This window comes from Prevotella sp. LMAG:51 (genome assembly GCF_008680225.1).
GTDB classification, from domain to species: Bacteria; Bacteroidota; Bacteroidia; order Bacteroidales; family Bacteroidaceae; genus Prevotella; species Prevotella pectinovora.
This window is the reverse complement of the sequence record NZ_NALQ01000022.1, coordinates 1-57,671: the sequence shown is the minus strand read 5'-3', so window position 1 is coordinate 57,671 and position 57,671 is coordinate 1. Positions and strand designations below refer to the sequence as shown.

Genomic DNA, 57,671 nt, shown 5'->3' with positions numbered 1-57,671 from the left:
TCGTTGTAGTCGTTTGCCCACACGCCAAGTTGCGGACCGTGTATGCGGTTTTTCCACACTCTGTAAGGACCGCATCCGAGCCACTCCTTATGCTTCACTTCTGTTTCCGGCAGGTCGAACTTCACTCCCATCAAATCTACCACCCCATTGAAGATATATGAGTAGACGAGTCGTGCTCCGCCGTCTGGCGCTATGTGCCACTCAGCTTTCTGCAGTGAACCGAGCTTATATGTAGCTGTTACGATCAGAGTGTCGTTGGCCCCTTCGGTGGCAGTGAGATTGTCAAACTTGCCCTGTTCGGCATATTCTTCGTATGTGGTCTTCTTTTTCTCTGCCTGTGGGTCGTCATGGTTGTAGAACTGGTCCATAGAGCGGTCTGCACGACGGTATGCAAAGAATTTCGGACCATTGCCGAATTTGTAGTCACCCTTCTTTGTGGTGACGCTTGCCAGACTACCGTCCTTCTCGTTGAAGGTGAAAGTCACATTGCCCGCCTTCACCACACCGCCGTTCATCTGTGGTCGGTTGCCAGTGGTGGCTGTCTTGGCGAATGGCTTGTCAGAGTCTTTCAGTTTGAATACCCATGTGAAGAGGTCCTTTCCGTATTGGTCTGTAGCTTTCACGCTCAGTGCCTCAGCTCCGTTCGGAACGGTAGGCACGGAGATTGTTCCCTTGCTGTCGGCAGGGATGTCGGCACCGTTCACGACGCCTTGTTTCAGACTGCTCGCCTTGGAACCATTGTATTTCAAGTAGCTATAATCAAATTTCACGCCTTTTAGCGAGAGGAAATTGTAACGGTTTTCCACGTTCAGTCTGCCGTCGAAGTGTTCAGGCATGCTCACCTGCACAGGGCACCATATCTGTTTCACCGTGTAGTAGCTGCCTTCCTTCTCATGGTGAGGACCAACGATGCCGTCGGCTCCATAGTTGCCTACGTTGTCAATCATTCCACCCATGTCCACTCGCTTCACGCCTTCGTCAACGAGAGCCCAGATGAAACCTCCGGCGCAGCGTGGCCATTGGCGCATCACCTCCCAGTAGTCGTAGAGTCCGGCTCCTGCTCCTCCATCGTAGAGGGCGTGCAGGAATTCTGTAGGCATCCATATCTCCGGTTTGCGCATATATTCGTTGCTCTCGCCGTAAGAGCGGTAGTGCATGGTCTCGTAGCCGCTGAAATTGCCCTGCGGATGAAGCACCGGACGCTTCTGTATGTCCCATTTATGGAAATCGCCGTCGAGTTCAGTGTTCCATCCCTTTTCGTTTCCGTTGCTCCACCATATTATTGACGGGTGGTTGACGTCGCGCGTCACCATCTCACGGATTAGTTTCTGTCCGTTGATTGTCTCGTGATGGCCATGCCATCCGCTCAGTTCGTCCATTACGTATAGACCGAGACTGTCGCAGATGTCGTAGAATTCAGGATCGGCAGGGTAGTGGGATAGGCGCACGGCGTTCATGTTCATGCTCTTAATGAGTTCCACGTCTTCGAGATTCTTCTGGTAAGACAGAGTGCGTCCCGTTTCCGGTCTGAAGCTGTGTCTGTTCACACCGCGTATGTTCACCTTCTTGCCGTTGATATAGAGACCGTCGCTTTCTCTTGTCTCTATCGTACGGAAACCGAACTTGTCCTTCTCCACGTGCAGCGTCTTGCCGTTGGCATCGATGAGAGAGAATGCCACTTGATAGCGGTTCGGTGTCTCTGCCGTCCATAGCTTGGGGTTGCTTACTTTGAAAGCCACGTCAGCATGGTCGCTGCCGTGGCGCACGTCTGTCGTGTTTTCTGCCACCTTCTTGCCGTTCATGTCGCTGATGGTAGTCTTCACCTTGGCTCCCTCTATAGTGTGGTTGAGCAGCACATAGGCATTGAATTCTCCATCTGCAGTGGCGTTGATGGCTGTGCGCTCGATATTGAGAGCCGGTTTGCACACGATGAATACAGGGCGGAAGATACCTCCGAAATTCCAGTAGTCGGCGCGGCGTTCAGAGAGATTCACTCCGGCGTTCTCGCTCTCTTTGCTCACGGTGACTTCCAACAGATTCTTCTTGTCTCCGAAGAACACGCGGTCTGTCACGTCGTATGTGATGCGGTAGAAAGCTCCCATGTGCTTGGAGCCTGCCTTGCGCTTGTTTATCATCACCTGGGTGTCGGTCATCGAAGCCTCAAACACCAGTTCTATATGATGGTTTGCCCATTCCTTTGGCAGCTTGAACTCATATTTGTACATACCTTTCTCGTCGGCGATGCCGTCGGGGAATGCCTTGCCGTAGAACTTCATGCCATACTGGAAATTGCCGAATCCCTGCAGCTCCCAACATGACGGTACACCGATTTTCGTCCATTTTCCGGAGTTGTTTCCACCTGTGCAGAAGAAGTCCCACTGCACCATATCGTCACATCCATGACCGCTCAGATATTGTCTGTGTGTCATGACGTCGTTTTGTGCCGTCGCGCCGATGGATGCCGACAGCAAAGCCAATGCTGATATAATCGTTTGTTTCATATTTCTTTTAGTTGACGAGTTGACAAGTAAACAAGTAAACAAGTTGACCGGTTGACGAGGATGCTGGTGCTCCTCATAAACCTCTCGCCGATTTGTTTTCATATATGACGCATGAAATATGAAAATGTACTATTACATACCTTTTGTTCGTAGACAATGTAGTAGTCTGTAATGTCTCTATTCACAGGGCAATGTCGTAGTATGCAAGAATATCAGTTCTTGTATTTCTTTTCTATGGCCACAGCCACGGTATGTCCCATTGTCCATGCCGCCTGTAGGTTGAAACCGCCAGTCACGGCATCCACATCGAGCACCTCGCCGGCAAAATACAGTCCGTCGTGGTCTTTGCTTTCGAGAGTGGAATGATTCACGTTCTTCAATGACACACCGCCACAAGTCACAAATTCCTCCTTGAATCTGCATTTGCCGTCCACCCTTCTGATGTCTGCCGTGAGGGTGTTTACAAGTTTGTTGAGGCCCTTGCGCTGCAGTTCGCCCCATCTGAGTTGTGGGTTCACCTGTGAACGCTCGATAAGATGCTGCCACAGACGGGCATTCAGATGTGGGGGATATGCACTTGCCAGTTGCTTTTTCGTGTTGGATGCGCTGATGGCTGAAAGTTCTTCCGTCACTTCCTCCGCTTTCCTGCCGCCACACCAGTTGATGCAGATATCCGTTTTGTATTCATGTTCATGAAGGAATCTTGCAGCATGGCTCGACAGCTTCAGTATTGCCGGACCGCTCATTCCCCAATGTGTGATGAGTAACGGACCGTCAGCTTTGAATTTAGTGCCAGGTATGCTTGTAGTGGCTTCTTCCACCACCGTTCCCATCAGTTTTGTGATGCCGTCACCTGGCAGACACATGCTGAAGAGCGATGGCACCGGATTCTCCGTAATGATGTCGAGCGGACTGAACATATTGAGCTGACTGGCTGCCGGTGTGCCTCCTATTGCCACCACCACGCAGTCTGCTGTTGCCGAACTTCTGTTTCCGCCGAACCGCAGCGAGTATTTCCCGTTCTCCTTGTCGTGGGAAATCAGTTCTACGCGGTGCCCGGTGAGGAGTCTGATGCCGAGACGGTTGATAATCTGCGTCAGCGTGTTTACAATCTCCATTGCGTCCTGAGAAACAGGAAACACGCATTCATCCTCCTGTGTGGTCAGCCTCACGCCTTCGTTCTCAAACCACTCGTATGCATCGGTATGGCTGAAGCCCTTGAGCAGTCGCTTCATCAGTCGTTCGCCTCTCGGATAAATATGGGCGAGGCTCTTCACCTGGTTGAACGAGTTTGTGAGATTACACCGTCCGCCACCCGTCACCGATACCTTGGCGAGCTGACGTTTGCCGCCCTCGTATATCGTAACGTCAGCCTCAGGTAGTCTGCGCTTGATGCCTATTGCCGCAAAGCAGCCTGCTGCACCTGCGCCTATCACTGCGATATGCATTCTTTGTCTGTATTATTTCTGTTTAAAAGTAAAAATGAAAACGGTATGCAAATCTACCACATTTTTGTGAAAGATAAGCATACCGTTCCTGTTTTTGTCATATCTGCTGTCGGCATCAGCCGTCAGCAGATAGAATATCCGATCGGATTATCATTTCTCTCTCAAGAATCTGTAACCGAAGCGCTCGCATGCAGCCCTCTCCAGATCCTCGCGCACGGCAGGATCGGCAATGGCTATCAGAGCGTGGGCACGCTGTGCGAGGTCTTTGCCCTTGAGATAAGCTCCACCGTATTCCGTCACCACGAACTGTGTCTGGAAACGAGTAGTCACCACTCCGGCACCCTCTGTGAGCACAGGCTTGATTTTTGATATTCCCTTGCCGGATGATGCGGTCATGGCGATGAACGTCTTGCCGCCTTCCGACAACGCACCGCCATACATGAAGTCATGCTGACCGCCCACGCCGGAGAAGAGACGCGTACCGATGGAGTCGGCACACACCTGACCAGTCAGGTCCACCTCAATGGCAGAATTGATAGACATCACCTTAGGGTTCTGACGGATACGGAATGGATCGTTGGTCCATGCCACATCTTTGAATACCATGTCCTCGTTGTAGTCCATGAAGTCATACAGGGCTCTTGAGCCCAGAGCGAGCGATGCCACGCTCTTGCCAGGCATTACAACCTTCTGTGAGTTGTTGATGATGCCGCTCTTTATCAGAGGCAACACACCGTCGGTCATAGCCTCGGTGTGCAGACCCAGGTTCTTGTGGTCTTTCAGAGCGTTGAGCACGGCGTTAGGAATACCGCCAACTCCAATCTGCAATGTCGCTCCGTCAGGAATCTGCTCGGCGATGAAGCGTCCTATCTTCTCCTCCTTTTCGTTAGGCACTGCTGTAGGCACCTCTACCAGCGGGTCGTCAACCTCTACGCAGGCAGCGATGTCGTTGATGTGGATAAGCGGATCGCCATAAGAGAACGGCATCTGCTTGTTCACCTGTGCGATGACAATCTTGGAACATTCCACAGCACTCACTGCAAGGTCGGCAGAAATACCATAGCTGCAGTATCCGTCCTCGTTAGGAAGCGACACGTTGAGCAGTGTCACGTCGAGAGGCAGATAACCCTCGCGGAAGAGCGCCGGCACTTCGCCGAGGAAGCAAGGTATGATCTGAGCTTCGCCGCGGTCTACAGCCTTGCGCACGCTGTTGGCAATGAAGAGGCTTCGCGGTATGAATATGTCGCGCAGCTCTGTGGTGGCGTATGGTGCGTCGCGTCTGCCAACGGCAAAGGCGGAGTACATCTCCACGCCCTTCAACTCGCTGGCGCGTGCTGTGATGGCATCGAGGAGCACCTCAGGAATAGAAGTGCTACCCTGGATATATACACGGTCGTACGACTTAATCAGTTTTGCAGCCTCGGCGGCTGATACATAGTTTGGTTTCATAAATATGTTTGGGGTTTTAGAGTTGGCAAGTTGACGTATTGACGAGATTATAAAGAATACTCTTGTCGGTTGACGAAGGAAAAGTCTTTCGTCGGTATGACGAGTTGACAAGGAGCTTTCACATTCTCAATTGGTTAAGGCAGATCTTGCATCATCCCACCTTAATATCTCCTCGTCAACTCGTCTTCTCGTTAACTTGTCTACTTGTCCAAAGGATATTTCTCGTTGAATATTCTCAGTCTCTCGTCGAGCATTGGGAAATGTTCGTCGCGCAGCATCGATGTGCAGACGCGCAGTCCCTGCTGTTCACTGCCTGTAGTGCGCAGCGAGATTGCCGATATTCCGTAGTGGATGAGTTCGGCGAGCAGGTCATCGCCGGAGAAGCCCTTTCTTCCGATGGTGAAGAAGAAGCCGTCGCTCACGTCTTGGTCGAGGTCCTTGTCATACACGATGTGGAAGCCGTTCTTCAGGAACACCTCCTTCAGCAGAGCAGCCCTGCGGGCATACTCCCTGTTTTCGGTCACGAAGTCGAGCTTTCCGTCGCATGCCGCCTCATACATCGCTGCCAGTGCGCACTGTGCCGAATGGCAAACGCCCGACGACAGTGTGTAGAGCACAGTGAATATGAAAGCGCGTCCCAGTGTGTCCATGCCGAGAGTCTTCTCCAGATGCGGATACACACGGTTGAAGAGTTTGTCGCTGATGGCTACCGTTGCCACGCGCTCGCCGGCATAGCTGAATATCTTTGATGCCGAAAGCATGAGCATGTAGTTGTCGGTATAGTGTGCCACGGTAGACTGATACGGAGCCTCAAACGGTTTGCCGATGTATTTGCGGGAGTCCATGCCCAGATAGGCAAGGTCTTCGATTACCACGGTGTCGTATTTCGTTGCCAGCTCACCGATATACTGCAGTTCCTCCTCTGTGAAGCAAACCCATGTAGGGTTGTTGGGGTTGGAATAGAGTATCGCTGCGATGTTGCCTTTTGCGAGATGACGCTCCAATTCCTCCTTCAGTTTTTTGCCACGGAAGTCATACACGTCGAACATATCCTTCTTGTAGCCCAACACGTTGGCCTGCAGTGGCTGCACTGAGAAGCCTGGGTTGATGAAGAGGATGGTGTCCTTCTTCTCGTCGAGATGGTTTGTCACGATGAACGAGGCGAACGTACCCATCATTGAACCCACTGTAGGGATGCAGCCCTCAGGGTTGATGTCCACGTTGAGGAATGCCTTGACGAATCTCGAAGCCTGTTTCTTCAATGGTGCTATACCTGAGATGTTAGGGTATTTCTGTGCCACTCCGCTGTCGAGGGCCTTCTTCTGGGCCTCGATGCCGATTTGGCTTGCCGGCAGACCCGGCGAACCCATCTCCAGATGCACGAATTCCTGACCTGTTATTTTCTCCAGTTCCTCTGAGAGAGCCACGGTCTGGCGAATGGTAGCATTGCCGACATGCGGGATGTGCATCTTCTGCAATACCTCGTTTACCGTTTCTTTACTGAAAGGAATTTCCATAAAACTTTCCTTCTTTTATTTGTTGATATGCTTGTCAGCCACTTCCAGTCCGGCTCTGAAAGCCTTCAGGTTCATCTCTACGATAGCCTCGCCCTTGCGGCCGAACACGTTGCGGATACCTTCCTCGATCTTCTCCACCTCGATGCCGAGGAATGGAGATGCAGCACCGAGCAACACGATGTTTGCAGCGCGTGGTGATGCCACTTCCTTGGCGATGGTGTCAACGTCGAGCGATACATGATGGTCTATAGCCTTGATTCTGTCGAGCAGCTCCTGCAGTTCAGGATAGTTAGGGATGTTGATGAATGGGGCGGTGTTGGTGATGATCCATCCGTCCTTCTTCAGATATGGCAGATAGCGCATAGCCTCCATCGGCTCGAGCGAGATGATGAGATCCGCCTTGCCCAGAGGAATGAGGTCTGATGATATAGGATCAGAGCTGATGCGCAGGTTTGACTGCACGTCGCCGCCTCGCTGGCTCATTCCGTGAACCTCAGCCTGCTTGATATATAGCTTCTCCTTGATAGCGGCAGCGCCTATGATGGTTGCGATAGAGAGGATTCCTTGACCTCCCACTCCCGAAAGAATTATGTCTGTATTCATAATGCTGTTCCTCCTTTGTTTTTACTTTTTCTTGTTGTGGCGGCGAGCCGTCTGAATGCACTCTCTGCGTGGGATTACCACGCTCACTCCGTTGTAGTTCAACTCCTCGCGGATAACGTTCTGCATCTCTTCCATGTGCTGTGGCAATGGAATAACGACGCGCACGTGTTCTGGCTCTACGCCGAGACCGCGGCAGATGCTCTCGAGTCTGCCTGTTCCGGCAGAGTCCTGTCCGCCGGTCATACCGGTGGTGAGGTTGTCAGAGATTACCACAAGGATGTTTGTCTTCTCGTTCACTGCGTCGAGCAGTCCTGTCATTCCAGAGTGTGTGAATGTAGAGTCGCCGATTACGGCTACTGACGGGAACTGTCCTGCGTCAGCGGCACCCTTTGCCATCGTGATGGAAGCACCCATGTCGACTACAGAATGCAGAGCCTGGTATGGTGGCAGATAGCCCAGTGTGTAGCAACCGATGTCACCGAACACACGGCTGTTGTCATACTCCTTCAGCACGTTGTTCAGAGCCTCGAACATGAAGCGGTGGCCACAACCCTGGCAGAGTGCTGGTGGACGTGGAACCACGAGCTCGCAAGCCGGGTACACCTCCTCGTCTTTCAGTCCGAGGGCAGCGATGATATTGTCTGGAGTAAGCTCTCCTGTGCGTGGCACCTCTCCAGTGAGTCTTCCCTTGATGGTGATGTCCTGATCCAGGACACCGCGCAGCATCTCCTCAACAACAGGCTGTCCGTCTTCGAGGATGAGCAGTGAGTCGCACTTCTTTGCCAGTTCCTTCACCTTGTTTACAGGCAGAGGATACTGCGACACCTTGAGCACTGGGTAAGGGCATCCGTCCTTGAAGTGCTCCATCAGGTAGTTGTAAGCGATACCGCAGGCGATGATTCCCAGCGAAGTGTCTTTGCCGTCTATGAACTTGTTATACTTGGAGTTCTCAGCCTCAGCCAGGAATTCCTTCTGCAGGCCAACAAGGCGCTCGTTGCGCTTGCGTGCCACAGCCGGCAGCAATACCCAGTCCTTAGGATTTGACGGGTATGTCATTGGGTTCTGGTCCTTGATTTCACCAGTAGCCACTACGGCGCGAGAGTGTGCCATACGGGTCACCATTCTCATCACCACCGGCACCATGTGCTTCTCCGACAGTTCGAAGGCATCCTTCATCATGCCGTAAACCTCCTGCTGTGATGATGGCTCAAACACAGGCACCATGGCGAACTTGCCATAGAATCTTGAGTCCTGCTCGTTCTGTGAAGAGTGCATAGAAGGGTCGTCGGCAGCCACTACCACGAGTCCGCCGTTTGTTCCTGTCATTGCCGAGTTAACGAAGGCGTCGGCACACACGTTCATTCCCACGTGCTTCATGCAGACCATGGCCCTTTTGCCCATATACGACATACCGAGAGCTGCCTCCATGGCTGTCTTCTCGTTTGCCGACCAACGGCAGTGGATTTTTCTTTCGGCAGCCAACTGGTTGCCCTGAATATACTCTGTGATTTCTGTGGATGGAGTTCCGGGATATGCGTAGACACCCGAAAGTCCCGCATGAATGGCACCCAAGGCTATAGCCTCATCGCCAAGTAGCAAAAGTTTTTCATCCATATTCAATAAGGTTTTTATAATATTGGTTGCAAATATAATGCTTTTTCTTGATTTAAAACAAGAAATTGGTAAAATATTATTATTGTCAGATAACCCTCAAAATATAGAGGTCCTGTCCGAAGCCCAATGGATGAAGGCCTTCGGACTTTATCTTTCCAGAAGCAATCCCTCTTTAAACCCAAATCGGTCATTAGGGCTTGCATGGATTTTGTTTTTTAGAAGAGTGGATTTTGTTTGGCTTTTAATGAGTAATAGCGGGCTATTGCGAATTAAAAACAAGCAAAAGGCGCCTTATAAAAAGCATAAGACTGCAAGCAGTTATTAAAATTATACATTAAACGGCCTAATGACCGATTTGGGTTTAATGAGTAATAGCGGGCTATTTCAGATGGATCACCCCAATAATTGTAGCGACAAGAATATATGCCTGGAATTTCCCCCACGGCGTGGGGAACAGAACCCCCCAATGTGGGGTTTCATTCCCCACGCCGTGGGGGAAAATTTTAGGCATGTTTCTTTGTGAGATTGTTCGTAAGATGTACGAACTGTTTCTTTTCCTAATGCCTGATACGGGTTACCCAAATCGGTCATTAGACCGTTTTGTGTTGTATTTTATAACAGCTTGCCGTTTTGTGTGATATTTTATAAGAAGTTTCCTTTGACTGCTGATAACTCTGTCAAGTTATTGTCAGAGACTGGCGGAAATCATTTTCTCTTGAACATCACATGCAGTGAATGCTGCTTCTGAGGAATGGAGTATTTGGTAAGCACGCCAGGTCCGCAGCTGCTGTTTCCCAGTCCCATCATTGCCGCGTCGATGTTGAGAAAGACGTTGTTTTCAGTATGCAGGTCGCAGTCGTGGGCTACGGTAGACAGCTGATGCTCCGAATAGGGCAGGGCAGAGAAGGCAAACGGAGTGGCGTTGGCTGTCGTCACGGTGTAGCCTCTGCCCTTGGCATCGGTGAGAGATAGCGTGACGGTCTGCTCATGGTTGCCGCTCGACTGTGGCCGCGGATAGTGTACGTATTCCTGGTCCACGCTGCTTGTCCATCTGCCGATGCCCGTAGCTTCGAGGCGGTCCACATAGCTGTCCTGCAATCCCTGTCCATACCATGACAAGCGGGTCATATCCTTGTCCATCAAGAACGTGTTGCCGATGCATGGCAGTGGCGGCAACTGTCCCTCAGGAGTATACGTGGCGCTGAAATCCACAGATCCGTCAGCATCCATGGTGTATACATAGTCTGTGGTTATCTTGCCATTGGCATAGCGGCATTCCTGTGTTGTGGTCACAGTAACCGTTCCGTCGGCATTGCGTTTGGCGTCGAGAGGCTTCACAGTGGCAGTCTCAGGAGAGTCAAGCCTGTTGTTCTTCCAGTCTTTGGCTATCCAGTTGCCGAATCCCTTGTCGTTGTCGAGAGGAGCGCGGAAGAAGTGGGGCTTCACGATATCAAACCACTCCATTGCCTCTTTCATGTCAGCCTCTCTGCCGGTTTTCAGCGGCATGGGACTGAAGGCTGTGGCGAGGCGGTCGTTGATGGCAAACTGCTCGTGTTTCACTTCGAAGCCTGCCTTTGCCCACTTGGTGTCGCTTTTCAGTTGGATGCTGACATTGAGCCGCACATCGGCAGCAGGGTCGAACTTGACGGAAGGTACTGTCAGATCCTTTATCTCACCTTTCTTTATCACTTTTCCGTTCTCCGTGATGTTGAATGCGATACGGTAATTGTCCATCTCCACCATATTGTCGAGCATCACGACATTCAGCCTGTTGCCCGTGAGCTGGACATCCATCGGCGCATACACCTGTTTCACCTCATTATATTTGGGAGTAAGCTTGCGGTCAGACGATACTATGCCCTTCACGCAGAAAGCCTTCAGATTGGGCACATCGCCGAAGTCACCGCCGTATGCCACCATCGTCTTTCCGTCGTCGCGTTTCTTGAATATCCCTTCGTCTGCCCATTCCCAGATGAAGCCGCCGAGCATCCGCTTGTGACTGTATATCTCGTCCCAATACTCCTTGAAGTTTCCGAGGGCATTTCCCATGGCGTGGGCATATTCGCTGGTGAGCACCGGACGGTTGTCGTTGGTCTTCCGGGCGATGCTCAGCAGACGTTCCCATCGTGCGTTCTCAGGACGCTCCATATTGTTGTCCTTCACTCCAGGGTTGAGATATTCTTCCTGCACACGAGGATAGAAGCGGCTAATCACGTCGACATACTCCGGGTCCTTGTTGTCTGCGCCCTGTGCTCCCTCGTAGTGTACGGGGCGTGTGGGGTCGTATTCATGAATCCATGCCGCTGTCATGGCAAAGTTGGGACCCCATCCCGACTCGTTGCCAAGCGACCAGAACACCACCGACGGATGATTTCTGTCTCTCATCACCATCCGCTGCGTGCGGTCGATGAATGCCGCTGCCCATGTGGGGTCAGAGGCGAGAGTGCCCCGAAGTCCGTGTTCCTCTATGTCGGTTTCGTCCATCACATACATGCCGTATTCATCGCAAAGCTCATACCACCGTTCGGTGTTGGGATAATGGCAGGTGCGCACGGCGTTGATGTTGCATTGCTTCATCAGTCTGATGTCCTCCACCATGCGTTCCTCCGTCATTACGTGTCCCGTTTCAGGGTCCATCTCATGGCGGTTCACTCCGCGCAGCCTCACCTGCTTTCCGTTCACGAGCATCATACCGTCTTTTATCTCCACCTTGCGGAATCCCACCTTCGTCTCGGCCCTCTCCACCGTATTTCCGGCAGAGTCGGTGAGGGCGAGTTTCAGCGTGTATAGATAGGGATGCTCGGCGTCCCATTTGTGTGGGTTCTTTATAGTGGTCTTCAGCCATCCGTATGGAGCGTAGCCACGCTGCGGGTTGCGCTGGTTGAGAATCTTTCCCTTCTTGTCAAGATTCAGCATCGGTTCGGCGGCATGCCACAGGGCAGTGTCGGTCACCGCTTTCCCGTCGGCATCGTAGAGCATTGCCGAGATGCGGTAGCCCTTTCCCTTCTCGTCGCCGCAGACGCTGAGTTTCGGGTCGATCACGAGTTCCGCATCCCTATAATCATCATCAATAAGCGTGCGCACTCCAAAGTCGGCTATGCGTATCTTCGGCGTGGCAAAGAGGGTTATGCTACGGTGTATTCCGGCGATGCGCCACATGTCCTGGTCTTCGAGATAGCTGCCGTCTGAATATTTCATCACCTTTATCGCTATCATGTTGTCGCCCTCTTTCAGATATGGCGTGAGGCAGAATTCTGCCGGTTCCATGCTGCCCTGAGAGTAGCCCACCTGCTGTCCGTTGACATACAGATAGAAGGCACTCGACACGGCGCCGAACCTTACGAACACCTCTTTCCCCTTCCATGATGCAGGCAGGGAGAATGTGCGGCGGTAGCAAGCCGTGGGGTTGCGTTCCGTATAGGCGGTGTAGGTCTTCTTCGGTTCCCGCATCACGTGGGGCGGGTCAATCTTGAAGGTGTATCCGGAGCTGCTGTATATGGGAGTGCCGTAGCCGTTCATCTCCCAGTCGCCAGGCACTCCGAAAGTAGTCCATCCGGTGTCGTCGAACGAGAGACTGTAGAAGTCAGCCGGCTGTTCGTCGGGTGTCTTGGTCCAGTTGAATTTCCATTCCCCGTCGAGCGACATCTGCATGTCGCCATTCCCGTTGAGATACGGCATGAAGGCGGCACGTGCCGGCATACGGTTCTTTTGCAGCACATACTGGTTCTCCCAGTCGTGTTGCTGTGCCTGGGCTGCAGTGGCAAGGGCCAGTGCGGCAGCGAGTATGATGTGTTTCATAACGTCTTGTATATAATTATATAAAAATGCATGATTATATAGGATTGACGTCCGTGAGGTCGGTATGTAACGTGTCGTCACTCTTTCCAAACCCTCTTTTTCAGCCATAAGGCAAGTATCGGATCACACATTTCCATATATTTAGGAGCAGTGAGCGAGATGAGGTCTTTCTCAACGAGAGTTTTTTTGAGTCTTGTCACATTGGCGGCCGTGCCCAAGCGGTAAGTGTTCAAGACCGCTGACTGTGTGAATCCCGTGTGTACGCCATTTACCAAGGCGTGAAGAAAATTCATCTGATAGGCAGAAAGATCTTCTGTCTGCTGGATGAACAGTGGTTCACAAGCATCGAGCAGACGGTTGATACCGTATTGTACATCAGATTCCGTCACTTCTGTCTTGGTTTTCAGCCAAACAAGCCATGCCAGTTGTTGTACATAAGAAGAATACCTGTCTGTCACGGTGCAAATGGTGTGTGCAAGTCCTTCAGATATATGTTTTCCTGTTATTTTGAAACGCTCACATATGTATGCTACCCAATCCTCTTCGCTTATCTTGTTCAGATAAAACAGGTCTCCAAAGCGATAAAACGGATAGCTCTGGTCTTGGAACATTTTTTCCATCATGTGTTTCTTGCTTCCGTAGAGACAATATGAAACGTGTTTCTGTAGTTGCCATATTCCCCGTAGTTTCTTCTGAAATATCAACGAGTCGTTGAAATCGCCAATCTGCTGGAATTCATCTATGCACACTATAATCCTATAGCCTTTGGCTTGTGCTATCAATTCTGGTAGCTTCAACACGTCTTCTGTTGTACTGTTGCTTGCATTGTATTGCAAAGAGATGGAAAAGTCAGTCAAAGGGTCTTGTCCGAAACTTATCTTAGGGACAAACCTGCTTAAAAATACTTTCGTGTTTTCCATCCATTCCTCCCATTTAGTTGATGTTGCACGTACCACTGCCGTTGCAAAGGCATTGATGAAGTCTATCTCAGAGCGACAACCGAAAGCGTCAATATGTGCAATCTTTATGTCATCACTTTTAACGAGCGAGCATACCTTGTCGACAAGCGACGTCTTTCCCATACGGCGTGGAGAAATCAATATGGTGTTGATGCCATAGTTAAAGTTAGCCTTCAGTCGTTCTGTCTCTTCTTTTCTGTCAGTAAAAGTATCGCCTTCTACACGAACACCGAAAACAAATGGAGTTTCAAAGTTCTTTGCCATAACTGGATAGGATTGATGTTACGCATGCAAAGATATGAAAAAAAATAGTTTTAAACAAGGTTGTTTTAAACAAGGTTGTTTAAAAGTTGTAAATCCTCAACCTATAGCGAATATGTGCTATAGGTTGAGGAGTTAATGGGATTTGATGGTATTGTATTGTTTTCAGAATGCAGCAGCTGCTTTTCTGATTTCGCAAATTTAGTGAATGGTTTCCGTATACAATAGATTTTGTCTTGGCGTGATTTCTGTATCGTAAAGGATACCCCCCAACGGCCTGATGGCCTGTTTGAAATAAAAAATCCGCAGACCAATGAGCTTGATTTGCGGATTTGTATTCATTTGTGTGTTTTGTTACCTTTTCGTATACTCTTTCTTTACATCAGACTTGTCTTGCCTTCGAGAGTGTCGTGGTTGTTGCGGAGGTCGGTCCAGTCCACTTTCTTCTTGGTGTCGATGCCATTGATGTATTTCTCGATGTTGGTGTAGCCGTCGCCGTTGCAGTCGAGGTTGGCGTCAGACGGGTCGTTGGGGTTCAGACCATTTGCAATCTCCCATTCGTCTGGCATTCCATCACCGTCGGAATCTTTCCATGCAGTGTACTTCTTGTATTTAGGGAATCCTCCCATCTGCTCGATGCTGGTAATGATTCCGTGCTTGTAAGAATCATTGTCAAGACGACGGTATTTGAAGAAGCCTTCTTCGTTCTTTGATTTGTCGGAGAGTCCCCACATATCTCCGTATGGATTCTTCTTTGGAAGTTTCTTTACGTAATAAGCCTGTCCTGTGCGAACCTCCTCAACGATGCGCTGGTCAACGATGTCGCGGCAAGGGAAAGTAGCTCCTACGTTTGACAGAACCTTATCGAAAGTCTGATCAGAAGGAATGATGGTCATGTGAGGCATGGTGAACGGTTCGTCAGAGTGCATCAGTGCTTTTACGTCATCAGGAATACCGTTAGGAAGATCCTTGTCGGCAATCTGTATGCCGCCGTCCCAGTTGTCCTTTGTTACGCGTTCGTTGCCTTCAACGATGTTGCCTGCAGCATATATTCGTCCGTATTGCGGATAATCGAAGAGTTTGTTGCTACGGCTCTCGCTCTTTACGATACGATAGCTGATAGGGCCTTCTGGAGTGAGAGGTCCTGGTTTGTAGTAGTTGTTGATGAAATTACTCATTGTAGAGTATTCACCACCATCAGCAGTACGGTGAACCCAGTTGTAGATGATGTTGTTCACGAAGTTGAACACGCCTCCCCATCCGATAGACGGGTTGCGGCCAGTGTTGTCAGCCCAGAGGTTGCGCATGAACGATGAGTTCTCTCCACCAATTGTTGATCCGAAGGCATGGTTCCATGTGTCGAGAGCCTTGGCTGATATGGTGTTCTGGATTGTTACGTTTACTGTTGGTACCTTGCGCTTTGGCTTGCCGTCATGGAGGTCAAACATGTGGCGATAGAACGAGATGTTCTCGTCCAGTCCCCACTCGCAAGAGCAGTGGTCAATCATAATGTTACCGACAGGATTGCCTCCGAAAGAGTCTTCACGGTACCATACGTGTGTGTTGCCGCGGCGGAAGCGCATGTGTCTGACGATTACGTCATGGGTGTTGACCTGGAATGACTCTCCGGAAATCTGTACACCCTCTCCTGGAGCGGTCTGTCCGGCTATGGTAATATAAGGGGCACGTACGATGATAGGAGTCTTGAGCACGATGTTTCCTGATACATTGAAGACAACGATACGTGCACCACCCTGTTCACAAGCCCAACGGAATGAGCCAGGACCGTCATCGTTGAGGTTTGTTACTGTGAGAACCTTTCCGCCACGTCCTCCGAATGTGTACATACCGCCACCCTCGGCTCCCGGGAATGCCGGAATCTTGGCTTGGCGCAGGTCGTATGGACGAGAAGCCCAAGGCACATAATGGCGTCCTTTCATAGCTTCAGCCTTGACGATAGGCCATGCAACAGCCCATGCAGAATCAGAATGGGCTGTCCAAACAGCTGTCAATGAGTCGATTTTCGCTTTTGCCTCTTGTGTGATTACGGGGTACTGTGCGTGTACCGCCTCTGAGCCGACCATGAGGGTCAGCGCAGCCAACAATAGTTTTTTGCTAATCATAATTGTTATGTTTGTTTTAATTATCCTTTTAGCTTATTTTATGACGTTGGCAACAATGATGTGTAACCATTTGCCTATACATGAAAATCCCTCTCATAGTGTTTGGGTATGAGAGGGATTAGATTATTGTTATTGCTGAATTATTTAACAAACTTCTTTCCGTTCTGGATAAGGATGCCCTTGGCATTGTTGTTTACGCGCTGACCTGCAAGGTTGTAGATAGGAGCATTGGCATTAGCCTTGTTGACAGTGATGTCGCTGATACCTGTTGTTCCGACTGTAAACTCGAAACCGTAGATACCTATCTGGCTCTTTGTGTTGAACATGTGGTAAGATTTGCCAGCCTCTACAGGGAATGAAACGTATCCGAGAACCGGACGGTTTTGTGTGATGCCGTTGGTGTGCTGCAGAACGTAGTCGTCGGCCATCTTGCCAGTGTTCAGATATTCAGCGTCGCCTGTGTCAACGCTACCCTTGAAGGCAAAGCCAGTGTTCTGGTAGAAGATGGAAACGTCGATTGTTGAAGGAGCAAGTGGCTGTTTCGTGTCGGCATCAACAATGTATGTAGGGTTTTGGTTCTTGTTGCCGTAGATGGCAACCTTGAGAGTTCCTGATTTCTTTGCAGAGAATCTGTAGTAGAGACCCTTCTGCGGCATATCCATGCCCGGTTCCCAGTATGTGCCGTACACGCGGTGTGCCGTACCGTTATCTGTTTCCTCGTCAAACTCCCAGTGGCTTAACTCCGGGTTTCCCTGGCCCATCAGATACTGTGCAAACTTTGGGTTGCATCCGTCAACAATAAGTGCATCGTTGCCGTCCACTTTGCCTTTAAGCTCCCATGCTACGGGTTCTTTGTCGCCTTCTTTCACGCCGTTTGGTGTAGAAACGGCTGTCATGGTCATGTTTTCGGTCTCAGCTGTTATAATGAAAGTCTTGAGTGTTGACGGCTTGCTCGTGTCTGGGGCATCGGCAGTGCCTCCACCGTAGATGTTTGATGTGGCTTCGCCCTGTACGACGTTCTCAAGATTATAGTCTGCAGCCTTCCACACTTCCTGTGCGTTTAAACTCATTGCGCAGAGCGCAACTGATACAAGAGTAAAAATTTTCTTCATGTTTCGTTAGTTTTTGAAGTTTAATAGATGCTTAATTTTTTCAGTCCTGCTTTTTTATGATTGTATGAAATACGCTTCAAAAGTATTGCTTATATTTTAAATATGTGTATATGTGCACGTTTATTTAAAATCTTTTAACCGTAAAGCACACAATATATCTACATGTTAACATTGTTATCTTTGCTTGTTTGTTTGTTGCGATATTCCAATGGTGTCATGCCGAATTTCTTCTTGAAGCATTTGCCGAAATAGCTTGATTCCTTGAAGCCCACTTCATAGGCTATCTCAGAAGCGCTCTTGTCGGTGGTGACGACGAGTTTCTCCGCCTTGTCGAGACGGATTTCCCTTACGAGGTCTACGGGGGCGAGCCCCGTCAGGCTCTTCAGCTTCTTGAAGAATGCCGAACGGCTCAGTCCCACACCCTCGGCTATCGTGTCGATGTTGAAGTCATTGTTCCGTAAGTTCTCCTCTATGATAGTGCGGATGCGGTCAACGAACTGCAGGTCTTTCTTTGCCAGATGGTCCTCGTATCCGTTGCCCTTTGCGGCAGGTTCTGCACTGTTCTTTGCCTGCAGCACCATCTTGCGCTGGAATATGCTCTGTTCGCGCAACAGCTGCTGGATGCGTGTGGCAAGCATCTCGTGGCTGAAAGGTTTTGTGATGAAGGCGTTGGCACCAGTGGCGATTGCTTTCATCATGTCGTCATCGCCGTTCTTTGCTGTCAGCACTATCACCGGAACATGGCTCACGCTGAAGTCACGCCGTACTCTCTTCAGCAGTTCCACGCCATCCATACGTGGCATCATGAGGTCTGTGATGATGAGGTCGGGATGCACGTCAAGAATCTTTTCCAGAGCATCGGCACCGTCTGTAGCCGTCACCACATGATAGGAGTGGCTCAGCTGTAGCTGCAGCATCCGTCTGAGATCACTGTTGTCTTCGGCGAGCACAAGGGTAGGGCGGTACTGGTCTTCAGAATGGGTATCGTCGTTGGCGGCAGCCTTATCTGCGGCATCACTGCTGATTCCTTCCGTGTCGCCGGCGTAGGTCAGATCCTGCGGATTGATATTGTCGCCAAGCAGGATGTCGTGGTCGTCGTCTTTGAACTTCTCCTTGCTCATCGGTATTTCGAGAGTGAACGCCACTCCCTTGCCGTCGGCAAGATTCTCCGCCCATATCCTACCATGATGCAGAGCGGTGAATTCGCGCGACAGACTGAGTCCTATTCCTGTTCCATGCTGGTGTGAGTCAGAAGATTGGGCGTTGTCTGCCATAGAGAATCTCTCGAATATCTTTTCCAATTGCTTTTCCGGAATTCCTACACCGTCGTCGCTCACTGTGATGCGGCAGATGTCGGCATCATAGTCGGCAGTCAGAGTCAAGGCGATGTTGCCGCCATGGTCGGTATATTTGAATGCGTTGCTCAGCAGGTTGTTCACTATTACGGCAATCTTCTCGGCGTCACACCAAGCCATGACGGGCTTTTCTGGCAGATTGAAAGATAGCGTGATGTTGCGGTCTTTGGCTGCGAGACGGTACTCCGTGCAGAACGCCTCTGCAATGGCATTGATGTCGGCATGAGAGAGCTGCAGACGCATCTTCTTGTTCTGCAGTTTGCGGAGGTCGAGAATCTGGTTCACGAGATGCAGCATCTTTGAAGTGTTGCGGTCGATTAGTTGCAGATATTCCTTTCCCTCGCTGCTTAGCGTTTCGTGGCGTTTCAGTTCCTCGATTGGCGATTTAATGAGAGTGAGCGGTGTGCGCAGTTCGTGGCTCACGTTGGTGAAGAATCTGATTTTCAGTTCCGCCAGTCTGTCGTTGATATACACCTCGTTGCGCATCCTTATCATATATAGCGAGAGTCTGATGCCGGCATATATGGCAAGACACAGAAGGATGAAATAGATGGCGTATGCCCACCACGTGGCCCACCATGGTGGCAGCACTGTGATGAGGATAGTGCATTCTGGTGAGTCGTCGTAGACAGACTTCACTCTGAATGTGTATTTGCCAGGCGGCACGTTGGCGTATGACGCCAGACGGCTGTTGTCGTTCAGGTGCCATTCGTTTTCATATCCGTCGAGGATGTATTTGAATGTCGTGCGGCTGTTGTCTATGAAGTTCGGAGTGGTAAACTCTATGGAGAACATGTTCTGGTCGTGGTTGAGCACTATCTCCTTGGCATATCGTGGCGACATCTCGCTGATGGCGGGGGAGAAGCTGTCGAGGCTGCGGTTCTGCACCTTGAAGTCCACGATGATGGTCTTGTAATCATGTCGTGAATCCTTATCCAGTTCGTCAGGACTGAACACTATTATTCCCTCCCTGCAGCCCATGAGAATCCTGCCGTCGGAGAGACAGATGCTGCTGTTGTCTTCCACTTTGTTGCGCATCACTCCGTCGAGGAATCCGTATGTCCTCACCGAGTGGTCGCTATCAGAGAAGCTGATGTTTGTCAGTCCGTTTTCAGTCGTCAGCCACAGGCGGTGATGGTGGTCTTCGGTCATAGTAGACACTATGTTGCCCACCATGTTGTTTTCACGCATGCTCTCAAGATGCAGCTTTCCGCTTCGTTTGTCGTAGCCCATTATCCTGTTCGTGCTGCATCCGAAGACGCTGAGCCAGATGCTTCCGTTGCTGTCTTTGAATATGGAGAATATGTCGTTGTCCACTACGGTTGGGTTGTCGCCCCGTCTGTAGTCGTTTATCGTGATGTCTTTCGGTGCCTTGAAACCGGCACCGAACGAGAGCAGTCCGTCGGTGGTTGCCACCCATAGCGTGTGGTCGTTGTCTTCGGCTATCTGCCTCACGTTCAGATACAGGTCATTGTGAGGATATTGTTTCAGTTCATTGTTCTTGTTTATGAACACTGTCTTTCCGTTTCTGTTTGCTATGAGGTTCAGACCTCCGCCGTATGTGCATACCCAAATTCTGCCCTTTGAGTCCTGGAAGGTGTAATACACTTTGTCGTTGCTCAGCGAATAGCGGTCGTTGGCATTGTTTCTGTATGTGGTCAGTCTCATGCCCTGCTGACAGCTTTTGTCGGGAGTGGCCTTCGTCAGTCCGCCACCTTTGGATGCCAGCCAGATGTTGCCGCTGCGGTCTTCCATGATGTTGTATACGATGCCCATCGTGCCATTGTATTTCCTCACCACGCTGTTGGTCATCAGATCCACGCAGTAAACGTTTCCCCGCCTTGTGCCAATCCACAGTAGTCCGTCGCGGCTCTGGTACAGGGCGCGTATTCCGTAGTTGTTGTCATTCGGGTTGGTGTCGCCGGCGAGAAGCGAGGAAAGCAGATAGGAGATATGTCGGTGTGGGAAGCGCACCTTGAACAGTCCGCTGTTTGTAGACGAGAGCCATAGCAGTCCGTCTCTGTCGATATTGATATCAGAGAATGACGGACTCTCTTGTTCATTCAAGAACGTAGGAGTGAGCTGTCGGGTGAATGTTGATGTCAGCATATTGTCTATGCTGCCCATCCGTTTCGTTGTCCTGTCATAGCGCCACACCTTTCCGTTGCGCAGCAGTACGAAGAGTCCGTTGTCGCCGGCATCGCAGAATTTCACGGCATCCAGCGTTGTTTCCATCGGCGTGGCAAAATGTGCGGTTGCCTTTGTCTTTGGGTCAAACATGGTCAGTCCGTCGGCGAGACCATATATCCAGAGCTTCCCTTCCTTGTCGGCGAAAGCCGTTTCTGCCTTTGTCTTTATGGCGGAAACCAGTTTCCCGTTCACGTCATAAATGCCGTCGGCAGTAGAGAGATACGTTTGGGTTCCTATCGTAGTGATGGTGTTTATGGGCGATGTAGAGGTGGTGCGTATGATGCGTGTCTGTCCCGTCTTCATGCTGATGGATATGGCATAGCCATTCGCCGTGCCAATCATCACCAAGCCGTTCCCGATGCCGAAACATGTGGCCTTCACGCCTCTGCCCGGTCGGGAGATCATCCTTTTGCCTTTGAGAGATTTGGGTTTTGATATTGTGGCTACCTCGAAGTTAGGTCCCAGCCAGAATATGTAGTCAGCCGTCTCGCCCACCACGTTGTGCTTGAGTCTCATCGTCGTCCTGTCGATGTCGTGGCGTGAGTTGTATATGGGCTTGATAGCGGGGTTGTTTTCCTTGTCTGTGAAGACCTCATATAGGCACTTGTCGCGTGTGTATAGCAGCGTGTTGCCGTTGTCCATCGCCTGTACCTTTATCACCCTCATGTTCTTCGACACGCCTTTCAGTTCCGAATACATGTCATTGAAGCGTTCGGTGGTCTTGTCGAATCGGAAGAGTCGGTTGTCTGTGGTCCTTATCCAGAGGTTGTTTCTGTTGTCCTCCACGATTGTGATGACCTTGCGTGGCGGGATGTCCGACTTGGTGTCGCGTCGGGTGGCATATTGCGTGAATTTCGTTCCGTCATACGACATCAGTCCGTACCATGTGCCGAGCCATAGCAGTCCGTCGCGGTCTCTGAGAGATCCATAGACGGCAGTGGATGGCAGTCCGTTTTCGGTGGAGTATCTATCCACTATCATGTCCGTAGCCTGTGCTTTAGTATGCAACGGCAGGATAAGCAATGAGAGTATTGCCAATATTATGGTTTTCATGATGATTCCTCTTGTAGTTGTTTGTCAGTAGTCTTATTACTCTGTGGCCACCATCAAAACGGTCATTATGCCGTTTTATGTAGCTATTCAATGATGATCGATTTGGCTCCAAAGTTACGGCATTTCTTCAAAATATAAAAAGAAAGGCAGGAATATTCGCATATTCCCACCTTCTTTTATTAGTATTTCTCCTCCATACGGTATCAGGCTGTGAATAATGTGTCTTTTTCAGACCAGTCCTGACATCCGGTTGGGGCTGCTATGTTTGTATCCTGAAAAACGATAATTGGTATAGAGTTGTAATATAAATTTCATTCTTGTCATGCGTCGGACTTCAATGCAAACAGGATTCGCATCTTCAAGTCCGCCTTTTCTTTTTCCGACAGAGGTACTGTTGTTCCTATGCCGCTTTGTGGCATTGTCTGTCGTTTCCCGTATTGTGTGTACTTGTCAGTCATATTCTTCAGTCGAGTCTTAAATGAGCAGTATTATTTCAATGTTTTTTACGCATATAAGACGAGGCTTTTATGACTATGTACTCATATACTGAGATATTTTTTGAGAGAAATCGACAAGTATGTCAGTCTGCAGTCCGCTCAATTGTTCTCGGCAGCCATTTCTCTCATACGGCTAAGGCTGCGGTGCATCAGGTTGCGCACAGACTGGTAGCTGATGCCCATTATCTGGCAGATGTCGTCGTATTTGCGACGCTCTATATAATATAGGTGTACAATCTGCTGCTGGCGTGGCGACAGGTTGTGGATGTATTGTTCCATTGCCTCGTTGCGCCTCTTCTCCTCTTCCATCTTCTCGAAGTCGTATGAATTATTCTGTTCGGCAAGTCGGCGGGTGTTGTAGTCGGTTATCTCCTCGTCTGACAGGCGCACCTGGCGGCGGAACTCGTCGTTGATGCGGTTTCGGAGCGAGACATAGAGATAAGACTCGATGTTGCACACCTTGTCCAATGCTTCTTTCTTGTTGAACAGTTTTACGAATACGTCCTGTATGCAGTCCTTGATGAGCTCGCGGTCTGATGTGAATTTAGATCCGAACGAGAACAGACTGTCCACGTGTTTGTCGTAGAGTTGCGAAAAGTTTACCATAGTTTGATAAGAAATACTGCTTTATAATGTTCCCACTCATAGCGGGAGAGTTTGTTTTAGAGTTTTATAGATTTGTTGTTGCAAAGATACTAATTGTAAAGATAGAATTGTTTTATATCAAGTCTGTTTTTATGGTAATAATTGGTTTTTCTATAAAAAAAACAGGTATTGCACTTCATTTTGCAATACCCGTTAATCAATTCGTTATGTTTCGCTGACGTTATGTCATTCGGTTTTCAATGTTTTTTCTCATATCTTTTCTATCCAGTACACCTGTTCCGCCTTGCTTTCAGTCAGTGTGTAGCTTCCGTTGATGGCTGCTTTCTTTGCCACAGACCTTATGCTGCCGCTGGTTTTGTCTATGCAGAATATGTTGTAGCGCCCAGTGGAGACAGTCAGACAGAGGGGGTTGTCGGTATGGCTGTAAACCACATAGCCAATGCCATCGTCACCTATCATATCATAAGCCCCCGATGCAGTCTGGTTGTTGTCCACTACTTTCATCTTGGCAACGTCGGATAGGAATTTCTGGTCGTCTACCGGTATGTTTGGCAGTGATCCGCCGGCCATCAGTATAGCCCAGCCATACTGCGGATATTGCTGTGCGAATAGTGTTACCGCTTTGTTTGGGAACATACTTGTGTATTCCCTTACTGCCCGGTATGCTTCCTTGTAGCCGGTCTTTCCCACTTTCATCTTTCTCATAAACTGTCTTGGTGCCATGTTTTTGCCGGCAGGAGGAGCCCAGAGACCGGTGGTGTTGTAGTGCCAGTAGCGTATGTCGATGATGTCTACCACCTTTGAGAGCTGCGGGTCGGCGAGAATGGAGTCCTGTGCGTCTTTAGTGCAGCTGAGGGCAATCATGGGGTGTCTGCCCGTTTCCTTTTCCCATTTCGCTATAGTCTCCAGCCAGAAGCGTGTGAAATGTAGCGGTCCGGTGTATTCCTCGCTGATGAGCTGCACGGCGTTGCCGTTGTCTTTCAGTTGGTCGAGACACATGCGGATATATCCTTCGTGCAGTGGGCGCAGGGCAGGGTCCTGTTCGTTGTAGAACTGTTCTGCCATGAACACTCTCTTGTCACCGGCAAAAGGTACAGGTTCTGGAAAGCTCGTGCCGTTCACATTGTTCACCGGTCGCCATGGAGCGTCCACCCAGTGGGCGCCAGCCTCGATGATGTTGTGCTGGAAATAGTTCTGGTTGAACAGCAGCATTCCCTCCTTGGCGGCAGCCTGTGCGAAGTCGCGTTCCCTCTGCCAGTACCATAGGTTTGGTTTTGTCAGGTCATACAGACTCAGTCCGTCCCACGCCCTGCCCTTGCCGCAGCGGGTGAAAGGCTGTTCGTAGAATGGAGCGCTGACGTCGCCGTCGGCTCTCTTCACTCTTTCGTGGTCGATGCGGCGTAGGTCATACCATAGTCCGTAATGGTTGTCGAGCATGGCATATCCGTTGTCTTTCAAGAATGTCACAACAGAGTCGATGCGGTCTGTCCATCCTGTGCCCTCCCTTCCGGGCACGAATCTCGTTATGGCAGGTTTGGCGCCCTTTACCACGAAGTTGTCTTTCGTCCTTCCGTTCCACCAAGGTATGGCATATCGGTTGCCGACGATGAGTCTGCCGTCGTATGTCATCTTTCCGTTTGAAATGGCGAAAGCCTTGTTGACGGTGTTCTCGTCGCTGCCTTTCAGTGATTTGCCGTGGGTGTTTGTTGACTTTATGTCGTTGATGTTCTTGAGTCCGTTTGCCGAGATGCTTGCGGTGTATGGTATGGAGTCAGTCCACATCTCTATCGTCACTCGTGGTGTGGTAACCGATTCCATGGCGAGCCTCTGTGCCACCTCTATTGTAGGACTGCTCGATGCTGTGATGTTCCTGTTATATACATAACCGTTGTTGCCTTTGTCGCCCACACGCTTTTGCAGCTGGTCGTAGAAGAGGCTTCGCGGGGTCACGGCGTCGTTGCTGCCGCTCCATTCCCCGTTGCCGGTCATCGTGCCCCAGCAGGCGTTGGCGCTCGAACGGTTGTCTTTGTCAGGAGAATAGCAGTAGAGCGTTGATGCCGTACACTGCCACATCATACTGTTTGCCGTGTTCCATCCCGTTCCCATCTGCCAGTTTTCAAGATTGCGGAACGAGAGGTCGCCTCCCTCGATGTTCACCACGTCGAACAGTAGTCCCGGTGCCCATGAACCCACGCTGCCGCTGAAGCTGAGAGCCCCTTCGGCGTCGCATTGCACGAAGGCGTTCGGGCCCGGCGCTGCGAAGTCGGCTGCAAAATCATGAAATCCCTCTTTCGACACGCATCGCTGGAAGAGATTCTGTTCGCCCCTCGTCAGGAACACCCTTCTGCGCCAGCCTCCGATTTCCGACACCGGTTCGCTCGCTATGCAGTCTTCAACGGTGATACGCCTTGTCTGCCTCTGCAGGTTCACGGCGCTGCCGGCAAAGTGCAGAAAATTCGTACGTCTCACCCAGCAGTCGCCGGCATTGTTCATCCACACCCCGTCCCAGCAGTGGTCCTCATCCTTCGGGTTCCAGTCGTTGTGCTGCGAGGCGAGCGTCATGTTCTCCACACCACATTCCGTTATCTCCCCCTTATTATAAGAGGTGATGACCATAGCCCTTCCGTATTTCTGGTCTATAGCCATCGTGATGGGGGCATCGAGGGTTATTACGTTTCCTTTTACGCTCTCCACAGTCCTTGTCCACTTCATGTCGATGTCTGAAGGTTTCCATCCCGTGTAGTCGAGTCCTCCGCCAAAGTCGTTGCATCCCAGACTCTCTATCCATTCCTTGGTAGACGGTCTGAAAACCATTATCCTCTCGCCAACTTTGATTCCGGCAGTGGAGGAGAGCGTGATGTTCAGGCTTCCGGCAGCCAGTTTCTGGTCAGCCACCATTATCGTGTCACCTTTTGTCATTGCGCTTTGTCCCTCGATATATACGAGGGCGCCGCGGTCGGTGCCACGCTTCACGAGCTTCGTCTTCCGTTTTCCCATACCTCTCAATACCACTCCCGATGCACTGATTCTCAACGGTTTGTCGAGATAGAACGTGCCTTCGCCGATAAGCACCGTGCCACGGTGTCCCTGCTTGTCTGCCTTCAGTCGCGACACGTAGTCGATGGCGCGTTGCAGACGGAGGCTGGCATCGGTATCGTCGGATTGACAATCCACGAACACGGCATTCCTCACGTCGGGAATACCGCCCACAGAGGCATGGTAGCCACAAGTGGAGTAGTCCATTGGGATGAATACGCTTTTCTTCTTCCCTCCCGCCGCGGCACTCAGCGTAGCACACAGAATAGTGGTGGTCAGGATGGTCCTCGTTATTTTCATTATCGTATTTGGAATTTTGTTGTTGTCATTTCATTGTCGGATTTGTATGGCGGCAGTGTTCTGCCACCTTAAGATTCAGACGCTCTTTGCGCCTTATTGTAACCTGTATCCGCACTTGAACCTGTATGTATTTTATAAGTGCCTGTAAATTAAAAGGAACTTTACGACATCAAGCGTAAATGATACCATAAAGTTCCCTTTGCTTACAAGAAATACCCCAATTCGGGATAAGATAGCGATTAGTTGCATGTTAAGAGAGATACATGAATTCTCTTCCCATGCCATCAGACATGGGCTATATATAAAGAATCGAAAGAGATTATTCTGTCCTTAGAACAATGTAAGTTGCTTCGTGTCTTCGATGCAGTATCCTTGCAATGGCTTTGGCTTGTTATCAAAGAAACAATATGCTCCCAAGGCTGAAATAAGGTTCATGATAAAGTTGCTTACAGATCTATGGCGTGAATGTACAATCTGTGCCGTATTCTTCAGCATGTCGTTAATGGTTTCGATAATGTATCTCTTGCGCAGCATCATTCTGTCATAGAACGGCATCAGCTTGTTTTTCATGTTTACGCGCAACCCTGTCACCAGCTGTATTCCATCCTCAAAGAGGAAGTCAAACAGCTTCTGTGAAATATAGCCTTTGTCAGCGAACAGCTTGCCATACAAACGTTTAGCAAGAACCTTGAACACATTCGGGTCCTTGTCGCTGACATTTGCACCAGTAAGTACAAACGCTATTATCTCGCCTCTGTCATTGCACGCAAGGTGGAGCTTAAAGCCATGACACCAACCCATAGTTCCTTTTCCGTCAGTGGCAATTCCCTTGAATACCTTATTGGCATATCTCCTGAGATTATGGCATACGGGTATCATCGTGGAATCAACGAATGTTATGCCGGTACATCTTCCGAAAGCTCCCAGATTAAGGAAGAACATGAGCTGGAAGAACACGCGGCTTTCCAACTCCACAAAGCGGTTGTACGACACGGCTTTCGGAAAATAAGACTTCATCGTACCCTTAATAAAGAACAGGTAGTAGTGCTTGAAATTGCGGAATGTACCAAAATGAAAATACAACAGAATGGTCATGATTTCACTGTCGGACAACGATGCTGCACGCCGTCTACGCTTCACTCCGCTATTGTCTTCCAGCAAATTTCCTGCATTTTCTGCATCAAAATGTTTGCAAAACTCGTCTATAATACAAAATAATTCTGTAACTTTGTAATCGGTAGTCATATTAAATATTTTTGTAACTAATTGATTTTCACCTATAAAGGTACAAAATATTTATGAGACTACCAACTTTTTATGAACAAAATCTTATCCCGAACTGGGGTAAAGAGTAACAAATAAGACGTGGAAAAAAAATGAAACAGATTACCAAAGACACTCTTCTCGACGTTATCAAAACTTATGTCGAGAGCAAAGAATCAAACAAGAAGCCAATGCTTATTTGGTTTCAGTCAAACGACGACATAGACAATGCTCGTCGTGCAATACGTGAGATAAAGGGATGTTGTGAAGCAAATCAACATCCTCTCTATGGACATGAACACTTCATCGACAATGAGGGAAAAGTTAAGAAGATTGCTGATCATCCAGAGTTGACTACAAAGTTTATCTACCCTGGTAGATATGATGAGAATGTACGATTCTTCATGTATCACAGATATGTGGAGCAACTGCTTGATGACCATATAGAGTATGTAAAAGAGTTGGCAGAGAAAACTCAGAAGCCCCTTGTCATGCTCATAAATGATTATTCAAAGGAGGAGAATCCAATGTTTGACGCAAGTCCATTTGAAGAATACTTATTATAACTATGCGTTATCCATGAAAATTTATACGATATGGAACAGATTAAATTATTTCGCAGTAAGACAATTCTGCCGGATGCATTAGAGACACAGGTCAACAACTTCCTTAGCGAAAACGAAGCTAAGATTTCAGTCAAAGACATTCAGTACAATACTGTTATAACAGCAAAAGAAAACTCTGACCAACTCGTTTGGTCAGCAATGGTGAGATACGAAGTCTTGTGATTGTCATAAAAGTCCGACACCACATTTAGATTTTACCGACACTCTTTTATCTTCATAAGTCTGGAAAAACGTGTATCTTTACCCCAATTCGGGATAAGATAGCGATTAGTTGCATGTTAAGAGAGATACATGAATTCTCTTCCCATGCCATCAGACATGGGCTATATATAAAGAATCGAAAGAGATTATTCTGTCTTTAGAACAATGTAAGTTGCTTCGTGTCTTCGATGCAGTATCCTTGCAATGCCTTTGGCTTGTTATCAAAGAAACAATATGCTCCCAAGGCAGAAATAAGGTTCATGATAAAGTTGCTTACAGATCTATGGCGTGAGTGTACAATCTGTGCCGTATTCTTCAGCATGTCGTTAATGGTTTCGATAATGTATCTCTTGCGCAGCATCATTCTGTCATAGAACGGCATCAGCTTGTTTTTCATGTTTACGCGCAACCCTGTCACCAGCTGTATTCCATCCTCAAAGAGGAAGTCAAACAGCTTCTGTGAAATATAGCCTTTGTCAGCGAACAGCTTGCCATACAAACGTTTAGCAAGAACCTTGAACACATTCGGGTCCTTGTCGCTGACATTTGCACCAGTAAGTACAAACGCTATTATCTCGCCTCTGTCATTGCACGCAAGGTGGAGCTTAAAGCCATGACACCAACCCATAGTTCCTTTTCCGTCAGTGGCAATTCCCTTGAATACCTTATTGGCATATCTCCTGAGATTATGGCATACGGGTATCATCGTGGAATCAACGAATGTTATGCCGGTACATCTTCCGAAAGCTCCCAGATTAAGGAAGAACATGAGCTGGAAGAACACGCGGCTTTCCAACTCCACAAAGCGGTTGTACGACACGGCTTTCGGAAAATAAGACTTCATCGTACCCTTAATAAAGAACAGGTAGTAGTGCTTGAAATTGCGGAATGTACCAAAATGAAAATACAACAGAATGGTCATGATTTCACTGTCGGACAACGATGCTGCACGCCGTCTACGCTTCACTCCGCTATTGTCTTCCAGCAAATTTCCTGCATTTTCTGCATCAAAATGTTTGCAAAACTCGTCTATAATACAAAATAATTCTGTAACTTTGTAATCGGTAGTCATATTAAATATTTTTGTAACTAATTGATTTTCACCTATAAAGGTACAAAATATTTATGAGACTACCAACTTTTTATGAACAAAATCTTATCCCGAACTGGGGTAGAAGAATATTTTTTTAACAGCCTTTCCCTAAGTAAATCAATTTTGGTATCGAAAGAATCACCAAGGAAAGAATGGTCCAATATAAAACTGACAAGATAAAGCTTATTTTTGTAAAAATAAAAAAAACGCCTGAGTATTAGAAAAACCAGCAAAATTAATATTGTCATAAATATAACAGCCTTTATTACTGGTATCAGATGGCCTATATCCTTTCTGCGCCATATTTGCTTTGACTTGTGCAGGTGTTGATACACCTAATGTGCAACCAAGGAATTTACGCTGAATCTGTGCTGACATGGTGTGTGTCAGGAGAGATAGAAATAAGGTGAAAAGTAGTTTCTTCATAATGATGAGTTTTATAGTTTAAATGCAAAGATATATAAAATATGTTGATATGTTGATAAGTTTGTAAAAAAATAGGTGCTTTCATGAAAATGTTTATATGGTATGTGATATTAATAAAATGATTTTTTTAGATTGTTATATGTGAATTATTGATGATGATGGGGCAATGTAGTGCTTATCATTGAAGACTTCATTTATTTAGGGAGTGAAGGCGGATACTTTTTGTGTCATGTATGGTGCAACGGATGTTGGGACGTATAGAAAAATCGCTCATATCTTGTTTGGGGACAAAGATGTGAGCGATGGGTGGTAGGGGAAAAGACGAGAAAATTAATTCCGCCAACAGGTTCGCTATGAATTTTGTTTATCATCAAAAATCTGTCATAGTATCATTTTTCTCCTTGATGACGCTACTAAACCGCTATAGACTAATGACTTGACTCAATGATGCTTTTCTGAATGTTTTACAGAAAAGTATCATTAAAGTATCATTAAAGTATCATGGAAAGTAAGCGTAACACTATCATCGCGGATGCGCTTTCAATTATCAGATGACATCAACTTATTGGGCAACCGCCTGGCATAAATTCTGCCCAACAGGGGCAAGCACCTTGCCCCTGTTGAGAAAGCACCTTGCCCCACATGGGCAAGCACCGTGCCCATTTTAGAGCATAAAGCTGTTGAAGCTCAAGTATCTCGTTCTGTATTGGAGATAGGTAAAAGCATGGAGGGTCTGCCGGTTTAAAACAAAATGATCATTAGGACTTGCTTGTATTTTGTTTTTTCTAATTTGGGTAGACCGATTTAAGTTTATGATAGTTGCAGTCTATTATGATATAGATATGCTCATTTGTTTGTCTATAAAAGAAGCCGTATCTTTGCATCGTCAAAATCAATGACAGACCAAATGATGAACACCCAAGTATTAACCAATAAATATAAAAGATATGGAAAAGCTTTCAGATATAATAAAGAGCGGTCAACTGACCCTTGTTGACTTCTTTGCCACATGGTGTGGTCCGTGCAAGACAATGCATCCCGTTTTGGAACAACTGAAGGAAGAACTCGGCGACAGCATACGCATAGTGAAAGTTGACGTAGACAAAAACGAAGCCATAGCCATGCAGATGCGCATCCAGTCCGTTCCCACCCTGATGGTTTTCAACGGAGGAGAGATGAAATGGCGACAGAGCGGTGCCATGTCGGCAAACGAACTGAAGCAAGTGATAGAGAGCGTGAAGTAGAAAAGACAGCAAACAGTAATAAAATACCCAATTGAGTAAAGGTAAAACAATAACTTGACCAATAAAAATACAGGTCAAAATTTGATCAAGTTATTCTTTCACCATTACTGAACGTCTTAGTGACCGTTTGGGGAGTAAATATTTATCGGCCATGACAGCAAACAAGAAAAAATTCCTCATAGTGGGTGGAGTGGCAGGTGGAGCTACTGCAGCCGCACGCATCAGACGAATGACAGAAGATGCAGAAATCATACTCTTTGAAAAAGGAGAACATATCTCATACGCCAACTGCGGATTGCCATATTATATCGGTGGAGTGATAGAAGACCGCGACCGTCTGTTTGTGCAGACTCCAGAAGCTTTCGGCAGACGTTTCAATATCGACGTGCGCACAAGGAGCGAAGTGACGGCGATAGATGCGACAGCCAGAAAAGTGACCGTGCGCACCGCCAACGGCAAGGAATATAGCGAATGCTACGACAAACTGTTGCTCTCACCGGGAGCGTCGCCAGTGGTGCCGCCTCTCGATGGCATCGACAGCGAAGGAATATTCACGCTGAGAAACGTGAGCGACACCGACCGCATCAAGCGTTACATGAGCAACCACAAGGTGAGGCGAGCTGTCATTGTGGGAGGCGGATTCATCGGTCTGGAGATGGCAGAGAATCTGAAGCACGCCGGCGCACAGGTGGCTGTGGTGGAGATGGCAAACCAGGTGATGGCGCCTATCGACTATTCGATGGCGGCTCTCGTTCACGACCATCTGCAGCAGCAGGGCGTGAAACTGTATCTGGAGCAGGCTGTGGAAGGCTTCTCTCAGGAGGGAGAAGAACTGGAAGTGCATTTCAAATCAGGCATCAGTCTCAAGGCAGACCTGGTGTTGCTGAGCATCGGTGTGAGAGCGGAAACGCGACTGGCACAGGCAGCAGGACTGAAACTTGGCGACATGCGCGGCATCTGGGTGAACGAGTATCTGCAGACATCAGACGAGAACATTTATGCCGTAGGCGACGCCATCGAATATCCACATCCTATCACCGGAAAACCATGGCTTAACTTCCTGGCAGGACCCGCCAACCGTCAGGCACGCATCGTGGCAGACAATATGGTGATGGGCAACAACGAGAGATACGAAGGGGCAATCGGCACGGCAATAGCCAAAGTGTTCGACATTACCGTGGCATCTACCGGTCTGCCGGCAAAGCGACTCAAGCAGATGGACATCCCTTATCTCTCAGCCACTATACATAATGGCGCCCACGCCGGATACTATCCCGGCAGTATGCAGATGGACATCAAGATAACCTTCTCGCCTGAAGACGGCAGACTCTATGGCGCTCAGATCGTGGGCTACGACGGGGTGGACAAGCGCATCGATGAATATGCCATGGCGATAAAGAACGGAGCCACAGTAGACGACCTCACCCGTCTGGAGCATGCCTATGCGCCGCCATTCTCTTCAGCCAAAGATCCCGTGGCGATATCAGGCTATGTGGCAGGCAATATACTGAGCGGAAAGATGACTCCACTATATTGGCGCGAGTTGAAAGATATTGATACTACGAAGGTGACGCTCATCGATGTGCGCACAGCCGATGAATATGCTCTGGGAACTATCTCTGGAGCCATAAACATCCCGTTGGACGATATGCGCGACAGACTCTCCGAAATACCGAGAGACAAGCAGATATGGCTGTTCTGCGGAGTGGGACTCCGTGGCTATCTGGCTTCCAATATCCTGAAAGCCAACGGATATGAAGATGTGCGCAATCTGATAGGAGGATACAAGACATACAAGGCTGCCACTGTAAAGATAAACACGCCGGAAGGATTCGGCGAAGCAGCAGAAAATAGTCAGACGAACGCTTCAGAAACGTCAGGATGCAGCGCTGATGCTCCGTCGTGTTCCGCAGACAAAGAGGTGATAAAGGTAGATGCGTGTGGCATCCAGTGTCCCGGACCAATCATGAAGATGAAACAGGCGATGGACGCATTGAGTGCAGGCCAGCAGTTGGAAATCCGTGCCACAGACGCTGCCTTCCCAAGAGATGCAGAGGCATGGTGTAATACAACGGGAAACAAGTTCCTTGGCAAACGGTCGGAGGCTGGCATACACATAGCTCTCATAGAGAAAGCCACACCATGCGCCATAGAAGCAGCCAAGCCTCAGACCAACGATTTGGGAAAGACGTTGATACTCTTCAGCGACGATCTCGACAAGACGCTCGCCACATTCGTTCTCGCCAACGGGGCGGCAGCAACAGGAAAGAAAGTCAGCATATTCTTCACGTTCTGGGGACTGAATGCAATAAAGAAAAGTCACAAGCCAAAGGTGAAGAAAGACATTTTCGGACGGATGTTCAGTTGGATGCTCCCTTCAGACTCTTCCAGACTGGCACTTTCGAAGATGAACATGATGGGTATGGGCGCCAAGATGATGCGCTATCTGATGAACAAGAAGGGAGTGGACTCTCTGGAGTCGCTTCGCCAGCAGGCAATCGACAATGGAGTGGAGTTCATAGCCTGCCAGATGTCGATGGATGTGATGGGAGTGAAGCGCGAGGAACTGCTCGACAATGTCACCGTCGGAGGTGTGGCAAGCTATATGGAGCGTGCAGACAGGGCAAACGTGAATCTCTTTATATAAGAAGAAACAGTCAACAATGTATATGCCCATTCACTAACACCGCATTATGAATCTACAACAACTCAGATACATAATCGCCGTCAACCGCTTCCGCAATTTTGCGAAAGCGGCTGACTCGTGTAATGTATCGCAGCCAACGCTCAGCGCCATGCTGCAGAAACTGGAAGAAGAACTCGACATCAGAATCTTTGACCGCACCAACAGATCGGTGACGCCTACCACAGCCGGCGAAAAGATAATCCGTCAGGCAGAGAATGCGCTGATGGAGATTGAACGCATCGGCGAGATAGTTTCTGAAGACAAAGGATATGTCGGCGGAAGGTTCGCCCTGTCGGTAGGTCCCACGATAGCGCCATATATACTGCCGAAGTTCATCAGACACTATAGGGAGATGTATCCCACAGTGGAATTGTCGATACAGGAAATGAAAGTGAACTTCATGATAGAGGCGCTGCAGCGAGGCGAACTGGATGCCGGAATGGCGATATCGGGCAATGTGTGCGATGGGGTGCTTGAGATTCCGCTCTATGCAGAGAAATTCATGGTATATCTTGCCGAGAGCTGCTGGCGCAAGTTGCCCGTGTTCAAACCGGAGAATCTGGAACACGAGAACATGTGGATAATGAAGGATGCCCAGTGTCTGAGAGACAGCGCTTTCTCTTTCTGTAAAGCACGGAGCAAGGGAACCCATATCTATGAGGCTGGCAGCATCACCACCCTTGTGCATATCGTCGACGAGAATGGCGGTTTTACCATCATTCCGGAGATGCACCTTCCGTTTCTCAACGACAGGCAGCGGGAGAACGTGCGCCCGATAGAAGGCGACTATCTCTCGCAAAGGCGAGTGTCGCTGTATGTCAAGGAGGATTACGTAAGAGAGCGTATGCTCAACACCATTACCGACACCATGAAGACATTCATGCCCGCAGGGATGATAGGCGAGGGGATAATGAAATACGGCATCAGACTATGACCGTTTTGAAAAATATAGTTGCCAAAAAACAAAATCCAAGCAGCCCTGATGGCTTTTAAAGATGACAAAATCCCGTGCTGAAAAGATATTCTCTATCATAGGATAGATATTTACAATTGTTCACATGTAGAAGGAATAGTATCTTTGCCAAAACTATTATATTATAACAACAACTCCCAACGGTCAATAGCCCGTTGGGGAGGATAAAGCAAAGATATGGAGAAATTGCGTAAAATATACCTCTTCTATTATGAAGGCTTCAGGGGGATGACGGTCGGCAAGACGCTGTGGACCATCATCCTCATAAAGCTCTTCATAATGTTTGCCGTTCTCCGCATATTCTTTTTCCAGCCCGCCCTTTTGGGCACCGACGAGGAGAAAGCAGACAAAGTGAGGGAAAATCTGATAACAACGAAACCTTAATAAAAAAGCGTATGGATATAATCAACGTAGTAGAATGGTCAAGGGCACAGTTTGCCCTTACCGCATGTTACCATTGGCTCTTCGTGCCGCTGACATTGGGATTGGGAATAATAGTAGCCGTGATGGAGACAGTGTATTACCGCACCCGCAAGCAGGAATGGCTCAGTCTCACCAAGTTCTGGATGACGCTCTTTGGCGTAAACTTCGCCATCGGAGTGGCTACGGGTATTATACTGGAATTCGAATTCGGTACCAATTTCTCCAACTATTCATGGTTTGTAGGCGACATCTTCGGTGCTCCATTAGCCATCGAGGGCATCTTTGCCTTCTTCTGTGAAAGCACTTTCTTCGCCGTGATGTTCTTTGGATGGAAGAAGTTTTCTGCCGGCCAGCACCTTGCTGCCACCTGGCTCACTGCCTTTGGCGCGAGTCTGAGCGCATGGTGGATTCTCGTTGCCAACTCATGGATGCAGTATCCTGTGGGCATGGAGTTCTCTGCCGACCAGATGCGCAATGTGATGGTCAGCTTCCGGGATGTGGCTCTGTCGCCGGTAGCGGTAAACAAGTTCATCCATGCCGTCACCAGCGGATGGTGTCTCGCCGGTGCCTTTGTCGTATGCGTCAGCGGATGGTTCCTGATGAAGAAGCGCAACGTAGACTTTGCCGTCAAATCCATCAAGGTAGGCGGCGCAGTAGGTCTTGCAGGCATCCTGTTGTGTATGTTCTCCGGCGACGGCAGTGCTGTTGAGGTGACAAAGGTGCAGCCCATGAAGCTCGCTGCCATGGAGGGTCTGTATGAGGGCAAGGAAGGCACGCCCCTTGTGGGCTTTGGCATACTGAATACGGAAAAACAGTGGAATGACGACAAGGATCCGATGCTGTTTGAGATAGCCATACCAAAGGGATTGAGCATACTGGGACGCCACGACGCCAATGCCTTTATTCCGGGCATCAAAGACATTATTGAGGGCAAAGACATTGTGGATGGAAAGATGGTCAATACCGTTCCGTATGCCGAACGCATCAAGCGCGGCAAGGCAGCCCAGAAGGCTCTGGCGGCATACAACGAGGCTAAGAAGGCAGGCGACGCTGCCGGAATGGCAAAGGCGGAAAAGGAACTGAAGCCAGACTACAAGTATTTTGGCTACGGCTACTTCAATGATGTGAAAGAAGCAATCCCCGATGTGGCAATGGTGTTCTATCCTTTCCATATCATGGTCGCCGTAGGCGGATGGCTGCTGGTGTTCCTCGCCGCAACGGTGTTCCTTTCGTTCAAAAGACGCGGATGGCTGAGCTGCAGATGGAAGAACATAAGTATATTCCCGCTTTTGGCATTTGTCACTTTGCCTCTGGCATATCTCTGCTCCCAGTGTGGCTGGATAGTAGCCGAGGTGGGTCGTCAGCCATGGGCAATCCAGGATATCATGCCCGTGCAGGCAGCCGTGTCAAGTCTGTCGGTAGGTCAGGTCGTCACCACATTCGTCATCTTCGGCTTGTTGTTCACCATCCTGCTGTGTGCTGAGATAAACATTATGATAAAGCAGATAAAGAAGGGTCCCGAAGTGCAGGAACACGTAAACTAATTTTGTTAAACCCACAAATATATACACTATGAACTATCAATTATTACAAGAATACTGGTGGCTTTTGATTTCCGTCTTGGGATCACTGTTGGTCTTCATGCTCTTCGTTCAGGGCGGACAGTCGATGATACCCCAGATGAAGGAGGAGCAGCGTGAGGACATGATATATACCATTGCCCACCGTTGGGAACTAACCTTCACCGTGCTCGTCACCTTTGGCGGAGCCTTCTTCGCTTCGTTTCCGCTGTTCTATTCCACCTCCTTCGGTGGAGCATACTGGATATGGATGCTTATACTCTTCGGCTTCGTCGTGCAGGCGGTGAGCTTCAAATACCGTCTTTCCGACGGAAACATCCTCGGCCGCAAGCTATATGACATCTTCCTTTTCATCAACGGCATTCTTGCGCCGCTGCTCTTGGGCGGTGCGGTGAGCACATTCTTCTTCGGAAGCGATTTCACGGTAGAGAAGACAAATCTCACAGACGCCGCAGCTCCCGTGATATCGCAGTGGGGAGACTGGCATGGACTCGAAGTCCTTCTGGATTGGCGTGTGGTGATGTTCGGATTGATGGTATTGTTCCTCACAAGGGTGCAGGCCAACCTGTGGTTTCTCAATCAGGTGAAAGACGAGAACACGGCAGAGTGGAACAGAAAACAGCTCCGTGTCAATGCTCCGGTATTTGTCGTTCTCTTTCTTGCCACAACGGCAGTATTGCTTACGACCGGCAGTTACGAAACTACCGGCCTGCATGAGTTCCAGTGGGTAGACAACAAATATCTCAACAATTTCATAGCCATGCCGGCGGCGCTCATAAGCTTCCTCTTGGGCACACTCATGGTGCTCTATGCAGTCTTTGCCGCTCTGTTCAGAAAGAGTCGCAAGGGAATATGGTTCTCCGGTTTTGGAACGGTGCTTGTGGTTCTGTCGCTCTTCTGGGTGGCAGGCTATAACGACACGCCTTACTATCCGTCTTATGCCGATATGGAGTCGTCGCTGACAATCTACAATTCGTCATCATCAGAGTTCACCCTGAAGACCATGAGTGTCGTCAGCCTTGCCATTCCGTTCGTGTTGGCATACATCGCATGGGTGTGGTATAAACTCACGAAATAAGCGGGAGATTTATATGCCCCATTGAGTCTGACCCCAAGCGGCGCTGATGACCGCTTGGGGTTATTTTGACTTCCATATTTCATAGCAGAACGGAGGAGTCTTGGGATTTCCTTCCTGTTCATGGCTGATGGCTGAACGCTCAGCCTTTATCGTTTCCACATATTGTTCCAACATGCTCTTGAAGACAAGGAATGAACGTATCTTCGTGTCGTGGTCTGAATGCAGGATGATGAAAACATAACGGTTTAGCGGATGCTTCCTCATCACGCTGACAATCCTGTCTGCCAGGTTTTCTGTGAAGGTGCAGTCTACATTTGAGAAGAAATACGACATATTGAAAACCACGAGGTTTGGCACTTCAGACACGGAAGTCCAATATCTGTCGTCCAATTCCATGAATGAAGTCTTGAAATCCATCAGCATCCTGTCGCCGGTAGTTTCTCCCAGCAGTTTTTCCGCCATTGCCTTCATCGCCGCAGAGATGTCAATGCCAGTATAATGAATGTCCGGAAACAGCCCCGCCATTTGCTCTGCAAACGCGATGCCGCAGGTGGCAGGTCCGCATCCGATGTCTATAAACCTTATTCTTCCGCTCATATCCTTTGCCATGGCCGACAACCAGTTGCTGTAAGACAGATACAGTCTTTTCGCACTGCGATAATACCTCTGCATGATGTAATGACAGTATAGCAATACCTGGTCGTCGGCATTCATTATCAGGTTGGCATTCAATTCCGTGCTGAATAGCGACGAGTCATTCGAGAAGTCCGACCGTCCGTAGTTGATGAGCGACATGTTGGCATCCGTCGTATTGCCGAGGATTATCTCGTGTCCTCTTGTGCGCGAATCCTTTTTTATCGCATCCACGACATGCTTGCTGAATGCGGCGGCGAATCGGGATGACATGCCCAATGTTTCCTCAGCCATTGTCGTTTCATAGGCGTCAACCGTTTCGCTTACTTCAAAGTTTCCCTTGCAATAATCATCCGGAGCTACATCAAAGTATCCACCCTTGCTCCTCACGAACTCCATCAGTTTGTAGAAAGTGAAGTTCTCGTTGAGAAGAACAGGGTTTCCGATGAGAATCAGGTTCAGTCTCGCCCTGGTCATGGCAACATTCAGTTTGCGGTCTATCACCAGTCCGTCCTCTTCAAACACATTGCTCGTCAGGAAGTTGAGCTGATACGGCTGCTGGATGGTGAAACCATATATGATATAGTCACGCTGACTGCCCTGATAGCGCTCCACGGTGTCTATCGTGATGTCATGAAGACAGGGAATGCCGAACTTGTCTATCTCGTTTCTCACCGTGGATATCTGGTTGCGGTAGGGCACTATTACGCCAACCGTCTTTTCTGTGTCGAAACAACCGGATGCCAGCTCATACACGGCGCGTACGGTGGCGGCAATCATCCTTGCCTCCACGCTGTTTGTCTTTGCCGATAGCGACCGCTTTGGCGGTTCTGCCGTGACGAAAGCTATGCGGCGTGTAGTGAGCATGGTGATGATGCTGTTTCCGGTGTCTTTGCGCACATTGGGAAGAATCTGGTGGTCGAGCGGCACGATGTCAAGGCGGTTGCCATAGAAAGCATAGTTGGGAAACTCCGCAATGTCTCTGTGCATGCGTCCCTGCTTCGTCAGCATATACACGAAGCGGTCGTCGTAGTCGCCTCTGCCCGTCTTGAAATGTGTGAGCAGACGCTCAAAGAGCGACAACCGGCAGTCAGAGAGATGGATGTCGCACAACTCCTGTTCAGTCACGGCAGACTCCTCCGGCGTCTGCTGCACTACGGCAGGCAACTGCTTGTGGTCGCCTATGAGCACAAACTTGTCTATCCTGCACAGGTTGTCTTTCTGTGCGCTGAGCAGTCCGATGAGATGTGGCTCGAGAATCTGCGACGACTCGTCTACAATGGCAAGACTGAAGTGCTTTATCTGCAGCAATGACACGTTGGCGTTGAGCGCTGCCGTAGTTCCGCAGAACACCCTCGTGGAGCGGATTATATGTCTGCCGGAATCCAGATCTTGGGATTTCAGTTTGTTGCTCAGCAGATATTGACGGTATTCCTTGGAGCAAGAGAGTTCAGAACCAATCCTCACGAAGTCGAAGTCGGGATCCTCCTCCTTCAGTTCCACAAGCTTGCTGCATATCTCGTCAACCGCCCGGTTTGTATATGATAGCAGCAGCACGTTGGTGTCCTCCTCCAGCAGTTCTTCCTTCTGCAGGTTCACCAGTCCGTAGGATGTCTTGCCCGTTCCCGGAGGACCGATGATGAGAAACAGGTCGCGCGCCTGTTTCGCACGGTCAACGAGCGTGTTGAAGTTGCCGTATTCCCCCTTGCGCCTTATTGTAGGGTCGGTCTCCGGCTGGCGCTGCAGGAGGATAAGGTCGCGTCGCTCTTTGGGAGCAGAGAGGAAGGAGTGCATGGCGCTATACAGAGAGCCCGTCATCGACTCAAGCATATCGTGCTCTATTGCCCATAGTGTGTCGTCAGGTTTGTTCCCAAAAGCAGTCTTGTCCGTCTGGCTGCAGCGCAGACGCAGTTCTATACTGTCGTTGCGCATGTCGATGATGGTGGCGCGGTGTACCATTTGCGCACATGCGTCAGGCACCTTCGTGTCTTTGTTGTAATTGTATGGATAGAGCATCACGATGTCGCCGATGCGGAAATTTGTGGTGTCAGCCGACTGTGGCTCGTCAAACCGGAGCTTTATTCCGCTCACAGACGTTTCCTGCTTGTCCTCAAAGTCATATCCGGCGATGTGCAGCTTGTCGTAGATGTTGCCGGCAGCCTTCTTGTCCTCCAGCGTGTCATTCCATGTTGAGGCGAAGCCGGAATCCTCTTTCGTCTTGTTGCCAACCTTGGCAAGCAGCTGCTCGTTTTCCAGAAAGCGCAGAAACCGGAGATAATACAGACGCTCAAGCTTTGATGCAGAGGCGATGGGCGAAAGGAGTTCTGAAAGTTGAGGCCGTATGTAATCCTCCCACAACCGTCCGGTCACCTTCTTCTTGTTCAGCATGTCGGGAGTAAGACTTGTCAGGATGTCGAGTCCCTCCTTGGCATACAGTATCTCGCTCCATGCGAGCAGGTTGCGCATCCTGATGGCGCGGTGCAGCAGTTGCGGGGCATTAGGTGAGCTGACCAGTCCTTCAGAGTATTTGGAGTAGAGGAGCATGATGCCTCTGATTTCCGACGGATACTTGTCATATCCATAGGTGAGCAGCGCACCATACAATAGGGCCTGCACCCAGTGTGGTTCCCTCACTTTGGGTATGTTGGGGTTATAAGATGGCGAAGTGTAAGGCACGAAATCCCCCTTTCCTGATTTCTGCTCTATGATGATGATGTCTTTATCCTTTTGCCACAAGAAGTCAAGGCGTCCCTGAATGCCCAGCACCTCGCTGAAGAACGACGGTTCGAGAACCACGCCTTTTCTGTTGTAGTCTTTGATAGACTGTGGCAGACTGGCGCCTATCAGATGGCTGATGTTGCGCTTCTGTATCTGTGCGTCTTGCGTGAACCTGATGCGGTCCTTTGGGAGTTCCATTTCCGGGCATGATATTATGCTCATGATATTCCTGCTTACAAACTCCCTGATGCTGTCGCTGAAGGCGATGTTGCGGTCGTGTACCACATCATCGAGGAACTGTCCCGACAGGTTACCCAGATGTATGGGCAGCGTGTTGGGATTCGGTTTAATCTTGTTTACCAGATTCACGAACGGCGATTCGGCATAAGACTCGAAGCAGCTTGATATCGTGGTGATGTTTATGAGATAGTCTGGCTCCAGAATGATAAGCTCCGGCAGACAGATTTCGCCGCGCTCATCCATACGGATGCGCACCAGGTTCAGTCTGGCTCCCTCCCAGAGTGTTGTCTTGAGGTACGACCAGTCTGATTTCCCCTCAAGCGTGAGGATGTGGTTGTGGTTGCCGTAGGAAATCTGCATGGTGTTGTTGTTTTCCTCTTCCGTCGCCCATATATACTCGTCATCCCAACGTTCCACAACGACCCGAAGCACCTTCTCGCTGTATCGTCCCCATGTCTTCTTCCTGTCGGCACGTGGAAAACAGGCTTTCAGCTGCTCCGGTATTTCTTCCTTGCCGCACACATGATACACCAGCAGCGTGGTGGCTTTCAGATTATGCGGAAAGAGCTTGGATAGTTCTTCTGCCGAGAGTTCCTGGTCGCTGTTGGGGCGGGGAAAGAGGTCCTTGCGACCCAGCTGTATGAGATTGGCAATATTGGATGGTATATCGTATTCCTTGATGCAATAATCCACCTTGGCGAATAGTCCCACGAAAGCAATCTGGCAGTCGAGAACGGCTTGGTCCACCGCCCGGCGGAATACCTGTTTGAGAATGGCGTATCTCTCTTCTTCCGTCATGTCGTCAGCGCAAGATTCCTTCAGTTGCATATATAGGCTCGATGCGGAGTCTACGACGATGGATTTTCCTATGCTGGCATTGACCCTCTCGCTGTTGTCAATCTTTCGTTTGGTATATGGTTTTGTCTGCATGATTATTTTCCTGTTATGGTGTCGGCAAATCTGTTTTCCTTATGGCGCTACCAGATTTTGAGCGCATGCAAATATACTCAAACTATACGAGAATAAGCCATGAAAGCACACCTTTCGAAAAATAAAGCTGTCATAAACCATATCGCCACATTTGCTAACGTGCAATGCAAAAGGGCAACGTCTTTATCAACGTTACCCCTGGTTGTTGTAATTATTTCCAGTCAACAGTGTTGTTTTATTGGTGAAAATGCCGTAAATTTGCTGATTGAATAATAAATGCAGCATTATGGCAGAGAAATACATCAATCCACATACCGATTTCGGCTTTAAGCGCCTGTTCGGTTCTGAATGTAACACTGAATTGCTCATTAGCTTTCTGAACACCATATTTCACGGCAAACAGAATATCCAGAAAGTAACATATATAAATTCGGAATCACGTCCTGGTTTCTTCGTTGTACGTTGCGAGAATGACAAGGGAGAGAAATTCATCGTGGAGATGCAGAACGTATACCAGGAGTTCTTCAAAGACCGCACCATCTATTATTCAACGTTCCCCATCAGAGAACAGGCACAGCGTGGAGGAGACTGGGATTTCCATCTCAATCCTGTCTACACGATTGGCTTGCTGAACTTCAACTTTGCCGACGGTCTTGAGAATGCAAAGCGCTGGCACCATGAGGTGAAGCTGATGGAGGTGGACACACACGAGGTGTTCTACGACAAACTCACATATATATACGTTGAGATACCTAAGTTTGACAAGAAAGAGAGTGAACTCGAAAGTATGTACGACAAGTGGATGTACGTGTTGAAGAATCTCTCCAACCTGATGCAACGCCCCGCAGCCCTGCAGGAGCGTGTTTTCACACGTCTGTTCGAACAGGCAGAGATATCAAAGTTCGACAAACAGGAGCTGAAACTGTATGAAGACAGCGTCAATGCATACCGCGACATAGTGAATGCCATACGGACTGCGGAAAAGAAGAAATATGCAGAAGGTCGTGCGGAAGGACGAGCAGAAGGACGTGCTGAAGGACGTGCAGAAGGAATTGTAGAGGTTGCGAAAAAAATGCTTCTCAAGGGTATTTCTGCTGAACTTGTTGCAGAAATGACGGGAATGTCACTCGATGAAGTTTCTAAATTGAAGTAATAAATTTTCCACTGCCCCAATGTAATAAATGCAGCATTATGGCAGAGAAATACATCAATCCACATACTGATTTCGACCGCGACATCGTGAATGCCATACGGACTGCGGAAAAGAAGAAATATGCAGAAGGACGTACTGAAGGCGAGAAAAAGGCCAAAGAATAGATAGCCTCCAATCTTCTGGCTCTTGGAGTGCCTATAGAAACTATCATGCAGGCATCGGGCTTGTCAGAAGAAGAGATAAAGAATATCAAATAAGGCATCATCGCCACAAAGGTGGGAAATTCCGAGCTGATCACAACTTCATAACGCTTGTTTGTTAATTCCGCCACTGGTAGTGAAGAGGAAAACAAAAGCCTTCCGTATCAAGTTGCTTCCTTATAAGTGTCATAGTATCATTCTTGGTTGCCGTCAAGCCACTAAAACATTATAGACTAACGATTTAACCAGATGATACATTTCTGAATATTTTACAGAAAGGTATCATAGAAGTACCATAGAAGTATCATGCCTTTCGGCATCCCATATTTTCCCCACACCATGGGGAAGACATCCCCACATTAGGGGGTTCTGTTCCCCACGGCGTGGGGAGAATCCGAGGTCTGTCTTTTATGAATTACAAGTCTGTGTTTTAGAGATTTCAAGTCTATGTTTCACGAATTCCAAGTATATGTTTTATTCATGAGTACAGCGTTATATATATAACGGATATGTGGCGTGACCACCTTTCAAATGCCAGTCTTAATGTCAATCATCTGTTGTCTTTCTTACTTGTACGGCGCCAATGAAATCCTTATCTGCCATGGCAATAAGAAGTCCGAAGAAATCATTCTCATCAATTCTCAACGAACGGCAAATGCCCCTACGGTTAGCACCTTCTGGAAGCATGTTCGTGAAGAAAGGAAACAAATATTCATTCTTATAGGGTTCCTCTCTTTTGGGAAGAGTGACAGAAATGGAAGGGTTTTCAGTTGAAAGATAGTTCTCGTCATAACAGAAAGTATATTCTTTTCCAGGGGTGTTTTCAGTCAGGACACCTGCCTTGAGGTCGTTCATATAGACATACTATTTTGTTTTTTATAAGGTGTCTTTTGCTTGATTTTTACTATAACATTTGGAGCTTATACTAAAAGTGATTATCTTTGCGGCGTAAAACTTACACAAGGATGTAAGAGGAACATAAAACAATCGAGAAAATGGAAGAGAAAATGTATAGCTACAAATATCCACATCCGGCAGTCGCTACAGACTGCGTGATTTTCGGCTTCGACGGAATGAAACTAAAAATCCTGCTCATACAGCGCGGCATTGACCCATTCAAAGGGAAATGGGCGTTCCCTGGCGGTTTCCTGAATATAGACGAGAGCGCCGAAGAGGGAGCTATGAGAGAACTGAAGGAAGAGACAAACCTGACAGCCACCTATCTGGAACAGTTTCACTGCTTCAGTTCACCCAACCGCGACCCACGAGAGCGCGTCATCTCCATCGCCTTTCTTGCCCTGGTGAAGACGGAAGAGGTGAAGGGAGGCGATGATGCTGCCAAGGCACAGTGGTTTTCAATGGATGAAATCCCACAGTTGGCATTCGACCACGAGAGCATCCTGCGCATGGCGATGAGCAAATTGCGCGAGCGAATCCACTTCCAGCCCATAGGCTTTGATCTGCTGCCCGAAAAATTCACGCTCAAGGAACTGCAGCTGCTATACGAAGCAATCCTCGGCGTGCATTTCGACCGCCGTAACTTTGCCAAGAAGATGCTGCATCTCGACATCCTCACACAACTCGACGAGACGGTGTGGCCTACGCCAAAGCGCAAGGCTTTCCTCTTCAGTTTCAATGAGGACAAATACAAAGAATTGAAGCAGAAAGGATTCCGGCTGGAATTTTAAAATACACAACGATTAATATACTATGTTAGGAGCGATAATCGGCGACATTGTCGGTAGCCGTTGGGAGTTTTTCTCCACCAATGATTATAATTTCGAGTTGTTTTCCGACAAGAACGACTTTACCGACGATACCATCTGCACTATCGCCGTGGCAGATGCCATAATGCATCAGAAGAGCTACGGAGCGGCGCTCCATGAATGGTGCAGGCGCTATCCAAACCCTATGGGTAGCTATGGAGGCAGTTTCAATGCGTGGGTGAGAAGCGACGAACCACAGCCCTATGGGTCTTATGGCAATGGAGCGGCGATGAGAGTGAGTGCCATAGGGTGGGCATTCGACGACGAAGAGAGTGTGCTTACCAATGCAGAACAGTCGGCAGCCTGCACACACAACCATCCTGAAGGCGTCAAGGGCGCACAGACCGTAGCCCTTGCCATACATCTGGCATTGAAGCTGCGCAGGTGTCATCAAGGAGAACCTGTTCTTCATGGCGAGATGATGGAGAAGGTGATAGCTCCATGCGTGGAATTCTCAGGCTACGATATCAATATACGTCGAGAGTCTGTATTGAACAGGTTTGACGAGACTTGTCAGGGAACCGTTCCAGTGGCATTATGCATCATAAGCAAGAGCGTCAACTTTGAGGATGCCATCCGCACTGCCGTTTCTCTTGGGGCGGATGCCGATACCCTCGGTGCCATAGTGGGAAGTATAGCAGAGGCAATATGGCCGATTCCCGAAGAGATGCGGAGAAAAGCTTTGGGCTATCTGCCAGACGACATGCTCAAAGTGCTGAAAGACTGGGAGCGATATTTGGTTACAGTGCCATCCCGGAAGAATATGTAGAAGGACTGATTTATCGGGAGCAGTTAGACAATGTAATAGAAAAGCTGGCAGATATTTGTATACCACAAATCGGGCATCAGACTATTGGGGAGTAACCGGTTTTTTATAACAGACTTATAGTCTTTTCCGAAATAAGACATTACATTTGCAGACTTTTTATAAGAAAAACAAAACTTTAAACAAAACAATAAACATGAAAGAAGAATTGGAAGCACGCGTAAATCGTGCCGTTGACTATTTTATGCAGGGCTATGGCTGCTGTCAGAGTGTGGTGGCTGCTTTTGCAGACATCTATGGACTCGACGAGAAACTGGCTCTGAAAATCGCTGCCGGATTCGGGGGCGGAGTAGGCAAGATGCGTATGATGTGTGGCGCTGTGTCGGGACTAGTGATGCTCATTGGTCTGGAAGAAGGACAGACCGAGGGCGCTGACAACGAGGGAAAATCACATTGCTACAAGATTGTGCAGCAGCTGCTCGAAGAATCAAAGCAGCAGAACGGTTCTATAATCTGTGCCGAAATCCTCGGACTGAAAGGCTACGAGAAGGCTGCAAACAGCTATGTGGCTTCGGAGCGTACGGCGGAATACTACAAGAAGCGTCCTTGTGCGGCAAAGGTGGAAAGTGCCGCAAGAATATTCGCCGACTATCTGGAGAAGAAAGGTCAAGAGGTTTAAGCCCAAATCGCTCATCAGAACTTGCTTGGGTTAGACGGACAATCTGTTTCAGCTAATGACCGGTTGGGATTCAAATAAAAATGGCACGCCGAATGATGGCGTGCCATTTTTATTTGTCGAGTTCAGACTCCTGTTATTTGCTTGTTTCAGCCAGCGGGTCGAAAGTACCGGTACCGCCGCGGTTGTCGCTCCATCCGATTGTCTGCTTCAGACGAGCATCGTTGCGGTTCATTGCTCCGAGCGAGAAGCCGAGGAAGTAGTATTTTGCGCGATAGCTGATGGTGAGATCCTGATGGTAAGAGTCACGGCCGTCACCCTTGTTGTCCTTTCTCACGAGATTCTCCTGATACCATGTCTTGAGCTGCTCCTGCTGTGTGGCAAGCGGCTTACGCAGGTCTATCGGCTGACAGCGGCTGACACCAGCCTTGATGAGAGGGTCGCTCTCGTAGGTAGTGCCGCCAACACCATATTTGTCGGCCACACGGAACTCCATGCGCTCGCGACGCTGTCCGTTGAGCGGTGTGAATCCGAGCCACTGACAGGTGTTGCCGCCCCATCCGGTGAGAGTCCAAGTGTCGGGCGCACCTGCTACCTTTGTCGCTCCACCATCGTAGAGCATCCAGCGGCGCATATCGTCGAAACGCTTGCCCTCGTATGCCAATTCTATCTGGCGCTCCAGCAGTACGGCACTCATACAAGTGGCCTGATCGGAAGCAAGATTGGCAGGCAGACCGTAGTTGTTTTCTGCCGTGTAGCCCACTCTCGAACGAATTTTCTGCAACTGTTCTACTGCCACATCCATGTGACCGGCGCCACATGCAGCCTCAGCGTAGTTGAGGAGAACTTCGGCGTAGCGGATCTCGATGAATGGCGAAGCGCTTCTGGCAAATGCGCCACGAGAGTAACCGCTGTTGTATACATAGAGCGACGAACCGAGGTCGTAGTCGCTTGTGCGCTTTCTGACGTAGAGACCCTTCTTGTTTTTCAGCAGGTTGTCGGCACCATAAGCCTCACCGCTCTCCACGTTGCCCGCATCATCCTGGTTGGTATACCATACATAGTTCCAAAGAGCATAGTTGGCACCGTCCTGAGGGTTGTTGTTCACTCCGCCCTGACTGGCATCGCCGTTGTAAGCCCAACGCACGCCTGGGAAGGCGAAGGTGCGGTAGAAGCGAGGGTCACGGTTCATGAACGGATAGTTGCGGTCGTATTCAAATGAAGACTTCTCCAGCTTGTTGTATGTAGATGCCGAAGAAGGCAGCTTGCCGTCAGCCATAGGGAACATGTCGACGATCATTGCCGACGGTTCCATACCGCCGGTGCGGTTGTTGGTGTTTGCCGGACGGATATTGTTCTCCCAGTAGTTGTTCTTTCCCTTGTCGCCAGCCTCGCCGCTCTGCATAGGGTCTTCGGTGTTGAAGAGCGTAACGAATACATCTTCGCAGTTCTTCGTCTGTCCGAATATCGTGGCGAAGGCAGAAGCGTTGACATCGTTAGTACCGGTGTAGAGGTCGTATCCACAGGCGTTGAGCACTGGCAGACTCTCCTTTATAGCCTCGTAGGCATCCTTCCAGCGCTGCTGGTCGTTGGCGCGGTTGAACATCGGACTTGCCCACAACACCATTACGCGTCCTTTCAAGGCAAGCGCCGTGCCGGAAGTCACTCTGCCCCAGTTTTCTCCGCTCCATCCGCCATGTGTGGTGGCATCGGTGAGCAGTCTGGCAGAGGTGTCGAGATCGCTGATGATGAAAGAGAAGCAGTCTTTTGCCGATGAACGAGGTGTGAACGAACTTGGAGAAGTTTCCTGCACTTCCTTTATGATAGGCACACCGCCATACCATTTCACAAGCTGGTAGTAACACCATGCACGGAAGAAGTAAGCCTGTCCGAGCAACTGGTTCTTCTGGCTCTCGCTCAGTGTGCAGCCTTCCAGTCCGGCAATCACGTCGTTGATGTTGCGGATGCGTCCCCAAACGTTGGAGAGATGCTTCTGCTCATTGGTGAAATAATCAGGCACCACGTTGCCGGTAAGGGCATCAAGCTCATAGAGAGGATTCACGAAGCTCTGTTCGCTCGAACCGCTCATTCCGCAGTATTCCTCTGTAGCCTTTGCCTGTATGTCGGAAGCGAGACCCGTGCAGTTGTTGTTCCATCCCGATACCGAACTTGGGTTTGGAAGGCATTCGCCATAGATGGAGTTGACGCGCAGCTGTGCTCCGGTGAAGTCGTTGTAGACCTCCTTGTTCACGTTGTTGTTGTCTTTCTTCTCCTCGAGGAAACTGTCGCTACATGAGGCGAGAAAAGATGCTGCAAACGCGATGCTGCAAACTTTTATTATATTCTTGTTCATTGTTGTTATTCCTTGATTATGAGTTATACGTTAGAAAGTCAGGTTCACACCGATAGTCCATTTGCGGAGCTTAGGATAGCTGCCGTAGCTGCACTGAGGGTCGATGAAGTTGTCAGGGTAGGGGTTGTAGAAACTCAGCAGGTTCTGTCCTGTGATGTTCACCCTGGCGCTCTCCAGGCCGATTGTCTTGAACCATGCCATCTTAGGAATCTTGTAAGCCACGGTGAGACGGTTAAGCGAAACCCTTGTGCCGCTGACAGTCCAGAAGCTTGATGCCTGGCTGTTGATGGTGTATGATGGGTTTGGTAGCGAACCGTCGCGGTTCTGTGATACCACCACATTGCCTGCTCCGTCTGTTATGTCGTTGTATACGAACACATCGTCAGGATTCCAGAACGAAGGCATGTTCTGTGCTTCAATGCCGTAAGAAGCCTTGAGGGCAGATGTAGGAATCACAGAACGCGAACCCCAGCTGGCGCTGAGCTGAGCCGTTACAGAGAGTCCCTTCCACTCGGCATGAAGGTTGGTGGTGAATCCGTATGGGTTGCTGGCACGGTGGGAGATGCGCACCTGATCGTCGTTGGCGTTGACGATACCGTCGGGCGTTCCTGTACCGCCAGCTCCGCGCACATCCTTATAGATAAGCATACCCGGCTTGATCTGGTCTGGAGCCATTCCCATATAGTTGGTGATGTTGTATTTCTTCACATACTCCTGAATCTCCTGATAGCTGCGGAACATTCCGAGGCATTCCATTCCCCATGTTCCGATGTCGAAGCGGTCGCCCTTCTGCACTGTCCTGTACACGTAGTCTGTGGCGAAGTCGCTGTTGATGACCTTGTTGTCGCTATAGCCGAAGTTCACACCGATGCGGTATTTGAAGTCTTTGCCTATCTTGTCTCTCCATGTGATGCTTGCCTCATAGCCCCAGTTGTCGATCTTGCCAAGGTTGGTAGAAGCCGACAGACAGCCCACCGTTGCCGGTACCGACTGCGACAGGTTCATGAACATCTCACGGTTCCACACCTTGTATGCCTCGAGAGTCACGGCGAGACGCTGTGAGAGCACGTTGAAGTCGATACCGAAGTTTGCCTTGTACGACTTGTCCCAATGCACGTCGTAGTTCACGTCGGCATTACCGTTATCCATACGTATCGACTGTCCGCTGTTTGTCGTTCCTTCTCCAAACACGGCATTGTCGCTTGTCTTGTTCCAGATGCCGTAGTGCTGCATCCAGAGCCATGCTGTGGTGTTGTCGCGGCCTGTCAGACCGAATGATCCTCTGAGCTTGAGGAAGTCAACCCATGGCAGGGCATTGTTGAACCACTTCTCCTGTGACATCACCCATCCGATACTTGCTGACGGGAACACACCCCAGTAGTTCTTGGGGGCGAACTTTGTGGAAGCGTCAGAACGGATGAGGAACTCGAAGAGGTACTTGTCGGCGTAGGCGTAGTTCAAGCGTCCGATATATGAGAGACTTGCCGACTCGCTTCTCGACCAGCTTGGAGTCTTAGTGCCCGAAGCACCGTTAGACTGGAAGTTGGTGAATGAATAAGGTTCCGTGGCATGACCGCCCAGATCCTCGTATTCAGACTCCGACTTCTCTATTGAGAAGAGGGCATTGACGTCGTGGAGACCGAACTTGCGTCCGTAGCTTGCCGTGAAGTTTATCTGGTAGTTGTCCATGCGCGACATGGAACGAGAGATATAGTTGCCGTTGTCGAGTGTCGTTGGCTCGAAATTGTCCTGTGAGAGGTATGTGTCGTATTCCTCGCCGGCGATTGGCGTATAGAGATGTTGTCCGCTACCGGTGCGGTTCACCATCTTATATAATGTGAACTTGGAACCATACTGGTTGCCCTTGTCATTGTTGATGCTCTTAGAGTATGTCAGCCTCAGCTTCAGACCCTTGAGCACCTTGCTCCATTCAAAGTCATATTCCAGTCCGGCATTCACGGTCATGTTGTTTGTCTTCGTCTCAGCGTAGTCACCGTTGTTCTGCATCAGACCATAAGAATATGTCTGCGAATCGTTAGTCTGGGCGTTGCTCACACCGTAGCCGAGAATCGGCATGCCGTTCACCTGTTCCGGAATGTAGCGCGGACGGTAGAGCAGGTTGCGGTAGTCGTTCTCCAGTCCGCCGTTACCTATCGAGTTGTTAGGCTTGTTCAGTTCGCTGAAGTTTCCGCTCACGTTGAGGTTGGCCTTCAGGTTGCGGCTTATCTTCACGTCGACACCCGCACGGTAGTTCCAGCGGTCGTAGTCGAGTTTGCCCAGGTTACCGTCCTGTGTGAAGTAAGAAATTCCGGCGAAGTAGTTCACCTTGTCGGTGGCTCCGCTCACGTTCACGCTGTGCTGCTGAGTCACTGCCGTATCCCAGTATTTGTCGAGCAGGTCGTAGTTCAGTCCCTTCATAGCCTCCAGCTCATCCTGCTGGAACAATGACGTGGTGCGGTTCAGCGATGTGCTTCTCGGGTCGTTGTCGGTCATGATGTCATACAGGCGGCCGTAGTTGTATGCGTTGAGCATCTTCGGTGTTGACATAGCGTCGGCGATACCGAATGTGCCGTTGTATGAAATCTTCGGTGCTCCCATCTTTCCCTTTTTCGTAGTGACGAGAATCACACCGTTTGCGGCGCGAGCTCCATATACGGCAGCCGATGCGTCTTTCAATACCGAGATGTTCTCCACTTCAGAAGGGTCGAGGTTGTTGAACGCCTCCTCGCCCAGGTTCTTTATATCGTTAGGATATACGTAGCCGTCGATGACGTAGAGCGGACCGGCAGCGTTTCCTGTGAAGTCACGCAATACTCCTCCGTCGCGGATGGTGATGCTCGACGATTGTCCCACCTGTCTGTCGCCGCCGCTCACGCTCACTCCGTTGATGAGTCCGGAGAGGGATGATGCGAGGCTTGCTCCAGAGAGGTCCTTGATGTCGTCTATCGGCACCGTGCCGACAGAACCGGTGAGGTGGGCCTTCTTCTGTGTGCCATAGCCCACTACCACTACCTCTTCCAGATTCTGGGCGTCTTCCTTGAGCTGTGCTTTTCCGCCGGCCACTACCGTCTGTGATAGATATCCGATGTATGAGATGTTCACCTTGCTGCCTTTCGGCGCCGTGATGCTGTAGTTACCGTCGATGTCGGTGATGACACCAGTGTTTGCTCCCTTGCTGCCCACCAGGCGCACTGTAGCGCCGATGATGGGGTCGCCGTTTTGGTCAACCACGGTGCCCTTTATTGTCTGGTTCTCCTGCTGTGCATGGATAGGTATGGAAACCAATGCCAAGCATCCGAAGCATAAGCTGATTATCGTTTTCCTTTTCATGATTCTTGTCTTGTGTTTCATTTGTTTTCGATTGTTGCCAGTCTCTTGTTATTCAGATGTCTTTATCCAGCGAGGGTCACCGGTCTTGTTTTCCAGCTGTGCTGAACCGCTGATGGTGAAGTCGCCGTTCTTGGCATCCTTGAAACCAGGGTCGGTTTCGAGACAGTTGCCAGTCACGTCGTAGTTCTCAACGATACCGCCTGTGCTTTCGAATTCTCCGTCAAACATATAGGTGTTGAATTGAGTCTTCGCCACGTCGTATGACGATGCCGAGCGTCCACCCAGAATGCGTCGGATAACCTGCTTGTTTCCGCAGTCAACGAAGATGTTGCGCTCCACGTCGAAGTAAGAACACTTCTGTCCGTTGAATCCTCCATAGTTAGCCCACTGTCCAGTCTTTGCGATATTGTAGAAAGTGCAGTTCAGGAAGTTCACGTTGCTGTTGTTGTATCCGGCACGTGTGGCGCGTCCGCTGTTGTTGTATTGCACGAAGTATTTGCTGTCGCTGTCTCCAGTGTTCCATATCGTGGAGTTGCTCACTTGCAGCGTGTTGGCGAATCCGCCCTTGAAGTATATCACGGCGTTTCCGCTGACGTTTGTCTGGCTGCTCAGTGTGAGATGAGCCATGGTGTTGTTTATCACCACGCTCTCATAGCAGTATTTCTTGTTGCCGTCGTAAATGAGATTGTTGTTCACTCCCGTGATGTTGCATCCGTTGATGGTCAGTGCTCCGCGCACTATGTAGTAGTCGCCAGTGCCCTTGATGCTCTCGTCGGGAGTAGAGAGGCTTATCAGCGGGTCGAACGACTGCGATGCGTCGATGTCGAGGTTCTTCAGGGCGAAGATGGTGCCGGTCTTTATCGACACGTTGTCTGCCGTTAGCTTCAGCTTGGCATGGTTAGAGATGCTTGTAGTGCGCAGCGTCACCTGTTTGTTTCCGAAGTCTACGCTCTTCGACATCGTGTATTCTCCTCCTGGCTGAAGGTCGTAGCAGAGCATGGTGGTGAGTCCTTCGTCGGGCACTGCATTCTCTTCGAAATAAGTGGAGAGGTCGGTACCGTCAGGAATCACCTGATAGGTGGCTGTGAATGTGCTGAAAGCCTTCGTCACGGCTTCAGAACCTTTGTTGTTCAGTTTCTCGTTGTCGAGCACCGAGAGGGCTAACGTGTAGTTGGTGTCTTCGATGCGCTGTGCCGCAAATGTGATTCCGTCGATGAGTGTGTCTTTCACCACCTCTCCGTTGTCCACGTTTGTCAGCACGGCATGATAGCCGCCGGCTCCCTCCACCACGGGCCACGCAATGATCTGTTGACTTCCGTCGGTGCTCGGCGTCACGCTGATCTGGTCGGCCGATGGTGCCACGAGCTGCGAATTCCTAACTCCACTGCCGAATTGCTCTCCCGTGAGGTCGTCTTGTGCACAAGACGCCATGGTGAGCGCTCCTCCTGCCAGACACATCATTCCGATGCTCTTGCAGTGTAGTGATAATTGTTTCGTTGTCATAATGTATTTGTTTTTAAGTTGTTTTTGGTAGTCGAGTAGATGAAGGACAAGTAGACAAACTGGCCAGAAGACATGTATGTTCACATCGTCTGCTGAAAAATGTCAGTATAATACTTGCAAGTCCTTGATTAGCTTACAATTTGTTTTTTTTGTTTGATAGATATGTTTTTTATTGTGGGGGAGGGTATGTATGTTCCCCTCCTCATCCTTTTTTGCTGTTAGCAATATTTAACCTTAAGTAAGGTTTGTAATGCAAAGATAGTAAATGTTTCTTTACGAAAGAAATAAAAGTAAAATAAATATATGGGTAAGTGGTTTTTTTACACTCGACATGTCGCTTTGTGTAAAAAAACTATGATTTTGCAATCTACAAATGCTAAATTCCGATTGTTTGTCAATATAGTCTTATGTATTCATACGTGTTGCCCACGATGCTGAGATACCGCTCGAAATCCTCTCGCTTTATCACCACCGTTCCGCGGCAGTCGTTAGGGTGGAACGACAGGGAGTCTGCCTTCTGCAGATTCTCGTCAAGAAACAGATGCACGTGGTTTTCCGTGTCGTTTATCAGTCCGAAAGGCGACACGCTGCCTGGTTCCAGTCCCAGATACTTCATCATCCGTTCAGGAGAGGCGAACGAGAGTTTTCCGCATGAAGGCAGTCCGCGGCTCACGAGCGATTCCTTCAGCAGATGTTCCAGATCGTGTATGGCGAGGTCGTGGTCGCTGTCGAAACACACGAGATAATGCCTGTTTCCCTTGTGGTTGCGGAAGAAGAGATTCTTGCAGTGCACGCTGCCGTCATCCTTCCACCATTGTTTAGCCTCCTCGATGGTCTTTCCTTCGGGGTGGTTGTAGTTGGTGAATGGTATGTCATGTTCTCTGAGATAGTTCAATACTGTTTCTTCGCGTGTCATGATTCTAAAGTTTTTTGTCCCGTTTATTCACCGGAATGCATCAAGCTGGTGTCAATGTGCAAATATACTATTTATTTGTGTAGCCTGCAAATTTTTGATTCGCAATAGCCCGCTATTGCGAATTAAAAACAAACAAAATCCCCTCTTCCCAAAATACAAACCCAAACAGGTCCTAATAATTGATTTGGGCTGAAAGCCGAAAAAAACTCACTTTTATAGAATAAAATCCAGACAGGCATAATGACTGGTTCGGGCTTAATCCATAGTATTGATAGGGATAAGAAAACGGTCACGCCGCAACACCAATAGTCTCTGAATCGTTGAGACAGTCGGTGTTGCGGCGTGATGTGTATTGTACAGACTATGCAATTATCCAAAACCGGTAATTAGAACTTGCATTAATACCGTTTGGTGATTATTGTATTCCGAAGTCCATCTGCTGACGGTTCACCTCTTCGAGAGTGCGCTGGCGCTCCTCGTCGGTCATCTGTTGAGAGGCTGTCGCTGAGGCAGATGCCGTGCGGACGGTCTTGGCAGACGGTTCATCGGTGAAGCATTTCGGCATTTCGGCAGCCACACTCTCTATCGTCAACGTGGCTTCTGCAGGAGCGTACACACCAGAGAAGGCGCTGCGGGCATGGATGGTGATGCTGCCCGGTTTGTCGGTAGCCTGAACGAGAATAGGGGCGCTTCCCCATTCCACGGCACGAGGGTTGGCGAAAATCGTCTCATCACCGATGATGCGTCCTTCGCCCTCGATGCTGAACATGATATTGTCTTTTGCCAGACGCTTCACGTTGCCGTTGTCGTCGGTAATCTCTGCCACCACCACGATGAAGTCGCTGCCGTCAGCTGTCAGCTTTCTGCCCATCTCGTCGGCATAGAGACGGATTTTGGTGCTGCGGCGCGACGGCATCTTCTTTTCAGAACATACCACCTTGCCGTCTTTTATTCCTTCGGCAAGCAGACTCACCCGCTGCCAGTTGCGCTGCTTGTAGCTATATTCGCGTGCCTTCCAGAAATTCCAGAATCCCTTGAATACCACTGGTGCGCAAGGCTTGTCGCCGGCATCGTGTACTACGGGTAGTGTGAGCACCTTGTCGCCCTCAAATTGTGTCAGTCTCACGCTGTCGCAGTTGGAGAACACCACCACGTCTTCGTCGGAGAACTGTGTCATCTCGTTCGCCACGAACACCATAGGCTCCTGTGTGCGGTCTTGTGAGCGGAACATCTCGAAGGCATATTTCTTCTGGCGGAAGGCGTCGTAGATACCGCCGTAGTATGGGTCGGGATGGTAGCCGCGCTGATGGTCGAAGGGGTGCCACTGGCATCCGCCGATGAACTGGCGCTGGCCGTGGAACATCTCGCCGTAGGTGTCAGACAGAGAGAGGGCGGCGGTGAGCATTGGCTTCTCGCCCCATGAGCGGGCAGCACGGTTCAGGCAGTTGTGTGCATACCAGTCGTCCACCATCTCTCCGAACTCACGGGTGAAGATGCATTTGTTTTCCGGTGTGCCCTCCTTGCCTATGTCGTCAGTCCATCCGTAGAGCACGTCGTAGTTGTCTTTCACTCCAGCCGAATTCATGTCGGCGGCGGCTACAGGACGACCAGGGTAGGGGAATTCCTCGTGTGTTATGTCGAGGGCTTTCAGTGCGAAATCCTCAGGATAACGTGTCTCGTTGAGAATCGGTTCCCACATCAGCACGCTCGTGTGGTTTCTGTCGCGACGGATTATCTGTCGGGTGTTCTCATGCACCAGTTCGCCGAACTTAGGGTCTTTGTTCCAATATTGCCATCCCGGAGTAGGTACGATGATGAAGAGTCCCAGCTCGTCGCAGGCATCCATGAATGCCGGGTCTTGAGGATAGTGGGCAGCGCGGATTATCGTCATTCCTGCATCCTTGAGTCTCTTGGCGTCACGCCATTGCTGACTGTTAGGCACCGCATTTCCCACGTAGGCGAAATCCTGGTGGCGGTTGCCGCCGATGAGCTGATGATAAGGTTTGCCGTTGAGCCAGAAACCATCTTTGCCGCAGAATTCCGCATTGCGTATTCCCATGTGCAGGATGCCGCCGTCTACTGTCTTTCCGCCGTTCACCACGCTTATCTCCACATCATACAGATATGGCGACTCAGGGCTCCAGAGATGAGGCGTCCGGAGTGTGGTGTGTGGCGTTGCCGTGGTTGCAGATTTTGGAGCAACAGAGATTTTCTGTTTCATGGTGGCCACCACCTTGCCTCCCTTGTCCTTTATCCTTACTATTACGGTAGGTGACGCAGTGGCAGTCGACTTATTGCCCACCTCCACGTTTACAAACACGTCGGCCTTCTTTTCCGAGATGTTGTCGAAGTGGAGAAATGCTCCGCCTCCGGCAACGCTGTTCTGCTCATTGGCATCGGTAATGGCAATCGGCGATTTGCCGATGAGCCAAACGTCGCGGTACATTCCGCCGTGGTAGCAGAAGTCCAGGG

39 protein-coding genes (1 of these 39 running past the window's edge) are annotated in these 57,671 nt (G+C 49.4%); 15 read left to right on the top strand and 24 right to left on the bottom strand.

Annotated elements, in window-relative coordinates:
* From CCC32_RS07875 to CCC32_RS07850, 6 genes are all read right to left on the bottom strand, one after another.
* Positions 1-2,501, bottom strand: partial view of a glycoside hydrolase family 2 protein gene (locus tag CCC32_RS07875; protein ID WP_044072672.1) — the 5' portion only. The gene continues 316 nt to the left of window position 1, outside the view; 2,501 of the gene's 2,817 nt are visible here — the first part of the coding sequence; the start codon lies at positions 2,499-2,501; the stop codon falls past the left edge of the window.
* A gap of 212 nt (positions 2,502-2,713) precedes the next feature.
* Positions 2,714-3,949: an aminoacetone oxidase family FAD-binding enzyme gene (locus CCC32_RS07870; protein WP_022317609.1), complete on the bottom strand. Its 1,236-nt coding sequence runs from the start codon at positions 3,947-3,949 to the stop codon at positions 2,714-2,716.
* 150 nt (positions 3,950-4,099) lie between these two features.
* Positions 4,100-5,398, bottom strand: a complete 1,299-nt coding sequence (locus tag CCC32_RS07865; RefSeq protein WP_022317610.1) for an acetyl-CoA hydrolase/transferase family protein — start codon at positions 5,396-5,398, stop codon at positions 4,100-4,102.
* A gap of 200 nt (positions 5,399-5,598) precedes the next feature.
* Positions 5,599-6,915, bottom strand: coding sequence for an aminotransferase class I/II-fold pyridoxal phosphate-dependent enzyme (locus tag CCC32_RS07860; protein ID WP_287073527.1), 1,317 nt, complete (start codon positions 6,913-6,915; stop codon positions 5,599-5,601).
* Positions 6,916-6,930: 15 nt separating this feature from the next.
* Positions 6,931-7,518 (bottom strand): indolepyruvate oxidoreductase subunit beta, encoded by a 588-nt coding sequence (locus CCC32_RS07855; RefSeq protein WP_044072673.1) that lies wholly within the window; start codon positions 7,516-7,518, stop codon positions 6,931-6,933.
* A 21-nt stretch (positions 7,519-7,539) separates the two neighbouring features.
* Positions 7,540-9,132 (bottom strand): thiamine pyrophosphate-dependent enzyme, encoded by a 1,593-nt coding sequence (locus CCC32_RS07850; protein WP_022317613.1) that lies wholly within the window; start codon positions 9,130-9,132, stop codon positions 7,540-7,542.
* Between the two features lie 37 nt (positions 9,133-9,169).
* Here CCC32_RS07850 and CCC32_RS07845 point away from each other — a divergent pair, with 37 nt between their 5' ends.
* On the top strand, positions 9,170-9,457 hold the full coding sequence (locus CCC32_RS07845) for a hypothetical protein (protein ID WP_287073523.1): 288 nt from the start codon (positions 9,170-9,172) through the stop codon (positions 9,455-9,457).
* 380 nt (positions 9,458-9,837) lie between these two features.
* Here CCC32_RS07845 and CCC32_RS07840 read toward each other — a convergent pair whose 3' ends face one another.
* From CCC32_RS07840 to CCC32_RS07800, 9 genes are all read right to left on the bottom strand, one after another.
* On the bottom strand, positions 9,838-12,930 hold the full coding sequence (locus CCC32_RS07840) for a glycoside hydrolase family 2 TIM barrel-domain containing protein (protein WP_287073521.1): 3,093 nt from the start codon (positions 12,928-12,930) through the stop codon (positions 9,838-9,840).
* 77 nt (positions 12,931-13,007) lie between these two features.
* On the bottom strand, positions 13,008-14,153 hold the full coding sequence (locus CCC32_RS07835; RefSeq protein WP_044072679.1) for an AAA family ATPase: 1,146 nt from the start codon (positions 14,151-14,153) through the stop codon (positions 13,008-13,010).
* A 374-nt stretch (positions 14,154-14,527) separates the two neighbouring features.
* Complete coding sequence (locus tag CCC32_RS07830; RefSeq protein WP_022316808.1) at positions 14,528-16,273, bottom strand: hypothetical protein; 1,746 nt, start codon at positions 16,271-16,273, stop codon at positions 14,528-14,530.
* A 140-nt stretch (positions 16,274-16,413) separates the two neighbouring features.
* On the bottom strand, positions 16,414-17,385 hold the full coding sequence (locus tag CCC32_RS07825) for a hypothetical protein (RefSeq protein WP_287073518.1): 972 nt from the start codon (positions 17,383-17,385) through the stop codon (positions 16,414-16,416).
* A 158-nt stretch (positions 17,386-17,543) separates the two neighbouring features.
* The gene (locus tag CCC32_RS07820) at positions 17,544-21,983 is read right to left on the bottom strand and encodes a two-component regulator propeller domain-containing protein (protein WP_287073515.1); all 4,440 of its coding nucleotides are present in this window, start codon (positions 21,981-21,983) and stop codon (positions 17,544-17,546) included.
* A gap of 320 nt (positions 21,984-22,303) precedes the next feature.
* On the bottom strand, positions 22,304-22,441 hold the full coding sequence (locus CCC32_RS07815) for a hypothetical protein (protein ID WP_156145408.1): 138 nt from the start codon (positions 22,439-22,441) through the stop codon (positions 22,304-22,306).
* 138 nt (positions 22,442-22,579) lie between these two features.
* Positions 22,580-23,086 carry an RNA polymerase sigma factor gene (locus CCC32_RS07810; RefSeq protein WP_044072683.1) on the bottom strand — a complete coding sequence of 169 codons (507 nt, stop codon included), beginning with the start codon at positions 23,084-23,086 and terminating at the stop codon, positions 22,580-22,582.
* A 249-nt stretch (positions 23,087-23,335) separates the two neighbouring features.
* The gene (locus tag CCC32_RS07805) at positions 23,336-26,422 is read right to left on the bottom strand and encodes a DUF6298 domain-containing protein (RefSeq protein ID WP_287073511.1); all 3,087 of its coding nucleotides are present in this window, start codon (positions 26,420-26,422) and stop codon (positions 23,336-23,338) included.
* Between the two features lie 330 nt (positions 26,423-26,752).
* A complete protein-coding gene (locus tag CCC32_RS07800) occupies positions 26,753-27,667 on the bottom strand; it encodes an IS982 family transposase (RefSeq protein ID WP_094388155.1) in 915 nt (304 codons plus the stop codon).
* Positions 27,668-27,798: 131 nt separating this feature from the next.
* Here CCC32_RS07800 and CCC32_RS07795 point away from each other — a divergent pair, with 131 nt between their 5' ends.
* Both CCC32_RS07795 and CCC32_RS07790 read left to right on the top strand, forming a co-directional pair.
* Positions 27,799-28,251, top strand: a complete 453-nt coding sequence (locus CCC32_RS07795; protein WP_042519756.1) for a hypothetical protein — start codon at positions 27,799-27,801, stop codon at positions 28,249-28,251.
* A 30-nt stretch (positions 28,252-28,281) separates the two neighbouring features.
* Positions 28,282-28,473, top strand: coding sequence for a hypothetical protein (locus CCC32_RS07790; RefSeq protein WP_042519755.1), 192 nt, complete (start codon positions 28,282-28,284; stop codon positions 28,471-28,473).
* A gap of 196 nt (positions 28,474-28,669) precedes the next feature.
* Here CCC32_RS07790 and CCC32_RS07785 read toward each other — a convergent pair whose 3' ends face one another.
* Positions 28,670-29,584 carry an IS982 family transposase gene (locus tag CCC32_RS07785; RefSeq protein ID WP_151850363.1) on the bottom strand — a complete coding sequence of 305 codons (915 nt, stop codon included), beginning with the start codon at positions 29,582-29,584 and terminating at the stop codon, positions 28,670-28,672.
* Between the two features lie 204 nt (positions 29,585-29,788).
* The gene (locus CCC32_RS07780) at positions 29,789-30,031 is read right to left on the bottom strand and encodes a hypothetical protein (protein WP_287073497.1); all 243 of its coding nucleotides are present in this window, start codon (positions 30,029-30,031) and stop codon (positions 29,789-29,791) included.
* 947 nt (positions 30,032-30,978) lie between these two features.
* On the opposite strand from CCC32_RS07780, the gene trxA reads away from it, so the two are divergent.
* The 6 genes from trxA to CCC32_RS07750 all read left to right on the top strand — a co-directional run bounded on the left by trxA (position 30,979) and on the right by CCC32_RS07750 (position 38,015).
* The gene (gene trxA / locus CCC32_RS07775) at positions 30,979-31,275 is read left to right on the top strand and encodes a thioredoxin (protein ID WP_044074890.1); all 297 of its coding nucleotides are present in this window, start codon (positions 30,979-30,981) and stop codon (positions 31,273-31,275) included.
* 151 nt (positions 31,276-31,426) lie between these two features.
* Positions 31,427-33,922, top strand: coding sequence for an FAD-dependent oxidoreductase (locus CCC32_RS07770; RefSeq protein ID WP_287073493.1), 2,496 nt, complete (start codon positions 31,427-31,429; stop codon positions 33,920-33,922).
* A 46-nt stretch (positions 33,923-33,968) separates the two neighbouring features.
* On the top strand, positions 33,969-34,895 hold the full coding sequence (locus CCC32_RS07765) for a LysR substrate-binding domain-containing protein (protein WP_278841026.1): 927 nt from the start codon (positions 33,969-33,971) through the stop codon (positions 34,893-34,895).
* A 216-nt stretch (positions 34,896-35,111) separates the two neighbouring features.
* Positions 35,112-35,318, top strand: a complete 207-nt coding sequence (locus CCC32_RS07760; RefSeq protein WP_287073490.1) for a DUF4492 domain-containing protein — start codon at positions 35,112-35,114, stop codon at positions 35,316-35,318.
* An 11-nt stretch (positions 35,319-35,329) separates the two neighbouring features.
* Positions 35,330-36,901: a cytochrome ubiquinol oxidase subunit I gene (locus tag CCC32_RS07755; RefSeq protein ID WP_394364895.1), complete on the top strand. Its 1,572-nt coding sequence runs from the start codon at positions 35,330-35,332 to the stop codon at positions 36,899-36,901.
* Positions 36,902-36,929: 28 nt separating this feature from the next.
* Complete coding sequence (locus tag CCC32_RS07750) at positions 36,930-38,015, top strand: cytochrome d ubiquinol oxidase subunit II (RefSeq protein WP_287073488.1); 1,086 nt, start codon at positions 36,930-36,932, stop codon at positions 38,013-38,015.
* A 60-nt stretch (positions 38,016-38,075) separates the two neighbouring features.
* On the opposite strand, the gene CCC32_RS07745 is transcribed toward CCC32_RS07750, so the two are convergent.
* Complete coding sequence (locus CCC32_RS07745) at positions 38,076-42,536, bottom strand: AAA domain-containing protein (RefSeq protein WP_287073486.1); 4,461 nt, start codon at positions 42,534-42,536, stop codon at positions 38,076-38,078.
* 286 nt (positions 42,537-42,822) lie between these two features.
* On the opposite strand from CCC32_RS07745, the gene CCC32_RS07740 reads away from it, so the two are divergent.
* From CCC32_RS07740 to CCC32_RS12815, 3 genes are read left to right on the top strand one after another with little or no spacing between them, the layout of a single operon-like run.
* Complete coding sequence (locus CCC32_RS07740; RefSeq protein ID WP_287073483.1) at positions 42,823-43,689, top strand: Rpn family recombination-promoting nuclease/putative transposase; 867 nt, start codon at positions 42,823-42,825, stop codon at positions 43,687-43,689.
* A gap of 38 nt (positions 43,690-43,727) precedes the next feature.
* The gene (locus CCC32_RS07735; RefSeq protein WP_287073481.1) at positions 43,728-43,853 is read left to right on the top strand and encodes a hypothetical protein; all 126 of its coding nucleotides are present in this window, start codon (positions 43,728-43,730) and stop codon (positions 43,851-43,853) included.
* Complete coding sequence (locus CCC32_RS12815; RefSeq protein ID WP_502705613.1) at positions 43,854-43,946, top strand: Rpn/YhgA-type helix-turn-helix domain-containing protein; 93 nt, start codon at positions 43,854-43,856, stop codon at positions 43,944-43,946.
* Between the two features lie 489 nt (positions 43,947-44,435).
* Here the strand turns inward: CCC32_RS12815 and CCC32_RS07730 are convergent, their stop codons facing one another.
* A complete protein-coding gene (locus CCC32_RS07730; RefSeq protein WP_287073479.1) occupies positions 44,436-44,744 on the bottom strand; it encodes a HipA N-terminal domain-containing protein in 309 nt (102 codons plus the stop codon).
* Between the two features lie 140 nt (positions 44,745-44,884).
* On the opposite strand from CCC32_RS07730, the gene CCC32_RS07725 reads away from it, so the two are divergent.
* From CCC32_RS07725 to CCC32_RS07715, 3 genes are all read left to right on the top strand, one after another.
* The gene (locus CCC32_RS07725) at positions 44,885-45,577 is read left to right on the top strand and encodes an NUDIX hydrolase (RefSeq protein ID WP_287073476.1); all 693 of its coding nucleotides are present in this window, start codon (positions 44,885-44,887) and stop codon (positions 45,575-45,577) included.
* Positions 45,578-45,599: 22 nt separating this feature from the next.
* On the top strand, positions 45,600-46,424 hold the full coding sequence (locus tag CCC32_RS07720) for an ADP-ribosylglycohydrolase family protein (protein ID WP_287073473.1): 825 nt from the start codon (positions 45,600-45,602) through the stop codon (positions 46,422-46,424).
* A gap of 193 nt (positions 46,425-46,617) precedes the next feature.
* A complete protein-coding gene (locus tag CCC32_RS07715; RefSeq protein ID WP_287073472.1) occupies positions 46,618-47,100 on the top strand; it encodes a C-GCAxxG-C-C family protein in 483 nt (160 codons plus the stop codon).
* Between the two features lie 133 nt (positions 47,101-47,233).
* Here CCC32_RS07715 and CCC32_RS07710 read toward each other — a convergent pair whose 3' ends face one another.
* The 5 genes from CCC32_RS07710 to CCC32_RS07690 all read right to left on the bottom strand — a co-directional run.
* Positions 47,234-49,450 (bottom strand): RagB/SusD family nutrient uptake outer membrane protein, encoded by a 2,217-nt coding sequence (locus CCC32_RS07710; RefSeq protein WP_044074883.1) that lies wholly within the window; start codon positions 49,448-49,450, stop codon positions 47,234-47,236.
* A 30-nt stretch (positions 49,451-49,480) separates the two neighbouring features.
* Positions 49,481-52,780: a SusC/RagA family TonB-linked outer membrane protein gene (locus CCC32_RS07705; RefSeq protein WP_287073816.1), complete on the bottom strand. Its 3,300-nt coding sequence runs from the start codon at positions 52,778-52,780 to the stop codon at positions 49,481-49,483.
* A gap of 48 nt (positions 52,781-52,828) precedes the next feature.
* The gene (locus CCC32_RS07700) at positions 52,829-54,283 is read right to left on the bottom strand and encodes a DUF4992 family lipoprotein (protein WP_287073470.1); all 1,455 of its coding nucleotides are present in this window, start codon (positions 54,281-54,283) and stop codon (positions 52,829-52,831) included.
* A 394-nt stretch (positions 54,284-54,677) separates the two neighbouring features.
* Entirely contained in the window at positions 54,678-55,199 is a 522-nt protein-coding gene (locus CCC32_RS07695; protein WP_022317011.1) for a prolyl-tRNA synthetase associated domain-containing protein, read from the bottom strand.
* A 415-nt stretch (positions 55,200-55,614) separates the two neighbouring features.
* Positions 55,615-57,671 (bottom strand): glycoside hydrolase family 2 protein (locus tag CCC32_RS07690; protein WP_287073467.1); only part of this gene is annotated, 2,057 nt, incomplete at its 5' end.

Coding starts and splice junctions, on each gene's coding strand:
- CCC32_RS07865 (WP_022317610.1), bottom strand. CDS start 5,398: ATGAAACCAAACTATGTATCAGCCGCCGAGGCTGCAAAACTGATTAAG.
- CCC32_RS07795 (WP_042519756.1), top strand. CDS start 27,799: ATGAAACAGATTACCAAAGACACTCTTCTCGACGTTATCAAAACTTAT.
- CCC32_RS07700 (WP_287073470.1), bottom strand. CDS start 54,283: ATGACAACGAAACAATTATCACTACACTGCAAGAGCATCGGAATGATG.
- CCC32_RS07785 (WP_151850363.1), bottom strand. CDS start 29,584: ATGACTACCGATTACAAAGTTACAGAATTATTTTGTATTATAGACGAG.
- CCC32_RS07730 (WP_287073479.1), bottom strand. CDS start 44,744: ATGAACGACCTCAAGGCAGGTGTCCTGACTGAAAACACCCCTGGAAAA.
- CCC32_RS07705 (WP_287073816.1), bottom strand. CDS start 52,780: ATGAAAAGGAAAACGATAATCAGCTTATGCTTCGGATGCTTGGCATTG.
- CCC32_RS07800 (WP_094388155.1), bottom strand. CDS start 27,667: ATGACTACCGATTACAAAGTTACAGAATTATTTTGTATTATAGACGAG.
- CCC32_RS07850 (WP_022317613.1), bottom strand. CDS start 9,132: ATGGATGAAAAACTTTTGCTACTTGGCGATGAGGCTATAGCCTTGGGT.
- CCC32_RS07755 (WP_394364895.1), top strand. CDS start 35,330: ATGGATATAATCAACGTAGTAGAATGGTCAAGGGCACAGTTTGCCCTT.
- CCC32_RS07820 (WP_287073515.1), bottom strand. CDS start 21,983: ATGAAAACCATAATATTGGCAATACTCTCATTGCTTATCCTGCCGTTG.
- CCC32_RS07845 (WP_287073523.1), top strand. CDS start 9,170: ATGCTTTTTCTTGATTTAAAACAAGAAATTGGTAAAATATTATTATTG.
- CCC32_RS07825 (WP_287073518.1), bottom strand. CDS start 17,385: ATGAAGAAAATTTTTACTCTTGTATCAGTTGCGCTCTGCGCAATGAGT.
- CCC32_RS07765 (WP_278841026.1), top strand. CDS start 33,969: ATGAATCTACAACAACTCAGATACATAATCGCCGTCAACCGCTTCCGC.
- CCC32_RS07715 (WP_287073472.1), top strand. CDS start 46,618: ATGAAAGAAGAATTGGAAGCACGCGTAAATCGTGCCGTTGACTATTTT.
- CCC32_RS07735 (WP_287073481.1), top strand. CDS start 43,728: ATGGCAGAGAAATACATCAATCCACATACTGATTTCGACCGCGACATC.
- CCC32_RS07740 (WP_287073483.1), top strand. CDS start 42,823: ATGGCAGAGAAATACATCAATCCACATACCGATTTCGGCTTTAAGCGC.
- CCC32_RS07720 (WP_287073473.1), top strand. CDS start 45,600: ATGTTAGGAGCGATAATCGGCGACATTGTCGGTAGCCGTTGGGAGTTT.
- CCC32_RS07725 (WP_287073476.1), top strand. CDS start 44,885: ATGGAAGAGAAAATGTATAGCTACAAATATCCACATCCGGCAGTCGCT.
- trxA (WP_044074890.1), top strand. CDS start 30,979: ATGGAAAAGCTTTCAGATATAATAAAGAGCGGTCAACTGACCCTTGTT.
- CCC32_RS07840 (WP_287073521.1), bottom strand. CDS start 12,930: ATGAAACACATCATACTCGCTGCCGCACTGGCCCTTGCCACTGCAGCC.
- CCC32_RS07855 (WP_044072673.1), bottom strand. CDS start 7,518: ATGAATACAGACATAATTCTTTCGGGAGTGGGAGGTCAAGGAATCCTC.
- CCC32_RS07835 (WP_044072679.1), bottom strand. CDS start 14,153: ATGGCAAAGAACTTTGAAACTCCATTTGTTTTCGGTGTTCGTGTAGAA.
- CCC32_RS07760 (WP_287073490.1), top strand. CDS start 35,112: ATGGAGAAATTGCGTAAAATATACCTCTTCTATTATGAAGGCTTCAGG.
- CCC32_RS07745 (WP_287073486.1), bottom strand. CDS start 42,536: ATGCAGACAAAACCATATACCAAACGAAAGATTGACAACAGCGAGAGG.
- CCC32_RS07830 (WP_022316808.1), bottom strand. CDS start 16,273: ATGATTAGCAAAAAACTATTGTTGGCTGCGCTGACCCTCATGGTCGGC.
- CCC32_RS07750 (WP_287073488.1), top strand. CDS start 36,930: ATGAACTATCAATTATTACAAGAATACTGGTGGCTTTTGATTTCCGTC.
- CCC32_RS07860 (WP_287073527.1), bottom strand. CDS start 6,915: ATGGAAATTCCTTTCAGTAAAGAAACGGTAAACGAGGTATTGCAGAAG.
- CCC32_RS07815 (WP_156145408.1), bottom strand. CDS start 22,441: ATGACTGACAAGTACACACAATACGGGAAACGACAGACAATGCCACAA.
- CCC32_RS07790 (WP_042519755.1), top strand. CDS start 28,282: ATGGAACAGATTAAATTATTTCGCAGTAAGACAATTCTGCCGGATGCA.
- CCC32_RS07695 (WP_022317011.1), bottom strand. CDS start 55,199: ATGACACGCGAAGAAACAGTATTGAACTATCTCAGAGAACATGACATA.
- CCC32_RS07710 (WP_044074883.1), bottom strand. CDS start 49,450: ATGAACAAGAATATAATAAAAGTTTGCAGCATCGCGTTTGCAGCATCT.
- CCC32_RS07770 (WP_287073493.1), top strand. CDS start 31,427: ATGACAGCAAACAAGAAAAAATTCCTCATAGTGGGTGGAGTGGCAGGT.
- CCC32_RS07805 (WP_287073511.1), bottom strand. CDS start 26,422: ATGAAAATAACGAGGACCATCCTGACCACCACTATTCTGTGTGCTACG.
- CCC32_RS07870 (WP_022317609.1), bottom strand. CDS start 3,949: ATGCATATCGCAGTGATAGGCGCAGGTGCAGCAGGCTGCTTTGCGGCA.
- CCC32_RS07780 (WP_287073497.1), bottom strand. CDS start 30,031: ATGAAGAAACTACTTTTCACCTTATTTCTATCTCTCCTGACACACACC.
- CCC32_RS07810 (WP_044072683.1), bottom strand. CDS start 23,086: ATGGTAAACTTTTCGCAACTCTACGACAAACACGTGGACAGTCTGTTC.